At 58.8% G+C, this 57,671-nt stretch carries 41 protein-coding genes and 2 riboswitches; of the genes, 10 read left to right on the top strand and 31 right to left on the bottom strand.

Going from position 1 to position 57,671, the window contains the following annotated elements:
* Positions 1 to 121: 121 nt before the first annotated feature.
* The 7 genes from F591_RS0114335 to F591_RS0114295 form a co-directional block, all read right to left on the bottom strand.
* Positions 122 to 685 (bottom strand): type 2 periplasmic-binding domain-containing protein, encoded by a 564-nt coding sequence (locus F591_RS0114335; RefSeq protein ID WP_019535309.1) that lies wholly within the window; start codon positions 683 to 685, stop codon positions 122 to 124.
* Positions 686 to 1,262: 577 nt separating this feature from the next.
* Positions 1,263 to 1,589: a hypothetical protein gene (locus F591_RS0114325; RefSeq protein WP_019535307.1), complete on the bottom strand. Its 327-nt coding sequence runs from the start codon at positions 1,587 to 1,589 to the stop codon at positions 1,263 to 1,265.
* Between the two features lie 47 nt (positions 1,590 to 1,636).
* Positions 1,637 to 2,242, bottom strand: a complete 606-nt coding sequence (locus F591_RS0114320; RefSeq protein WP_019535306.1) for a DUF3267 domain-containing protein — start codon at positions 2,240 to 2,242, stop codon at positions 1,637 to 1,639.
* 372 nt (positions 2,243 to 2,614) lie between these two features.
* Positions 2,615 to 3,085 (bottom strand): NUDIX domain-containing protein, encoded by a 471-nt coding sequence (locus tag F591_RS0114315; protein WP_342665592.1) that lies wholly within the window; start codon positions 3,083 to 3,085, stop codon positions 2,615 to 2,617.
* Positions 3,086 to 3,258: 173 nt separating this feature from the next.
* The gene (locus F591_RS0114310) at positions 3,259 to 4,200 is read right to left on the bottom strand and encodes a phosphotransferase family protein (protein WP_026326620.1); all 942 of its coding nucleotides are present in this window, start codon (positions 4,198 to 4,200) and stop codon (positions 3,259 to 3,261) included.
* Between the two features lie 1,017 nt (positions 4,201 to 5,217).
* Positions 5,218 to 6,942 (bottom strand): assimilatory sulfite reductase (NADPH) hemoprotein subunit, encoded by a 1,725-nt coding sequence (gene cysI, locus F591_RS0114300; RefSeq protein WP_019535302.1) that lies wholly within the window; start codon positions 6,940 to 6,942, stop codon positions 5,218 to 5,220.
* A gap of 39 nt (positions 6,943 to 6,981) precedes the next feature.
* Positions 6,982 to 8,844 (bottom strand): assimilatory sulfite reductase (NADPH) flavoprotein subunit, encoded by a 1,863-nt coding sequence (locus F591_RS0114295; RefSeq protein WP_019535301.1) that lies wholly within the window; start codon positions 8,842 to 8,844, stop codon positions 6,982 to 6,984.
* Between the two features lie 458 nt (positions 8,845 to 9,302).
* Between F591_RS0114295 and F591_RS0114290 the strand changes: the two genes are divergently transcribed.
* Complete coding sequence (locus F591_RS0114290) at positions 9,303 to 9,923, top strand: TraX family protein (RefSeq protein ID WP_026326619.1); 621 nt, start codon at positions 9,303 to 9,305, stop codon at positions 9,921 to 9,923.
* Positions 9,924 to 10,064: 141 nt separating this feature from the next.
* Here the strand turns inward: F591_RS0114290 and F591_RS32025 are convergent, their stop codons facing one another.
* The 5 genes from F591_RS32025 to F591_RS0114265 all read right to left on the bottom strand — a co-directional run bounded on the left by F591_RS32025 (position 10,065) and on the right by F591_RS0114265 (position 17,434).
* A complete protein-coding gene (locus F591_RS32025) occupies positions 10,065 to 10,202 on the bottom strand; it encodes a hypothetical protein (protein WP_019535299.1) in 138 nt (45 codons plus the stop codon).
* Positions 10,203 to 10,618: 416 nt separating this feature from the next.
* Entirely contained in the window at positions 10,619 to 12,094 is a 1,476-nt protein-coding gene (locus F591_RS0114280) for an AAA family ATPase (protein WP_019535298.1), read from the bottom strand.
* A 46-nt stretch (positions 12,095 to 12,140) separates the two neighbouring features.
* Positions 12,141 to 14,108, bottom strand: coding sequence for a hypothetical protein (locus tag F591_RS0114275; protein WP_019535297.1), 1,968 nt, complete (start codon positions 14,106 to 14,108; stop codon positions 12,141 to 12,143).
* 35 nt (positions 14,109 to 14,143) lie between these two features.
* On the bottom strand, positions 14,144 to 15,358 hold the full coding sequence (locus F591_RS0114270) for a tetratricopeptide repeat protein (protein ID WP_156829576.1): 1,215 nt from the start codon (positions 15,356 to 15,358) through the stop codon (positions 14,144 to 14,146).
* A 399-nt stretch (positions 15,359 to 15,757) separates the two neighbouring features.
* Positions 15,758 to 17,434 carry a M20/M25/M40 family metallo-hydrolase gene (locus F591_RS0114265; RefSeq protein ID WP_026326618.1) on the bottom strand — a complete coding sequence of 559 codons (1,677 nt, stop codon included), beginning with the start codon at positions 17,432 to 17,434 and terminating at the stop codon, positions 15,758 to 15,760.
* Positions 17,435 to 17,757: 323 nt separating this feature from the next.
* On the opposite strand from F591_RS0114265, the gene F591_RS0114260 reads away from it, so the two are divergent.
* Positions 17,758 to 18,294, top strand: a complete 537-nt coding sequence (locus tag F591_RS0114260; protein WP_019535294.1) for a GNAT family N-acetyltransferase — start codon at positions 17,758 to 17,760, stop codon at positions 18,292 to 18,294.
* Positions 18,295 to 18,345: 51 nt separating this feature from the next.
* On the opposite strand, the gene F591_RS0114255 is transcribed toward F591_RS0114260, so the two are convergent.
* Genes F591_RS0114255 through F591_RS0114235 form a run of 5 tightly spaced genes read right to left on the bottom strand, consistent with a single transcriptional unit; the run spans position 18,346 to position 22,852 of the window.
* Positions 18,346 to 18,930 carry a cob(I)yrinic acid a,c-diamide adenosyltransferase gene (locus F591_RS0114255; protein ID WP_019535293.1) on the bottom strand — a complete coding sequence of 195 codons (585 nt, stop codon included), beginning with the start codon at positions 18,928 to 18,930 and terminating at the stop codon, positions 18,346 to 18,348.
* Positions 18,927 to 19,832, bottom strand: coding sequence for a class I SAM-dependent methyltransferase (locus F591_RS0114250; protein WP_019535292.1), 906 nt, complete (start codon positions 19,830 to 19,832; stop codon positions 18,927 to 18,929). The genes F591_RS0114255 and F591_RS0114250 overlap by 4 nt, the downstream gene beginning before the upstream one ends.
* Positions 19,833 to 19,836: 4 nt before the next feature.
* Positions 19,837 to 20,604 (bottom strand): ABC transporter ATP-binding protein, encoded by a 768-nt coding sequence (locus F591_RS0114245; protein WP_019535291.1) that lies wholly within the window; start codon positions 20,602 to 20,604, stop codon positions 19,837 to 19,839.
* A gap of 18 nt (positions 20,605 to 20,622) precedes the next feature.
* Positions 20,623 to 21,708 carry a FecCD family ABC transporter permease gene (locus tag F591_RS0114240; RefSeq protein ID WP_019535290.1) on the bottom strand — a complete coding sequence of 362 codons (1,086 nt, stop codon included), beginning with the start codon at positions 21,706 to 21,708 and terminating at the stop codon, positions 20,623 to 20,625.
* The gene (locus F591_RS0114235) at positions 21,689 to 22,852 is read right to left on the bottom strand and encodes an ABC transporter substrate-binding protein (RefSeq protein ID WP_019535289.1); all 1,164 of its coding nucleotides are present in this window, start codon (positions 22,850 to 22,852) and stop codon (positions 21,689 to 21,691) included. Before F591_RS0114235 ends, F591_RS0114240 begins: the two co-directional genes overlap by 20 nt.
* Positions 22,853 to 23,170: 318 nt before the next feature.
* Here F591_RS0114235 and F591_RS0114230 point away from each other — a divergent pair, with 318 nt between their 5' ends.
* The gene (locus tag F591_RS0114230) at positions 23,171 to 24,418 is read left to right on the top strand and encodes an IS110 family RNA-guided transposase (RefSeq protein ID WP_019535288.1); all 1,248 of its coding nucleotides are present in this window, start codon (positions 23,171 to 23,173) and stop codon (positions 24,416 to 24,418) included.
* Positions 24,419 to 24,516: 98 nt separating this feature from the next.
* Here F591_RS0114230 and F591_RS28155 read toward each other — a convergent pair whose 3' ends face one another.
* The 3 genes from F591_RS28155 to F591_RS0114215 are packed head-to-tail and all read right to left on the bottom strand — an operon-like array spanning position 24,517 to position 27,954.
* Positions 24,517 to 25,899, bottom strand: coding sequence for an ABC transporter ATP-binding protein (locus tag F591_RS28155; RefSeq protein WP_019535287.1), 1,383 nt, complete (start codon positions 25,897 to 25,899; stop codon positions 24,517 to 24,519).
* Entirely contained in the window at positions 25,896 to 26,963 is a 1,068-nt protein-coding gene (locus F591_RS0114220) for a FecCD family ABC transporter permease (protein WP_019535286.1), read from the bottom strand. The genes F591_RS28155 and F591_RS0114220 overlap by 4 nt, the downstream gene beginning before the upstream one ends.
* Complete coding sequence (locus F591_RS0114215; RefSeq protein WP_019535285.1) at positions 26,920 to 27,954, bottom strand: ABC transporter substrate-binding protein; 1,035 nt, start codon at positions 27,952 to 27,954, stop codon at positions 26,920 to 26,922. The genes F591_RS0114220 and F591_RS0114215 overlap by 44 nt, the downstream gene beginning before the upstream one ends.
* Positions 27,955 to 28,142: 188 nt before the next feature.
* A riboswitch (cobalamin riboswitch) is annotated at positions 28,143 to 28,344 on the bottom strand.
* A gap of 129 nt (positions 28,345 to 28,473) precedes the next feature.
* Positions 28,474 to 28,695: riboswitch (cobalamin riboswitch) on the top strand.
* 184 nt (positions 28,696 to 28,879) lie between these two features.
* Between F591_RS0114215 and F591_RS0114205 the strand changes: the two genes are divergently transcribed.
* The 3 genes from F591_RS0114205 to F591_RS28150 are packed head-to-tail and all read left to right on the top strand — an operon-like array spanning position 28,880 to position 35,212.
* Positions 28,880 to 29,221, top strand: a complete 342-nt coding sequence (locus tag F591_RS0114205) for a (2Fe-2S) ferredoxin domain-containing protein (protein WP_019535283.1) — start codon at positions 28,880 to 28,882, stop codon at positions 29,219 to 29,221.
* Positions 29,218 to 33,069 (top strand): cobaltochelatase subunit CobN, encoded by a 3,852-nt coding sequence (gene cobN, locus F591_RS0114200; RefSeq protein ID WP_019535282.1) that lies wholly within the window; start codon positions 29,218 to 29,220, stop codon positions 33,067 to 33,069. Before F591_RS0114205 ends, cobN begins: the two co-directional genes overlap by 4 nt.
* Entirely contained in the window at positions 33,053 to 35,212 is a 2,160-nt protein-coding gene (locus tag F591_RS28150; protein ID WP_019535281.1) for a VWA domain-containing protein, read from the top strand. The genes cobN and F591_RS28150 overlap by 17 nt, the downstream gene beginning before the upstream one ends.
* A gap of 41 nt (positions 35,213 to 35,253) precedes the next feature.
* Here F591_RS28150 and F591_RS0114190 read toward each other — a convergent pair whose 3' ends face one another.
* Positions 35,254 to 37,542 carry an endonuclease MutS2 gene (locus F591_RS0114190; RefSeq protein ID WP_019535280.1) on the bottom strand — a complete coding sequence of 763 codons (2,289 nt, stop codon included), beginning with the start codon at positions 37,540 to 37,542 and terminating at the stop codon, positions 35,254 to 35,256.
* A 639-nt stretch (positions 37,543 to 38,181) separates the two neighbouring features.
* Positions 38,182 to 39,324, bottom strand: a complete 1,143-nt coding sequence (locus tag F591_RS0114185) for an AI-2E family transporter (RefSeq protein ID WP_019535279.1) — start codon at positions 39,322 to 39,324, stop codon at positions 38,182 to 38,184.
* A gap of 190 nt (positions 39,325 to 39,514) precedes the next feature.
* Here F591_RS0114185 and F591_RS0114180 point away from each other — a divergent pair, with 190 nt between their 5' ends.
* Positions 39,515 to 39,778 (top strand): DUF1292 domain-containing protein, encoded by a 264-nt coding sequence (locus F591_RS0114180; RefSeq protein WP_019535278.1) that lies wholly within the window; start codon positions 39,515 to 39,517, stop codon positions 39,776 to 39,778.
* 184 nt (positions 39,779 to 39,962) lie between these two features.
* Here the strand turns inward: F591_RS0114180 and F591_RS28145 are convergent, their stop codons facing one another.
* From F591_RS28145 to F591_RS0114155, 5 genes are all read right to left on the bottom strand, one after another.
* Positions 39,963 to 41,786 carry a right-handed parallel beta-helix repeat-containing protein gene (locus F591_RS28145; RefSeq protein ID WP_019535277.1) on the bottom strand — a complete coding sequence of 608 codons (1,824 nt, stop codon included), beginning with the start codon at positions 41,784 to 41,786 and terminating at the stop codon, positions 39,963 to 39,965.
* A 69-nt stretch (positions 41,787 to 41,855) separates the two neighbouring features.
* Positions 41,856 to 42,872, bottom strand: a complete 1,017-nt coding sequence (locus F591_RS0114170; RefSeq protein ID WP_019535276.1) for a ComEC/Rec2 family competence protein — start codon at positions 42,870 to 42,872, stop codon at positions 41,856 to 41,858.
* A gap of 89 nt (positions 42,873 to 42,961) precedes the next feature.
* Positions 42,962 to 44,593, bottom strand: coding sequence for an extracellular solute-binding protein (locus tag F591_RS0114165; protein WP_019535275.1), 1,632 nt, complete (start codon positions 44,591 to 44,593; stop codon positions 42,962 to 42,964).
* Between the two features lie 111 nt (positions 44,594 to 44,704).
* Positions 44,705 to 45,589: a carbohydrate ABC transporter permease gene (locus F591_RS0114160; protein WP_019535274.1), complete on the bottom strand. Its 885-nt coding sequence runs from the start codon at positions 45,587 to 45,589 to the stop codon at positions 44,705 to 44,707.
* Positions 45,590 to 45,605: 16 nt separating this feature from the next.
* Complete coding sequence (locus F591_RS0114155) at positions 45,606 to 46,514, bottom strand: ABC transporter permease (protein WP_425414359.1); 909 nt, start codon at positions 46,512 to 46,514, stop codon at positions 45,606 to 45,608.
* Positions 46,515 to 46,863: 349 nt separating this feature from the next.
* Here F591_RS0114155 and F591_RS0114150 point away from each other — a divergent pair, with 349 nt between their 5' ends.
* Complete coding sequence (locus F591_RS0114150) at positions 46,864 to 49,137, top strand: helix-turn-helix domain-containing protein (RefSeq protein ID WP_019535272.1); 2,274 nt, start codon at positions 46,864 to 46,866, stop codon at positions 49,135 to 49,137.
* Positions 49,138 to 49,197: 60 nt separating this feature from the next.
* Here F591_RS0114150 and F591_RS32835 read toward each other — a convergent pair whose 3' ends face one another.
* Positions 49,198 to 49,989 (bottom strand): class I SAM-dependent methyltransferase, encoded by a 792-nt coding sequence (locus tag F591_RS32835; protein WP_019535271.1) that lies wholly within the window; start codon positions 49,987 to 49,989, stop codon positions 49,198 to 49,200.
* A 344-nt stretch (positions 49,990 to 50,333) separates the two neighbouring features.
* Between F591_RS32835 and F591_RS0114140 the strand changes: the two genes are divergently transcribed.
* Entirely contained in the window at positions 50,334 to 51,194 is an 861-nt protein-coding gene (locus F591_RS0114140) for a helix-turn-helix transcriptional regulator (protein WP_040741748.1), read from the top strand.
* Positions 51,195 to 52,133: 939 nt separating this feature from the next.
* Positions 52,134 to 52,571, top strand: coding sequence for a spore coat protein (locus F591_RS0114135; RefSeq protein ID WP_051109196.1), 438 nt, complete (start codon positions 52,134 to 52,136; stop codon positions 52,569 to 52,571).
* A 176-nt stretch (positions 52,572 to 52,747) separates the two neighbouring features.
* Here the strand turns inward: F591_RS0114135 and F591_RS0114125 are convergent, their stop codons facing one another.
* The 3 genes from F591_RS0114125 to nagZ form a co-directional block, all read right to left on the bottom strand.
* Positions 52,748 to 53,392, bottom strand: coding sequence for a nucleotidyltransferase family protein (locus tag F591_RS0114125; RefSeq protein WP_019535267.1), 645 nt, complete (start codon positions 53,390 to 53,392; stop codon positions 52,748 to 52,750).
* 15 nt (positions 53,393 to 53,407) lie between these two features.
* Positions 53,408 to 55,252: a hypothetical protein gene (locus F591_RS0114120; RefSeq protein WP_026326614.1), complete on the bottom strand. Its 1,845-nt coding sequence runs from the start codon at positions 55,250 to 55,252 to the stop codon at positions 53,408 to 53,410.
* A 153-nt stretch (positions 55,253 to 55,405) separates the two neighbouring features.
* Positions 55,406 to 56,872 (bottom strand): beta-N-acetylhexosaminidase, encoded by a 1,467-nt coding sequence (nagZ, locus tag F591_RS28140; protein ID WP_245581047.1) that lies wholly within the window; start codon positions 56,870 to 56,872, stop codon positions 55,406 to 55,408.
* Positions 56,873 to 57,671 lie beyond the last annotated feature (799 nt).

Below are 57,671 nucleotides of genomic sequence, written 5' to 3'. Positions count from 1 at the left end.
AATCAGCTGACAAGCGACCAGATGATCTGGACCGTCAACCAGCAGTCAGCCGACCGGACCGATCTGGTGACCGCCAACCAGCAGTCAGCCGGCCAAACGTGCTCCCTGCGGCCCTGCCCATTTATTTCATCGCTTTCGTGTAAATCGCCATCGCCCTGTCGAGACCGACCTTGTTCAAGGTTTGCAAATGATCCTGCCATACTTGATCGCTGTTGATGTCCACCACGCCCATCACCGCCTTCGTGGCGAACTGGTACACCTCGTTCCAGACGCCGGACATGACCGTGTTGACGGTCGCCGTATCCTGTTCATTCAGCGCGGCATGCTCGGCATACAGCGTCGGCATCTCCTGGAAATGCGGCGCCGCCTCCTGCGTAATGAGATACATGGGGTCGCCCTTCTGAGCTTCCTCGCTTTTGGACAAATAACAGTCGAAGCCGTACTGCTCCAGCACCTTATTCCGATCGAGATCGTCCTTGTATACCGGAATACCGTCCTTCACGACATAGGTCAAGTTCTCCACGCCCATCTGATTGAACAATAGCCCCTCCGGCGTCGCCGACCAGTCGACGTACTGCAGCAGCTTCTCCGGCTGGCTCGCCAGCTTGCTGCTGAACAGCGAGCCGTATAGCGCGAAGTCCGGCCCTTTGACTTGCTCACTACCATGAGCTTTCCCCTCTTTCATGGAATGTTGGAGTTCGAATGCCGCCTGCGGCTACCCTTTGAGCGACCCGATCATGATGCCTTTGACGAAATATTTAGTTTGTTCTAGTATAGCGGCGAGCCAAGCGACGGGTACTGGCCGATTGTGCCGATTTCATCGGGCAATCTTGCTTTATTTTCCGGCGTTTGCCCGGATCAGGGCGGGACATGGAGAAAAATTTGGGAAGAATCGCTTTCGGCGGGGTTCGGTATATAACTCGAAGCGCAAGACATCACTTTGGCAGCAAAAACGGGCATTGCGGCACGGAGAAGCTGACCGATAACGAAAAGCGCGCCTTCCGGATCGGCCTATCCTTCTAACGCTAGTGACAAACGCTATTTTGCTGAAATGCAGCCTCTCGGAAATGTAACGCATCCGGGCAGCGCTATTTGGTCAAAAATGCTGAATCGGGTAGCCCAAAATACCTAATAAGGCTGCTCACTTGCGTTACAATTTCAAATTGAGTGTTTCGAGCGAAATAAGCTCTGTGGCTTGCGTTAGCTCAGGGTCTGCGCAAAATTAGCCGGCAAACCGTGAGCCCAAGGCATGCCTAACGAGGCTATCGAAGCGAGCGATCCGCCTTGGCCGCAATCCGGAAGCGAGCCATCCATTCCCGGCAGCGCGGGTTCGCCGATCGCAAGTGCCGGCGACGATCGTTTGCAGAGAACGCAAGCACTCTGCCTTGGCGCCGCTCCAGAATCGAGCCGAAAGCGAGCTGCAGGTCATGCCATGCCCCCTTCCATGACACTTCCGTGGCACCCTTCCACGGCCCCTTGACCGCCCCCTGACGGCCCTCTGTGCAGACCAGCAGCTTGAGTCGATTTTTCCGTTCTTCCATCCCCGACAATGCTGCGCCTTCCTTAATCCCGCTCAGCCTCAGCATCATAAAGAAGCATTCGATCTCCTGCGATCAAATGCTTCTTTGGCGCTTGCTTACATTTTCCAAAAGGTCTTAGTAACCCGATTCGTGACCCGGGCTTTCGAGGGAACCTGGGAAACGATCAACGCCGCGGATAGCAGGTCGACCGAAGAGCCGAGGGCATTGAGCAGCATAAGGAACGAAATCGCTGGCGTCAGCCAGCCGAGCGCTCCGATTACGAGCGGTCCGATCACGGAAATCACAACAAACGGCGCCAACGTAATGACCAAATATCGTCTCCGCGTCATCGTTTCTTCAGTCAGCACAAACCCGCCGAACAAAGTAAGACCGAGCCACGTTTTTTCGGATTGGAACACTTTTGGCACAAGGAGCAGGTGAATCAGTTCATGTACAAGCAATAAGGCCAGCAGCCAAACAAGATGGATCGGGTTGATTTGCAGCGTAATCGACTCGGCTCCGAAACCGTAGTCCGACAAGCGCATCGGTCTAAACAGGCCGATTAGCAACCAGGTCACAACCCCGGCGACCGCCATCATCGGAATCGACAGCAAGATCGTCGCCAACATCGTTTTCGGTTCCTTAACTCTCTTCCATTGCTCTTGAATGAATGCTTCTTCCCGCTCGGGGTCCGGCTTTGGCAAGCCGAATAACAATTTCAATGCTCGATGCCTCCTTCTTAGGTGCGAAACTGGTGTGCACAAGCAGCGAAGGACTGTCTCGACAACATGACAGCCCTATCAATCGGCGTTGTCCGCCCAATGCTTCAATAGAAATCGATCCCGGCCCGATCCGCCCGGCATCCTTGTTCTGATAACGCCGCTTTTTGCTGGCTGGCTCCCCGCCCGCTTTACACCTGTAAGAACAGCCGGCGGAATCGACCGCCCATGGACGATCGGGCATGCGCAGTTCAATCGACGGCGGTTCGCCGGAGACCGCCCTTTCAATCATGGCCCTTGCATGAACAAAAATCAAGACGCTTCCTACATCTTGGCGAAATACGACGGACACTTTGTTTCAAGCCCCGATCCCCGCTATCCGTCCGAATAGCGCTGCAATTCATAGTCGTTAATCATGGGGACAGTCGTTCGCCGGCGGGCAAACTGCTTGATGAAGCGTTGAATTCGCGGAAACATGACGATGCTGTCCAGCTCGTTCAAATGCACCCACCGAACGGTGGATTGCGTTCTGTCCGGTACATCGGGCATGCGCGGCCGCGAGCCTTCCTTCAGCCGGCATTCGAAAATGACGCTCAATGTATGCGTAGGCGAATCGTATTCTCCCGATTGGCGATGAGGGGCGCATTCATACAGCAACGCAACAGGGCCGACTTCGACCTCCGCGCGCGTCTCTTCCCATACTTCTCGCGCTGCGCCTTCCTCCAACGTCTCTCCCGGTTCTGCGCCGCCGCCCGGCAAATTGTAATGAACCCCGTACTCATCCCGGTTTTCAATGAGCAGCACGTGTTCATCCTTAAGAATAAGCGCAGTTGGCCTCACCCGCATATGATACATACAGTACCCCTTTTCCACCATGAGATCCTTCGATTATATCAAAAAAAGAAATCGCTGGTAATCAGCAACGCTGGCGGGCGATTTACAGCAAACGATTGCTGTGCTGCAGGCGAAGGTGTGGCTGTGCAATGCGCAAGCGATTAGCCTGAATTTGCGCAACGGCTTTAGGCCAGCTCTTCCAGTTCTTTCTTCAGCAACGCTAACGTTTTCGCCTTTTCTTCCGGTTCCTGATTGTCGAACAGCCATTGCTCCATGAATTCCCAGATATCCTCCAGCCTCCGCCTGCCTTGATAAAACCGAAGTGCATCATGATGAATCGCATAATCGCTATGGCGCTTGCGGTAAATGCTCATAAATTCGGCAAAATACGGCTGCTCCGCGATAAACATCAAATCCGCCTCAGGCGGCGCCAGCCGCAGCCCTTCCCAGTCGATCAGCATCAACTGGCTGCCCGATTGCATCAAATTCCAATGGTGCAAATCCATGTGGCATAGAACCTTACGCCGTCCGCTCGTTTTCAAAACAGCCGCCAGTCGATCGACCGTCCCGATAAGCTCGCGCAGCGCAGACGCATGAGCGGCGAGCAGCTTGCCCAGATCGCCGGGAAGCCCGCTCTCCCCCTTCTCCAATGTCTGCCTGAGCGGCTGCAGGAACGGAACCGCAAAATCTTCGATGACCGCATCCGTTGCCGCGGGAATGTTATCGCCATAGGCATGAAGCTCGGCGACGATGTCCGCGAACAAGCGCACCTGCTCCCCGTTCAACGGACGAGCGCCGATCGTCTCTCCTTCGATATATTCGTACAGCATATAGATGCCTTCCTCGTCCTCGCACCGGTATCGGCCGTTCTTCGCGACATAAGGTACAGGAAGCTTGCCCTTCAAGCCGCTGTGCTGCGCAAGCCACATCAGAATGGGCGCGTACACATCGATTTGAGCTGTCCATTTGGGGGTGGACGCCCTGCTTTTTTCGTAAAGCTTCAGGAAATAGCTGCGGCTGGCGTCTGACACCCGATAAGCGAGCGCCGCCCAGCCGCCTTGCTGCGGCGAAATATCGGCAGCGTCTATATCGTAGTTAGCTTTCAGGATCGTTGCGATTCGGTCTATTTGCGCCTCCGTTTCTCTCCAATGAATGGATTTTTTGGTTCTGCTACCTAATCCTGATTCTGGAGCTTATGCGAACCCCTTCTTATTCTAGCTGATAAATGATGCCGCCGAAAGAGCAGCGCCGCCGACGACGGCCCCGGACTTCGCATTGCGGTCGACCTGCGCGTTAGCGCTTGAGCTCCGCATTGCTTTCGGCCTTCGCGTTAGCGCTCGCGCTCCGCATTGCGGTCGACCTGCGCGTTGGCGCTTGAGCTCCGCATTGCGGTCGACCTGCGCGTTGGCGCTTGAGCTCCGCATTGCGGTCGACCTGCGCGTTGGCGCTCGAGCTCCGCATTGCTTTCGGCCTTCGCGTTAGCGCTCGCGCTCCCCCTCTTTCCGGGCACACCTGGGCGCATGAGGCGATCCGCTTCCCGATCATCAGGTTGTCCCCCCCTTCCCGGGCATATGAGGCGGCGAATCCTGCAAAAAATGCAACATTTTCCGCACACTGCTTGCCAGAATAAGGGTAATGTTGTATTTTATGCAACAATTTAGGCGAGATTAGCTTCAAATCCGGGAACATCGCCCGAATTGTTGCACAAAGTGCAACATTGAGCCGCAAATAGGGGTTATCCCCCCGTTTTTGTTGTACAAAATACAACATTTGCGGACTCTCCCCGAAAATTCAGTGCTACCCGCATGCTGAATTTTTAGGTACTTCAGGTGACGTCCGATGACAAAAAGGAATCGTTCGTCATAGGCGTCTCTCCCCGCGGCCTCCTTCTCGTGCACGGTAGGATGCTTTTGGCAGATCGAACCGCCGATGAGAATGCCTTCAATTTAAAAAAGCGCCCCCGTCCGCAAAGGGACGAGCGCGCTCGTGGTTCCAGGGGATAAAGACCTTAGATTGCCAAAGAGGATTTCAACCGGCGTTCCCTCTCTGGGCGGCACGGCCTCGAAGGCTTCGCACCATTGATCATCGCTGCTTATAACTCGTTATAGCATGGGCGAGCTTCGCGGTCAAATGCCGTTTTCCACTCAAGAATGAAAATCTTGGCCCGAACGGACTTCCTTGACATAGCCCGCGCGGATGACGAAGTCTCCGAAATGCTCGCCTTCCTTGCGCTCCTTGCCATAGTGGGCGATGATCGGCTTCAGCGATTCGAGAATTTCCGCCTCGCCGATATTTTCCTTGTACAGCTTGTTCAGCCGCTCGCCGGCAAAGCCGCCGCCAAGATACATGTTGTATTTGCCCGGCGCTTTCCCGATGAACGCGATTTCCGCGAGCGCCGGCCGCGCGCAGCCGTTCGGGCAGCCGGTCATGCGAATGACGATATCCTCGTTCTGCAGGCCGGCTTCCGCCAGCATCGGCTCGATCTTCTCAAGCAGCGTCGGGAAATAGCGCTCCGATTCGGCCATCGCCAGACCGCAGGTCGGAAGCGCGACACAGGCCATCGAATTTCTCCGCAGCGCCGTGTAGCGGCTGCCGTCAGTCAGGCCGTACTCTTCGATCAGCGCTTCGATCTGCTTCTTCTTCTTGGCGGTTACGTTGCCGATAATCAGGTTCTGATTCGGCGTCAGGCGGAAGTCGCCGGTATGCACCTTGGCGATCTCGCGCAGGCCCGTCATCAGCAGGTAACCGTCCTCGTCCTTGACCCGGCCGTTCTGGATGAACAAGGTGAAATGCCATTTGCTGTTGCTGCCTTTCACCCAGCCGTAGCGGTCGCCGCTGTGATCGAAGCGGTAAGGGCGCGGCGCTTCCAGCTGCCAGCCAAGGCGGTTGTGCAGCTCGCCGATAAACCAGTCGATGCCGCGGTCGTCGATCGTATACTTGAAGCGCGCGTGCTTGCGCACCGAGCGGTCGCCGTAATCGCGCTGAATCGTGACCGTTTTCTCCGCCACGTCAATGATCTGCTCCGGCTTGCAAAAACCGATGACCTGACCGACCTGCGGATACGTGTTCGGATCGCCGTGCGTCATGCCCATGCCGCCGCCGACGGAGATGTTGAAGCCGATCAACTTCCCTTCCTCGACGATCGCCACAAGTCCGAGATCCTGCGAGAAGACATCGACATCGTTGGACGGCGGCACGGCGATGCCGATTTTGAACTTGCGGGGCAAATAGACAGGCCCGTAGATCGGCTCTTCTTCCGTGTCATTGTCGCGGCTGTCCAGCACCTTCTCCCCGTCCAGCCAAATTTCATGATACGCTCTGGTGCGCGGGTTCAAATGCTCGCTGAGCCGGCTGGCCCATTCGTATACTTCGCCGTGCACTTCCGATTGGTACGGATTCGGATTGCACATCACGTTGCGGTTCACGTCGCCGCAGGCGGCCAACGTCGACAGCAGCGCATCATTGACCTCGCGGATTGTTTTCTTCATGTTCCACTTGAGCACGCCGTGAAGCTGGAACGATTGCCTTGTCGTCAGGCGAATCGTGCCGTTGGCGTACTTTTGCGCGATCCGGTCCATCATCAGCCACTGGTCCGGCGTTACGACGCCGCCGGGCGCCCGGACGCGAAGCATGAATTGGTAAGCCGGCTCCAGCTTCTGCTTCTGGCGCTCGTTGCGCAGATCCCGGTCGTCCTGCATGTAGCTTCCGTGGAATTTCATGAGCCGGTTGTCGTCATCGGGAATGGACCCCGTTATTCTATCCTCGAGCGTCTCCGCCAGTGTGCCGCGCAGATAGTTGCTTTCACGCTTGATACGTTCTACGTCGCTGTGCGGCGCGCTGTTCGGCGACAGCAAATTGTTTTCTGACATGCTGGGCTGTCTCCTTTCACACTTCAAGGGAAATCAGGCTTAATATACATCACGCTGATAACGTTTTTGCTGCTGCATGCGGTTCAAATATTCCGCGGCTGCCTCGGGGCTCAAACCGCCTTCGCGGGCGATGATCGTCGTCAATGCGGCATGGACGTCGTTAGCCATCTTTTTCTTGTCTCCGCACACGTACACGACGGCGCCTTCCTCCAGCCATTGGTATAGCTCGCGGCTCTTCTCGAGCATCCGGTGCTGCACGTACACCTTCTCTTCCGTATCGCGGGAGAAGGCCACATCCAGCCGCGTCAGCACGCCGTCCTTGAGCCAGCGCTGCAATTCCAGCTGATACAGGAAATCGGTGGAAAAATGCTGGTCGCCAAAGAACAGCCATGCTTTCCCTTCGGCGCCGATCTCTTCTCTTTCCGCCAAGAAAGCCCGGAACGGAGCGACGCCTGTACCCGGACCGACCATGATGATCGGCGTATCCGGATTCTCCGGCAGCCTGAAGTTCGGATTACGCTGAATAAAGACCGGCAGCGTATCGCCGGGCTGCACCCGTTCGGCCAGATGAACGGAGCAAACGCCGTAACGGTCGCGACCGTGGGCTTCGTACCGCACCGACCGCACGGTAATGTGCACCTCGTCCGGGGTGGCCTTGGGACTGCTGGAGATCGAATACAGCCGGGCCGGCAGTTTCCGCAGCAGCGGAACGAGCTCGCGCGCAGGTACGCCTTTCAAGGAGTAGTCTTGCACCAGATCGAGCAGGTCGCGGCCTTGCATATAAGCCTTGAGCTCCTGCCTGTCTCCTGCAGCCACCAATTCCTGCAGCTTGCTGCCGCCAGCCAGCTTCGCTATCTGCTCAAGCAGCGGCTTTGTCAGCACGGTAATCTCGTAATGACGAAGCAGCGCCTCGCGCAGCGGAATCTCTTCTCCGCTCTTGGGGACAGCCACCGGCTCGTCGGCGTTCCAGCCCATCGCTGCGATCAACTCGTCGACCAGGCGCGGATCGTTCTCCGGATACACACCCAGGCTGTCTCCCGGCTCGTACTGAAGGTTCGAGCCTTCCAGGGACAGCTCAAGATGGCGGGTTTCCTTATCCGAGCCGCGGCCGTTCAAATTGAGATTTTCCAGCACCTCGGCGTGAAACGGATTCGAGCGCGAATATGCCGACTCGGCGGCGCCGGTTGCAGCCGTCGCGCCCGGAGCGGCTGCCGCAGACGGAGAGGACGCGGTTGCAGAGGCAACGCTTAGGGATTTGACGACCTCGTCGATCCACTTTGCAGCCGGCCCTTCAAAATCGACGTCGCAATCGACGCGCGGAATCAGGCGCTTGCCGCCCAACTCCTCAAGCCGTTTGTCGAAATCTTTGCCCGTCTGGCAAAAAAACTCGTAAGACGTATCCCCGAGCGCCAGCACGGAAAAGCGCAAATCGTCCAGTTTCGGAGCCCTCTTGCTGTGAAGAAATTCGTAGAAGGAAATCGCGTTGTCCGGCGGCTCCCCTTCTCCGTGAGTGCTGACCACCAGCAGAAGGTCCTGCACCTTCTTCAAGGTGTTCGGCTTGAAATCGCTCATCGCCGACAGCGTCGTCTTTAAGCCTTGCTCCTCCAGCTTCTTGACCAGCTTCTTGGCCAGTCCGTGGCTGTTGCCGGACTGCGACCCGAAGAGCACGGTCACTTCCCGCGGGGCTGCCGCAACGGGAGCGCCCGCTCCCTCGATGGCCTGCGCCGCCGGTCCGGGCGCAATCGCTGCCGCCGGTCCAGGCGCGGCCGCTGTCGCACAGGATTGGGCGGCAAGATATCCGCTGAGCCAGTTGCGCTGCGTATCCGTCAGCATGGGCAGAAGCCGGTTAAGCAGCTCGACTTGCTCCTGATTGAAAGGACTGTTCGTTACTTGAAGTACCAACTCGTATCCACCTCGCGGCATGCTGTAGTTAATTCCTAGTATTCAAATGAAGATTGAAAAGTTTCTCTATTGAAGCTACCACATTTACCGCGAAGGGTCAATTAGATTCATCTTATAAAATATATCAGCGAAACTGATAAAAGGGCGGGATAGACGCGCTGCGCCGGCGAACATGCCTTTTTACCTGAAGTGTACTACAGCGGGGAGACGATTCCCGGAAAACTACCAACCCAATTATGGGACATATTACATAAAATGGAAAAACCCGCAACCAAAGAACATGGCGGCGGGCATCAGTCTGACTGTTGTCAAAAGGATTTCGCCGATGCACAGCGGCGCTTCGCTCGGCTTTCGCAAGCGAAGTTGGCTTTAGTCAAGCTGCAGGCCGTGCTATACTGTACGTAGCTTACGTACAGTTACGAACAATACCAACTCATCGAATCCGGGTGATGCGATTGATGCAAGTAGTAGCTATGATCACGATGCTCGTCGACCATATCGGCGCGCTTTTCTTTCCCGAGACGAGCCTGCCGCGCATCGTCGGGCGCATCGCCTTTCCGCTGTACTGCTGGTTTTTGGTGCAGGGCTACCGTCTTACGCGGGATCATAAACGATATATGCGCAGGCTGCTCTGGCTCGCCTGCCTCTCCCAGGTGCCGTATTCGCTGGCTATGCAGACATGGGAGCTGAACGTTATTTTTACGCTCCTGCTCTCGCTCGTCGGCATGTACGTCATGGACCGCGTCCAATCGGAAAACCGCAAGATCGCCCTGATAGCCTGCGTGCTCGCGGCAGCGACGCTGATTCCGATGGATTACGGGCTGTACGGCGTGCTGCTGATCTTCGTGTTCCGTTATTTGGAGCAGTGGAAGATGATCGCCGGACATCTGCTCGTCAACCTGATTTTCACTGTGCTGTACGGCCCCGGTTATCTGATCCAAATGTACAGCCTTATCGGAACGTTCCTGATCGTGTATCCTCCTCCGCTGCGCTTCGAATTTCATTACCGGTGGCTGTACCGGAGCTTTTATCCGGCCCATCTGCTGCTGCTTTTTTTGCTTCATATGTGGATTCGGTAACAGCCGCGGCAGGACGCAGCGCAGCTTACGATAAGCGCCCCCGATTTCTCAAAAAAAGCGCGCCGGTTAGATCTGCCGATGACGGCGATGCCCGCATGGACGGCCATGGAATCGGGTCCGCGATGTAGCGTAAAGCCGCGATCACATCGACCCGCTGCGCTGCTTGCCCGCGGATACGAACAGCTTGCGCACCAGCTCGTTTCTCAGCCACAAGCCTCCCCACATCAGGACGGCAATATAGACGGGAAACAGCGTGTTCGACCACAGCGGCGCATCCACGCGAATATGAGTCGCAATCTCATCTCTAACGCAAGTGACAAACGCTATTTTGCCGGAATGTACTCTTTTTAAAATGTAACGCAGGCTGGTAGCGTTATTTTGCCAAAAACGCTGAATCGGGTAGCCCAAAGCGCGAAATAAGGCCGCTCACTTGCGTTACAATTTCAAATCGATGGTTTTGAGCAAAATAAGCTCTGTGGCTTGCGTTAGCTTAAGGTTCGCCCGACAAAACGCGGGACCACGGCCAGCGGAACGTTAATCGAAGGACTGGCGAAGCGAGCAATCCATTCCCGGCAGCTCGGGTCCGCCGATCGCGAAAGCCGCTGACTCGTTTCACCGAGCCCGGGAATATGCGCAAAAAGCCAGCGACCGCTCGCTGGCTTGCTTGCTCACACCCTATGACGGCCGGCCGCCGGCTAAATTTGCCGGCCGAACCTTCTCAAATAATCCTCCACATCGTTGTATATGCCCGATTGATTGGCATATTTCACGAAATTTTTGGCCTTGCGCAGCCACTCCAGCGTCGACGGCCGCACCTCCTGCAGGAGCGCTTCGAAGTCCTCCATGCGAATCGGGCGCTCCACGCCGGTTTCGAGAATTTCGCCGAGCACGCGCTCGGCCGCCCGCTCGCACAGGTTGTCGATGTCCGCTCCGGAGAAAAATTCCGTACGACGGGCCAGCGAGCGGGTATCGATCGAATCGGCATAGCGTCCCGACAGCTTAAGCCGAAACAAATGCTCCCTTGCGTCCTCGTCCGGAGGAGCGACGAAGACGAGCCGGTCGAACCGTCCCGGACGCTTGAGCGCATCGTCGACATCCCACGGCATATTGGTCGCCCCGATAATCAGCACCTGATCGGTGCTCGTATCGATGCCCTCCATTTCAGTCAGGAACGTATCGATCACCCCCCGCATGCTGGAGGAAGAGTGGGAGCGGTTGAAGCCGATCGTATCGACTTCGTCGAAGAACATGATGCTCGGCTTCTGCCCGCGCGCTTTATCGAACATATCCTTCAAGTTGCGCTCGCTCTCGCCGATGTATTTGTTCAAAATATCCGTAATATGCACGGGAATGAACGAAGCCCGGCATTCCCCGGCCGTCGCCCTGGCGATATACGTCTTGCCGCAGCCCGGCGGGCCGTACATCAGCACGCCGCCGCCCGCTTTCTTGCGGAATTTGGAGAACAGCCCTTGATTTTGGAACGGGCTGATGATGCGCAGCTGGATCGTCTTTTTCAGCTCCTTAAGCCCCGCCACATCGTCGAACGTCACCTTGGCCGGCGCCGAAGCCCGCATTCCCGACGCTTTGCCGCCATCCACGACGTGCAGCCCGATGGTTGACCGGGCAAAGACGATCTCATCGCTCGTGCGGCCAACCTCCGGTCCGCCGCCGGCTTGCTGGACGAGCGCTGCCGCTTGTTCCCTGCGGGCCTCTTCACCGTCATCCGCGGCATCATCGTCATCAGCATCATCGTCGTCGTACTCGACATCATCGTCCGCGACATCGTCGTCATCAGCATCATCGTCGTCCTCAACAGCATCGTCCTCAGCTTCGGCATCGTCGTCCGCGGCAGTATCCTCATCCTGCGCCGCGGCTACGCCGTCTGCTTCCTCCGCCTCGTCCGCTTCCTCGGCCTCCCGTGCGGCAAGTTCTGCCGGCGCATCCGCCGGCTCCGCGGCGCCCTGCTGCAGCTTGGCAGACGCTTCCGTCAGCCCGGCGAGCAGCGCTGCCCGGATCTCCTCGCCCGGGCCGAGGGCCAGCCCGGCGCTGTACTGCCCGATCGCCTCCACCCAGCGGCCGCGGGCCGCCAATTCCTGCGCGAGCCAGTAGACCGCCTCCGGGTCGTCCGGATGCAGCTTCTTCATACGTTGTAAAAAGGCGAGTTTGTCCATCGTGCCTTCTCCTTCCCCATCTTACCGTTTAGATGAATTTGCCGGTCTATAAAGACTCCTGGCCGCCGAAGCCGGCCGTTTCCGCGGATATCCATTCCGCTAATCCGCGGCGCCAGAAACGGGTGCGCTCCGGATCGAGCAGCCCCCTCCCGGCCGCCCACGCCAGCTCCGCCGCAGTATGAATGCCCCGCAGCATACCGCCCTCCGCAACGATCCACCGCGTATCGTCCGTTGGCGGCACCGGCAAATTCCAGGGCTCCGCGTAAGCGGCATCGTACGGGTAGACGACCGGATTGCCTGCGGCCTCAAGCGAAGCGACGTACAGCTTTAGGTCGTTCATCAGGACTAACAGCTCCCTGGCCCCGCCGCCGCGGTAGACCAGCTCGTTGCCGTGGTATAACGACTGGCCCTCGACGAAAAAATCAGCCCCCTCCAGGCCGGACAAGGGCAAGACCGATTCGCGAACGGTCCGCGAGTCCATCGGCAACCGCACGTAGACAGACCGCCCCGTCACCAGCAGCCCGTACTTGCCGTCTTGGCCGGGGCTGTCGTCGCGAAACGCGACGATGCGTTCCGACGGCGCCAGCCTGAAGCTGATGCGGACGGCGGCTTCCTTGTCCCCGACCGCGCTGTAGCTGCTCAATTTATCGAAGAATGAATGCGAGCGGCAGATCGCCTCAATGAACATGTCGTCGAACTCGGGATGGGAATCGTCCAAATGCGGCTCGACAAGCTCCCGTTCCTTCAGGCGGCCGAGCTGCGGCAGCGAGCGAAGCCGCTCAAGCAGCTCAATCCATTGCTCCGGCGGCAACGTGCTTTCCTCCAGCGACAGTTCCTGGCCGGAACCGAGAACCAGCATGTTTTTTGGGGATGCATGCTTTACCGCAATGTCGGCGCGCAGGAATTCATCCCACGGCAGGAAAACGGATGCGCCGGGGCTATTCCAGTGCAAGCCTGCTTGAGTCAGCAAAGCGCCGTATTTTCCCGGATGGTAAGTGATCATATCGATGTATGCCCAGATGGCCAGACCATCAGGGACGCGATAACGGGCCCGCGCCTGTTGTTCCACGTCCTCGGGAAGCGGCGCCCGATAAAATTCGCAGCCATTGTAAGGCAGCAGGAGATACCTCAGCGCCTCATCGACCGCCGCGTTCTCAAGCTCCGCCGCCTTTTGCCGCCTGGCGGCCAGCTGCGGCAGCGCATCCACCTGCGCCAGCAAATCGCGCCATTCGATCCATTTTAACGGACTGAGATGTCTTGTGAATTCTTGATGCAGCAAAGCAAGCAGCGTCTGCGACGCGCCTTCGTCCGCATCCGCCGCAGGACGGACATATTCCCAGGCCAGCAAATAATTCCTCGCATCGTTCCAGCGAACGCCTTTGTTGGTAAAAAGCACCCCTTCCCCGCTCTTGCCGAAGAGCGCGTAATTAAAGAAGCTGAGGACGGTCTCGTCCGGACCCAAGCGGTGTTTTTTGCGCAGCTTGGCCTCGATGTCGCGAGGGATCGGGTGAACATACGTCTTGTTGCGGGCAAAAGACGCGCAAATGCGAACGATCGCCTGCTCCAGGGTCTCATCCCCGCTTCCCCCCCGCTCTGCGGCGGATATGCCGCCTTCGGCAGCGTACGCCCGCGCTGTATCGGCCAGCTCCGTCAGCAGGGCAAGCAGCTTTTCGCCAGGCAGCGGACAGCCGTTTTTGCTGAACTCCGAGTCGCCCAGACGAATGTTATGGTCCACACGTATATTCTCAAGGTCAGCCAAGGTAGACCAGCGAACAAAAGAGACCGAGCCATACTCTCTCCAGTAAATGCCGTTCTCGGCAATGGCCATGCCGTCTTTCGCGTAGCTGAATATCGTAAAATCAATAAAAGCAAGCAGTCCCTGATTCGCCGGCACGTTGAATTTTTCCCGGACTCGGGCTTCGATCTTGTTCGGGATGACTCCAGCGTAGCATTTTTTCGTTTCGTAGCCTTTGCATACATCGACGATCGCTTGCAGAAACGCAGAACTATACAAAGAAGCGATCTCTCCTTTCACTGTCGCGGCTTCTTCTATTTTCGGCTTTTCGAATCATTCATGAATTGATAGATCATGGCGAGCGGAACGATCAGCACCAGATGGAAAGCATGCTTCAGCGGTTCCACCGCGAACTTGCGGACAAGCATGCGGGATGCCGACCAAATATACGCCCCCATGCTGATTTTGGCTAACGTGTCTTGCCATGCCGCGATCGCCGAATTGCCCGGCAGCTCCTTTTCCAGCTGGCGAAAATGGCTGCGGGCCGACCAATACATTTTATCGTCGTACAGCGCTTTTCCGTAAGCAAACTGCTGATCCCAATCTTCCGGCTTCAGCTTCACATATGTCTTCAGCTCCTTGACCGGCGGCTCCTTGCCGAAGCTCTGCTTGGTTTGCGCCAGCCTCAGCCAATTGGCGGCATCGTCCGGGTACATATCGCACAGCGATTGCTGATAATTGACCAGTTTGCGGTAATAAAGCTTCTGATTGCGTTGAAATTTTTTAATCAAATCCATGAAAAAAAGGCTGTTCGCATGATGCGGGTCCAACGCCAAAGCCTGCTCGCAGTGGGACCGGGCAGTAGCCAGATCGCCGTTATAAATGAAATAATCGGCCATTCTCGCATGAACTTCAGCATCGGAAGGATTAAGGACGATGGCCGACCGCAGATGCTCCATGGCTTCGTCGGGCTTGCACAGCCAATCGTAGCATTGGGCCAGCATCCAGTGTCCTTCCGAGTTGCCCGGAAACAACCGGTTCGCCTCCTGCAGCACGTCCAGCCCGCGTTGCAGCCGCGCCATCGCTTCGGGCCGAACCTTACGGGACGGAAACCGCTTGTACATGCGGTTCCGATCGATTCCGCTTAATACGACACGCGCCAAGGCGTAGCGGTAATCGATGTCCTCGGGGTCTTTGGCGATACATTGCTCGTAGTAAACAGCAGCCTCATCCAGCTCATTCCTGCTGCTGTGAATATCGCCCATCAGACACAGCCCGTCCTCGTTATCGGGATCGACGGCCAACATATGCCGGGCGCAAGCTTCGGCTTCCTCGTGCTGTCCGAGACTGAGCAGAGACCTCGAGCGGTACAACAGCGCCAGCAGATCGTTCGCATCCTCCGCAAGAATGTCCTGGACGCTCTCCAGCACGTCTTCGTATCGCTTCGCCCGGTACAGTGCTCTCACTGTATCATACATGCGTTCGAGCCGTTCCTGCTCCGGGTATTGATCGCTTGATGTCATTTCCATTCCAATCTCCTGCCAATTCAAAATATGTAAGCAAGCAAAATAAAACGGCCAACGCCGGTTGACCGCATTGTGCACAAACGTATGGATTCGCCCATTGATCCGGCTTGCGGCTGCCGCATTGATCCTGATGCCCGTCGCCCGCGGCAGCCCGCCCAAGGCAGGCGAACTCCTGGCCGGCGTAGGAGCCGCTACCCTGATGTATATATACGACACCGTCCGACTATACTATGTTAGCATAAACCGGCCCTTGTTCTCTAGTCTTAGCAGGGGGCGTTTTTCGCGTTTGCGCACAACCGCTCGGATGATGGCGGCAAACCGAAGCCAATAGAAGCCGACCGATGCCGCCGCCTGCCGAAGCGCTGCAGCGGCTCCTCGCGGCCCGTTGCGATCAGCGCTGTCCTATCCCTCGCCCGCCTGCTCACCGATAGGTGTCAGCAGTCGCTGAACGACCCGATGCGTGATGTTCGGAACGATGAACATGGAATAGCGAATCTCCGCCCGCTCGTGCTTCTTATGCGCATCCATTCCGTAAGGGCCGATATTGATCACCGGCACGTCGAGCCGGCGAATCGCTTCGTAATCGACAAGCAGCTTGCTGTTCCAGGAAGGATTGTTGGCCGCTTCCGCCGCGATCGATTCGTCGTCGTCGCTGATGCCGACGAAGCTCATGTCCGATATGTAGGGAAAGAACGGCTTGATGCGAATCGGATGCTCATACCGGTCCTGTACCGAGCGCACTGCTTCGTCCAGCGCCTCGATCAGCCGCAGCTCCTTGTCATTGCTGCCGGACAGCTCGACGCGCGGCGAATAAAGCGAGGCGAAGAACAGCACCATCGCCGGGCTCCGGTCCTTCATCCAGCGCCAGGCCTCCTCCACCACTTTGAGCGAATACATGCGCAGATCGAGCGTCCGGTCCAGCAGCAGCTCCCGCTTGAACCGCTCCATATGCTGCCCGTAGCGATCGCCGTGCTCGCTCAGCAGCATCCGGTTCATTTCGTCATACGTCAGTACCCGCGGACGCCACGGAATGTCCCGCTCCGGCTCGCCGCTCATGCGGCAATAAGCCCGGTACCGCTCGGCATACAGCGCCAAAGCTCTGCCGAAGGCAATTTCGGCGTGCCGCTTCAATCTGCTCAGCGCTTCCTTCGGCGTCCAGGTATAGATCAGCATATTGTAATATACGTAAGCGGCAAGGCCGGTCTGCACGTCATACGAGGGTTTGAGATCCGTCTGCTTCAGCGTTACCGGCGGCGCGCCGACTTCCCCGTGCGCCGCGTTGCACAGCTCCGGATTGTAATTCAGCTCCCTCGTCAGCTCCGCGGCGAGCCAGTTCGGGTCCAGCCCTTCGAAGCAGGCTCCTGCATGGGTCTCCGCTCCGGTGATATAGAAAGCGGGCAGCAGCTTGCCGACCGTTCCCTTATATATGTATCGGTTAGGATCTCCGGGATAGCGAGGCGATACGAAGTCCGCATTGATCGCCGCAATGTAATCGAAGCCGTGCTCTTCCTGCCACGCCAGCAGCTGCCGGATCGCCGACAAAATGCCATGCGAGCCGTCCTCCTCGTCGCACTCGGCCACGAACACGATGTTGCCGGCCAGTTCCTCCGGGCGCTCGCTGTAATATTGGAGCAGGTACAGGTGGCTGGCGAGGCCGCTCTTCATATCCAAGGCTCCGCGTCCGAACAGCCAATCGCCCGACTCCAGCTGCCTGCGGAGATCATCGGGCAGCTCCTGCCGCATCAGCTCGCGCCTCAGCCCGTCCGGCTCGCATGCCGAGGACTTTAGCGCGCCGTAATCGTCGGTCCCGACCGTATCGAGGTGGCCCATTAAGATGACGGTTCTCCCGCTGGGCCGTTTCGTTCCTTTGACAAAGGCCATCACATTATAGCGCTCGATCTCGTCGTTCAACGTCGGCGATTTGACGAGATAGGACGGGTTTTGCTGAAAATAGGGCAGTGCGGCGAGCAAGGCATGCAGCGTCTCTGCGATCTCCTTCTCCCCGCTCGTACCTACGATGCTTTCGATGCGAACCAGCAGCTTCGTATACAACAGCACGTCTTCCTGACACGGCAGCATAGCCATAGGCCGCCCCCCTTTTTTGGTTGAAAATAGCTCCTTCTTTCACTGGATGAACATAATTTTACACCAAAACGGAAAAACTTACCTATCCTGAAAATTTGATGATGATCGTCGGCAAATTTTCAGTGGCCTGCGGTGAGGACCAATGACGAAAGGTTCGTTCGTCATAGGCGTCAGATGACAGAAAGAAACCATCGGCACGGCTTGACCAAAGTGTGACATGTTCTGGAGAAGCGAAGATCATGTCACACGGCGGCCCTGGCTGAAAACATTTGTTCAACGTTTATGGACATTCCATTCGGAAGGAGCGGATTACTCGCATGGACTGGTACGAAAAGCTGAACGATTATTTTCCCGAGCACGAAATGAAGGACCCGAACCAGTTGAAAGACCTGATTGAAGAAAAAGACGTCTACCATCTCGTCGAAACCGACGATTATATCGTCTTGTACGCCGAATTTCCGTCGTTTATTTTCATCGACTACCTGCTTGTCACCTCCCGTTCCCGGGGCCAGGGCATCGGAACGAAGGTGCTCGGCCGGCTGAAGAGCAAGGGCAAGATGATTTTGCTGGAAGCGGAGCCGGACTCCCCCGACAATGAAGATGCGCAGCGCCGGCTGTCGTTTTATTTCAAAAACGGCTTTCGGCTGGCGGAGAGCATTCGCTACGTGCGAGAAGACGATGAGGGGCGGCCGTATCCGATGCATATTTTGTACTGGTCGCAGTCCGATCTGCCGGAGAGCGAAATTATGGCACGCATGGAGAAAGCTTGCGAGGAAATTCATAATTTCCGGGCCAAGCGATATTACGGAAGGCTGCTCGCCGACCCGGATAAGGTGTTAAGCTGGAAGCAGTAGCGCTTGCCGGCGCCTATTCGGCCATTTCCCGCCAACGCTCTTCTGCCGCGGTCAATCGCCTTTCCGCTTCATATCCCGGAACACCTTGGCGCTGCGCTCGTACTCGACGTCCTTCACGCCGAGCCGGGCGTTCATGACGCGGGCCAGCGCGAACAAATAGTCGGACAGCCGGTTCAAATAGGTCAGCACGTGCGGGTTGATCTTCTCTTCCTTGGCTAAAGCGACGACTCGCCGCTCCGCCCGGCGCACGACGGTGCGGGCCAAATGCAGGAAGGCCGACGCCTGCGAGCCCCCTGGCAGCACGAAGCGCTCCAGCTCGGGCGCTTCGGCGATATAAGCGTCGATGCGCTCCTCCAGAAGCGGGATCGCCTCATCCGTCACCTTGAACGGCCGGCGCTCCTCCATTCCTTCCTTGCGGGCCAGATCGCTGCCGCAGTCGAACAGCATTTGCTGCACATTCTCCAGCTCGGCGCGCGCCTCGGCCTGCGACTCCGGTATGAACGTCATGGCGATGCCGATGACGCTGTTCGCCTCGTCCACGGTCCCGTACGCCTCCACCTTGGCGCTGGACTTTGGCACCCGGCCGCCGACGATGCTCGTCTCTCCCTGATCTCCGGTTCTCGTATAAATTCTCATGATTGCCCATCCTCCCATATTCGAATGATCCGCTGCTCCGGCACCGGCTCCCAGTACAACAGCGCCGCCGAGAAACGGTGCACGTAGCCGGGCTTGCCGTCGATATCCCGGATATGCCTCGATACGATGCGCGCGACCGCTTCCCGGTCGGCGTTCGGCTCCAGTATTTTTTTCATCTGCGCGTCGATCAACTGCTCCTCCGATTCGAAGGTATATGTCCGCTCCAGCGGAACGATTCGGCAGCTCGCGTCAATGCCGAGCTGATACAGCAGATTCGTCAGGTGAATATAGTCGCGCCGCGCGAACTTCACCGGGTAGCCGAGCTGCTGATGGATTTCCCGCAAATGCGGCGCCTCCGGCCCGCTCGTCATGCCGACGACAGCGAGTCGGCGGGCGATACGGTTCATATTCCATAGGGCGCGGTCGATTTCCTGCATGCGGTAATAACAATTGATGCCGAACACGACGTCGAAGGCGTCTTCCTCCGCTTCATATGCCTCCCACTTGCCGTGCCGGAATTCCATATGGCCGATTCCAAGCCGCGCCGACGCCTCCTCCAAATAAGCGAGGATGCTGGCCGAGCTGTCGAAGCAGGCGTACGCCGCCGCCGTTCTCGCCATCTCCATCGTATAGTTGCCCCAACCCGGCCCGATCTCCAGTATGGAGCTGCCCGGCGGGATGAGCGCTTGCAGCTCCCCAAGCAGCGGAGCGGCGTAAGGATCAGGCTGCGGCAGCAGGCCCTGCTCCCGTTTTCTCGCAATATATTCCCGCCAAAATTGCTCTTCCAGCTCGTCGTCCGTCATCCGTACGGGCAGCCGGCCGTGCCAGTCCTTCATGCCTTCAAGCCATACCCGCTTATAATCCGTTTGCAGTCTCGTTCCGTAATACAGGACGATCCCCACCTTCCTACACCGGTTGAACGGCGGTGATTTTCATTCCGTACGCTCCCGGCTCCAGCAGCGTCTCGACGCCGTATACGTCGCGGATATGCTCAGCGGTCAGCACCCGATCGGGCGCGCCGGCCGCATAAATTTCCCCATTCTTCATCAGTACGATCCGGTCGGAGTAACGCGACGCCAGCTCCAGATCGTGCAAAATCATGACGATCAGCGTGCCGTCCCGGCGGGCCAGCTGCCTTACCTTCTCCAGCACGCCGAGCTGGTGGCGAATGTCGAGCGCCGCGATCGGCTCGTCCAAGAGCAGAATGCCCGGCTGCTGGGCCAGCGCCCGCGCCAGCAGCACCTTTTGCCGCTCGCCGCCGCTGAGCTCGTCGACATACCGGTCGGCCAGTCGGGCGAGATCGAGATCTTCCAGAATGCGTCCGGCGATGCGCAGATCCTCGTCGCTGACGCCCCACCGCACATAAGGCCTGCGGCCGAGCAGCACCGTCTCGGTCACCGTCAGCGGAAACGTCATCGCCGTCTGCTGGGGCACGTATCCGATGCGCTTCGCCCGCTCCTTCGGCGGCAGTGCGAAGAGCGGCTTGCCGCCTGCCAGCACGGTTCCTTTCCGCGGTTTGTGAATCGCCGCCAGGCATTTGATCAGCGTCGATTTGCCGGCGCCGTTCGGACCGACAACGGATACGCATTCGCCCTGCCGAAAGGCGAGCGAAATCCCGCGAATCGCCTCTTTGCTTCCGTAGCCGAACGACAGATCGACGGTTTGCAGGTCCATAAACGCCTCCTCAGCTCCTTAACTCCAATATTCCCTTCGCTTGCGGATCAGCAAATAGACGAAAAACGGAACGCCGACGATCGAGGTGACGATGCCGACGGGAATCTCCACGGGCGAGAGCACCGACCGGGCCAGCGTATCCGAGACGAGCAGCATGATCGCCCCGCACAGGCACGCAGCCGGAATGAGGAAGCGGTGATCGACCCCGATCAGCATTCGCGCGATATGCGGAGCGACGAGGCCGACGAAGCCGATAACGCCTGTGAAGGCGATCGACGCCGAGGCGATCAGCGTCACCGTGGCGAGAGTAACGAGCCTCATTCGCCGCACCCGCACGCCGGCCGTCGCGGCCACCTCCTCGCCCAGACCGAGCGTGTTGAAGTCCCAGGCATATCTCATCAGCACGGCGATCCCGAGCAGCACGAGAGGAGCCAGCAGGCGGATCGTCTCCCAGCCGGCGCCCCAGAAGCCGCCCATCAGCCAGACGACCAGATCCTTGAGCGCCTCGTTGCCGGAAAAATATTTCAGCGCCGACACGCCCGACGAGAACAGATGCCCGATGGCGGTGCCGGCCAGCAGCAGCACGGCGACGGAGCCCCGCTTCAGACTGGCGATGCCGTATACGAACAGCGCGGCGAGGCCGCCGAACAGAAAAGCGTTCAGCGCGATCAGCCAGCGCGCGGAGCGAACCGCCTGCTCGAACCCGAACAGGCTCGTGCCGAGCACGATCGCCAGCGCCGCTCCGAAGGAGGCTCCGCTGGAGACGCCCAGCGTGAACGGGCTGGCCAGCGGATTTCTCAGGATCGCCTGCATGATCACGCCCGCGCCGGCCAGAGAGACGCCGGTCAGCACGGCCATCCATATCCGCGGAAGGCGAACCTCGCGCAGGATGTAAGCGTGGGTCGGGTCGACCTGCTCATGGCCGGCGGCGATCCGCAGCATTTCTTGGAAAGCGATGGGAACCGTTCCCGTCCCGGCCGCGTAGAAGACCGCCAAGAGCAGCGCGGCAGCCAGCAGCGCGAGTATCAGGCATTTCTTGCCCGCAGCGCCGCGATATGCGCCGCGCAGCGCCTCGGGCCCGGGGTTAATCGGCTTTGGCTGCATAGTGCCACACGCCTTGATAAGGGACATGGAGCCAGTTCTCGAAATATTCCCGCAAATACGCATCCGGATCGATGTCCGCGAACCGGTCGGGATACAAATACTTGGCGAGCTGCAGCACGCCGATGTACCGCTTGTCCGAGCCGATCACATTCGTGTGGAAGAAATAAATCTCCTTCTGCTGTCCTGCCTTCAGCTGCTTGATGGTATCCATATCCAGGATGGTATCAAGCACCTTCCGGTGCTCGGTTGCGTCGGCGGCGTCATATCCGCCGAGCCAAGTGCCGTGCAGCGTGATGACTTCGGGATTGCGGGAGAGAACATACTCCTCGTCGACCTGCACCGTCGTCGACGCCTCGGCGGAGTTCCACTGCAGATCGGCCGCGTCCTTGCCGCCGGCCAGCAGGGTGGCGTACCCTTCGCCGACTCCGGGCGCTCCGTCCGAAGAGCGGCTCGGGAAGACGCGGTAGCCGCCGTTCGTATGCAGGAAGCCGGCAGACAGCGCCAGGACGCTTTTTTTCTCCTCGTCGGGGATGCTCTTCACCCGCTCCTCGAGCAGTTTCTCCAGCTCGCCCTTCCACGACAAGTACCGCTCCGCCTGCTCCTCCTTGCCGAACAGCCGTCCCAGCAGGCGAAGCTCGTCCTCCATTTGGCCAGGCAAATAATTGTTGATCCGGACGACCGGAATGCCGGCCGGACCGAGCTTGTCCTCGAGCGTACGGTCGGGCCTGTTCGTATAGGCGAACACGACCTGCGGCTTCAGACTGATCAAGAGCTCCAGATTGATCTCGCCCGTCTTGCCGACGTCGGGCAGCTCTCCGTAGCTCAAATAGGGGTTGTTCGTCAGCGTCGTATCCCCTGTCGCCGCGACCTTGTCCTGAACCCCGAGCAGCTGCAGCGCTTCGGCCGTATTGCGGTTGATGACGACCGCCCGTTCGATCGGGAGCGAGAGCGTATGCTCCGTTCCGGCCGTATCTTTGAAAGTCATCTGCTTCGGCGCATTCGCCTTCTCAGCGCCGCCCGCTCCCCCGGACGCCGGCGCCTCCGGTCCCGGCGTCCCCGCGCCGCTGCCGCCGCAGGCGGCAAACATGAGCAGCATGACGAGCCATAAAGCCGTCATGAGCACATAGGTATGCGTTCGTTTCATGATTATGCCCATTCCTTTCGCTTCGCTCAAGGCACAAAACGGAATGAAATCCGTTTGCCTTGGGTGATTTTTTTTGTATTCTGAAGTTGCAGAGATATCCGGCACACTACAAATCACGTGGAGGGGAGTGGGCCATCGTTTTTAAGTGGGCCATCGTTTTTATAAGATGACCGCATGATTATATGTGTGGATTGCCTTTCCAAGCACAAATAAGTGTCGCCTCGAGCACGCAGACTTATCTTTGATAAACAACTCGTTTATAGCTGGGCAATCAGTCCCTGCTGGCCATCTCTGTACCTCACAGAAAGGAGTCTGGATATGGCCTTAAAAATTGTGTACCCCATCTGTTGTGGTATCGACGTGCACAAAACCTTCGTGGTCGCCTGTATCGCTTCCACCAACAGCAAGGGCATCACCACTTACAAAAGCCATCGCTTTTCAACCTTCACCAAAGGCTTGAATGAGCTGTCACAGTGGCTTTGTGAGCATGGCTGCAAGGATGTCTGCATGGAATCGACCGGGAAATACTGGATTCCCGTGTTCAATATCCTGGAGCCTTCCTGCAACATCACACTCGCTCATCCGAAGTACGTCAAAGCCATTCGCGGCAAGAAGACGGACAAGAAGGATGCGAAGTGGATTGCCGACTTGTTCAAGCACGATCTTGTCGCCGGAAGCTTTATGCCTCCCTTGCCCATTCGGCAACTGCGCGACCTGATGCGCTACCGCTTCAAGCTGACGAACTTTACGTCGAGTGAGAAAAACCGGTTCCAGAACAGTCTGACCGTTTCCAACATCCAACTTGGCAGTGTCGTTTCGGATACATTCGGCAAAAGCGCGATGAATATTATGGACAAGCTGCTGGACGATCCAAGTGATACGTCTTTCGATCTTGAACCGCTGATTCACGGCTCTCTGAAGCGCAAACTGCCTGAACTTACGCTTGCCATTGACGGCGTTCTTGCACCTGAGCAAGCCGGGAAAATCAAGGTCATCAAACAACATTACGAAAACCTTGAATCCTGCAAAGCTGAACTGGAATCGATTGTCCTTTCCCTTGCCGACGCCTACACCGAAGAACTCAACTTGATCTTGACTGTTCCGTCCTTCAAAAACATCTTTTCCGCCATTGCCGTGGTTTCGGAAATCGGTGTACATATGGACGTGTTCCCGACAGCCAAGCATTTGTGTTCCTGGGCAGGACTTACACCTTCTAATGATCAGAGCGCCGGCAAGAGAAAGTCAGTCCGGATTTCGAGAGCTGGCGTCTACATCAAGCCGCTTTTGGTTCAGTGTGCCACTGCTGTCGTCAAAAGCGAAAAGCATCCCGAAATCCGAAACCGCTATTTGCAACTCAAGAGGCGTAGAGGCCACAAACGCGCGATTATTGCCATTGCGCGAATGTTGTTAACAGCCATCTACCACATCTTGAAGAACAAAGAGCCCTATAACCCTGAATTGTACCGAAAAAATGACGTTCGTCCAGTAGAACGTGAAATTACGGTAGAACAGGCCCTTCAATTGGCTCAGGCTCAGGGGTACCGAATTATGGTCGCTCCGACCTGACTTTACTTACTTGAAATACAACATTTTCCATCCGGTCGTTTTATGAGCGGCTTCTTTGGCTTGCCCATTTTCCCTACTGTGTGCTTTGTGCTACGATTTCAGACTTCGTAGGCTCCTCCCTGAATAGCCGCGCTCACGGCTTCGTAAACGGCTTGGCTAACGGACGGCGACAGCTCCCGTTCCCGCTGCGCGTCTCCGCCGGACATCGGCAGGCCGGCAACGGCGATGCTCCGCACGGCGCCGGGCTCGCCCGCAGCCCGGTTGTCGCCGGCGTCCGCAATCGCCCGCGCCGCCGCTTCGCCCGCCGCCAGCAGAGCGCCGGCGAAGCCGCCGTCGCTCATACCGCCGCCGACGATCACGCACAGCCGCAGCGACCCGCGTCCGCCGGCCGCGACAGCCTCGACCGGCGTCGGACCGGACTTCCGAACGATCGTCGGCTCGCCCGCGGAATCGGCGCCTTCGAGCACGACTGCCGTTTCCGGGGGAATGCCGCGCGCCGTCAGCAGCTCGTCCGGCGTCGGCTCCGGCCCGACCGCCTGCTCCCCGGCCAACTTTCCGGCAAAGCAGATATGCCGGGTCCACTGAAAGCCGGCTCCGTGCGCAGCGTTCGAAAGCGTCCTGACAGCCCGGTCGAATGCAATGCGTGTGATGCCGTCCGACGATTCGAGCCGCCAGGCCAGCGCCTGGCCGCCCGACTCCGGCGCCGGTACGGCGTGAAGCTGAGCGGCCGGCACGGCGGGATGGGCGACGGCCGACAGCTCCATCCGGTAGATCGAGCCGATGCGCTCCGTTCGCCGAAGCAGGGACGACGGAGCCCCCGCTTCGGCGACGGCCCCGCCGCCGTCCAGAATTGCCGCGCGGTCGGCGAACATCGCCGCCATATTGAGGTCGTGCAGGATGGCCAGCACCGTGAGGCCCTGCGTCCGCTGCCTCTCCTTCAGGAGGCTCAGCATCCCGTAGGCGTGATGCAGGTCGAGATGGTTCGTCGGTTCGTCCAGCAGCAGCAGCTTCGGCTGCTGCGCCAGCGCTTTGGCCAGCAGCACGCGCTGCTTCTCGCCCCCGCTCAGGCGGCGGAACGCCGTATGCCGGTAAGCCGACACCTGCGTCAGCTCCATCGCTTCCTCGACGGCCGCGCGGTCCTCTCTCGTTAGCGCCGCGAACCATCCGCGCTGGTGCGGGTAACGGCCCAGGGCGACGATCTCCTCCACCGTGAAATCGAAGCTGATCCGCTCCTCCTGCCCCAGTACCGTAACGAGCCGCGCCCGCTCGATGGCGGAGTATTCGCAGGCCGGCCGGCCGTCCAGCAGGACGCTTCCCCGGGCGGGCGGCAGCAGGCCGGTGATCAGCTGCAGCAGCGTCGTCTTGCCGCTGCCGTTCGGACCGAGCAGGGCGAAAAACTCGCCGCGTTCGACGCGCAGGCTGACGCCGCGGACGACCATCCGCTCCCCGTAGCCGCCGTGAACCTCGCTTAGTTCGATCACGCCGGCCACCTCCTCGCCAACCGTTCTCTCATCAGCAGAAGCGCGAAGACAGGGGCCCCGGCCAGCGACGTCACGACGCCGATGGGCAGCTCCTGCGGCGACAGCATCGTCCGCGCGACCAGGTCGGCCAGCACGAGGAAGGCGCCGCCCCACAGCATCGACAGCGGCAGCAAATGCCGGTGGTTCGGGCCGATGATCAGCCGCACGAAATGCGGCACGACGAGCCCGACGAAGCCAATGGTGCCCGACACGGACACCGCGCCGCCCGTCAGCAAGGACGCGCCGACGACAATCAGCGCTCTGCGCCGCCGGACGTCAACGCCCAGATGGTGCGCGGACTGCTCGCCCATCGCCAGGGCGTTCAGCTCGCGCCGGTTCAGCAGCACGATCAGCGAGCCGGCGGCGAAGAACGGCAGCAGCAGCTGCACATAGCTCCAGCCCCGCATCCCGACGCTGCCCATCAGCCAAAACATGATTTGCTTCAGATCGTCGCCGCTCAGCGCCAGGATCAAGGAGATGAACGAACCGAGGAACGAGCTGACGATAATTCCCGCCAATATGACCGTTTCGGTAGTAACCCCCCGCCCCGTAAGCCGCGTCAGGGCAAACACCGCGGCGAGCGCGGTCAAACCGCCGAGCATGCCGAACACCGGCAGCGTGAAGGCGCCGAATACGGCGATGCCAAAGAACATCGCCGCCACGGCGCCGAGCGCCGAGCCCGACGACACGCCGATCGTGTACGGATCGGCCAGCGGATTGTGCAGCAGCCCCTGAAACGCCGCGCCGCTGAGCGCCAGGGCGCTGCCGATCAGGAAAGCGAGCACGACCCGCGGCAGCCGGATATCCCAAATCATCAGATCGACTGATTTGGAGACCGCCTCCCACGGCCCGCGGCCGGCCGCATGCGACCAGACGATCTGCAGAACGTGCTCGGGCGGCACCTTGACGCTGCTCGCCACGAGCGCCAGGAAGCAGATGCCGACGGCCAGCGCGGCGCTTAGCGTATACAGCAGAACGAGCTTATTCCGGCTGCTTGAAGATTTCGGGATATATGGCGGCTGCAAGAATCTCCACTCCATCCATCATATGCGGGCCGGGGCGGTTGACCCGCTCGTTGTCCACATCGAACACCTGCTTGTTGGCGACGGCGGATACGCCGGACCATCCCGGCCGCTTCATGACTTCTTCCTCGGTTTGACCGTTGCGTTTGCCGTAAGTGGTAATGATGACCTCGGGGTCCAGCGCCACGACCTGCTCTTCGGTGAGCTGAATCCAGCCGTTCTGATCTCCTGCGACGTTGACGGCGTTGATCGTCTGCAGCATCTCGTGCATGAACGTATTGGCGCCGGTCGTATGCAGCCCCGAGAATACCTCGATCCAGACACGCTTCGGCTTGTCGATCTTCGCCGCCTTTTCCTGAATCTCTTGCTTCTTCTTCATCATGGACGCGATCAGTTGCTCCGCCTTGTCTCCCGTACCTGTGACCGCGCTCATCAGGCGGATCGAACGGTACACATCCTCGAAGCTGTTCGCACTCGACTGGACGACGACGACCTGAATGCCCGCCTGGCGGATTTTATCCAGCACATCGGGATATTTCTCATGATGGTGATTCGTCACGAACGCGACGTCGGGCGCCAGCTGCAGCAGCTTCTCCACATCGATCTCCCGGCCGCCGAGCCGTTCCTTCTTCAGCGCCTCCTCGGGGAAATTGCAGTAATTGGATACGCCGACAATCTTCTCGCCGAGTCCGAGCTCGAACGCCGTTTCCGTAATGCTCGGAATGAGCGTCACGATCGTCTTCGGCTCCTCGGCGATCGTAACCTGAAGTCCCGCTCCGTCGGTCACGGTGACCGGATAGGCCGCGCTTTTCGGCGCCGCGCCCTCCTGCCCCGCTCCGGCGTTCTGGGCCGGCGGGGCCGTCTGCGCGCCATTGTTCGGCTGAGCTTCCGGCGTCGTGCCGCAGGCGGTCAATGCCAGCAGGACGACCAGCAGCATCAGCGCCGCGGACCGTTTCATCAGCCCGTTAAGTGTTGTTCCGCTGAACTTCTTCATCTCTCTGTCGCTCCTCCTTTTTTTTGCACAAAAAAAACGCCGATCCCGCTAGGAAAAGGCGAAAGGACATGCTTCAAAATAGCGGCTTCGCCTGCCTTCAAGCCCTCGCGGCCGCATCAGGAAGCCTTAAGGGCGGCAAGCTCTCTATCCCCGCTATGATCCGCATCCTTTTCCTCGAAGGATACATGAATGTAAGCACTGCCTAGGCAGGTCTCCTGGCTCGCGCTTCACCGCTCCCCTCTCCCTTCCCATGACCTGAAGGCCACAGTGGTTTATCGAGGCTCGCTCTGCGCTTACAGTGGCGGGACCGCGTCGGAATTTCACCGATCTTCCCTTTTCATCCTTTACGTCTCTACGAATCTCGCAAAGGAACCTAGCAGGCTGCTTATTCGATTTCTGTGCTGTGGTACAGTATAGAGAATCGGCGCAAATTTGTAAATTGTCTGCCGCACAAAGCTCCCGAGCGCTTCTCGATTCGGCGAATAGTTCGATAGACAAGCCTATGGAATGATGATAGTCTATGTTTTATAGGAAATGGGTGTCGGACGGTATGATTTTGCGCGTGCCGTCCGGTGAAAAGGGAAGTTTGGTGCAAAGCCAACGCGGACCCGCCACTGTGAAGGGAGCCGGCATGCTGCCGGCGGCGCTCGGTCGACCAGTCACTGGACCTTGCAAGTCCGGGAAGACATGCCGGCGCCTCATGCCCGAAGCCAGGAGACCTGCCTGTTTCGACCGCACCGCTACGACCTACGGGACTTGGGGAGGTGTCGATACGCTGCCGGCCGACGGTGCTGCGCTTTGCCGCCCGTACATACGCCGGACGATACTGCCGCGTTCGACAAGCATTTCTTCCATCCGGGGAGAAAAGCTTTTTTGACGTGTTCCGCCGGACATAGATTTTGCTGCCAGGGAGGTACACCATTCGATGGATCGGGATTTGACCTTAACCAAGTATCATGTGCTGATCTGCAACGGCGGAAGCTGCATGCAGCAAGGCGGCGAGCAGGTGACGCAGGAGCTGCGCCAGGAGATCGAGGCGCAGGGGCTGCAGTCGCTCGTCCATACGAGCCGCACCCGCTGCAACGGGCGGTGCGGCGACGCCTGCGTCGTGATCGTCTATCCGAAGGGCGTCTGGTACAAGGGAGTGACGCCTAGCGTCGGACGGCAGATTGTCCGCTCGCTGAAGCGGTCGGAAAACTACGCGCCCGCCGTCCTTGCGGAATATAACGGGGAAACGTTCGTTTCCGGAAAAGGAGCACCGCAATGATTCTGTATTTGACTACGACCGATACCGACCTGCTGTCGATTCAGACCAGCCTCGCGTATTTGCCGGACGGCTTCGCCCCGCTGCGCGCCGCCAATCTGACCGACTGGCTGGACAACGAAGCGGCGGCCCAGGCTTTTCTCGACGAGCATCTGGAGCAGGCCTCGCTGGTTATCATGCGCATTCTGGGAGGCAAAAAAGCGCATCCGTACGCCTTCGAGCGCATCGAAGCGCATTGCTACGAGAGCGGCGTGCCGCTGCTCGCCTGGCCGGGCGATCATGAGCATTACGCCGAGCTGGACGAGGCGACCAACGTGCCGCTCGCTTTGTCGAAGCAGGCGATGACGTACGCCGTCTACGGCGGCATCGACAACTTCACGCATATGCTGCGATTCGTCAGCGACACGTGGCTCGGCACGCGCTACAGCTACGAGAAGCCTGCCGCCATGCCCTGGTCGGGCATTTATTCGCCGGAACGGCTGCAGCCGCTGCAGCGGGACGAATGGAGCGCGCGCTATGCGGCACAGCTTGAGGAAGGACGCCCGGTCGTCGGCGTCCTGTTCTACCGCGCTCACTGGATGAGCCGCAATGTGGCGTTTGTCGACGATCTGTGCGCGGAGATCGAGCGGCAGGGCGGCATTCCGCTTCCGATATTCGCGCAAAGCATGAAAGAAGACGCGCGCAGGCCGGAGAGCGAATCGTTCCTCCCCCTGCTGCTCGGTCCGGACCGCAAGCCGCTCGTCGACGCGCTGATCGTCACGATGAGCTTCTCCGTCCACTCGCGGGAAGCGGACGTGTGTCCGCCGAGCCGGGACGCGCGATCGACGCTGGAGAAGCTCGACGTGCCGATCTTCCAGGCGCTCATCTCGTTTAACGGGCAGCGCCAGTGGCTGGACAGCGGCGCCGGCCTGACGCCCCTCGATACGGCGATGAACGTCGCCCTGCCGGAGTTCGACGGCCGCATCGTGACGGTGCCGTTCTGCTTCAAGGAGACCGGTCCGGAGGACCCCGTCCTGCAGACGCCGGTCCGGCGCTATATCGCCCGTCCCGACCGGACGGCTTATTTGACGAGGCTGGTTCTGCGCTGGACCCGGCTGCGGCGGAAGCCGAACCGCGACAAAAACATCGCGTTCGTTTTCAACAACTCCCCGTCCAAAAATTCGCGCATCGGCAACGGCGTCGGCCTGGACACGCTGAACTCCGTCGTCCTCGTGCTGCGGGCGCTGGCGGAGGCCGGATACGATGTCGGCGATCCGGCGAAGCTGCCGGCGAGCGGCGACGAGCTGGCGCAGCGCGTGATCGCCACCTGCAGCAACGACCGCGACTACTTGACGGAGGAGCAGCTGCGCACGGCCGAAGGCTTGCCGCAGCAGCGCTATGCGGAACGCTGGCGCTCGGTCGCGGGCGAAGCGCGGGAGCGCATCGAGCGGACGTGGGGCAAGCCGCCCGGCGACATCTTCGTCTACGAAGGCAGGCTGATCATACCGGGCATCCGCTTCGGCCGCGTGTTCGTCGGCCTGCAGCCGCCGCGCGGCTTCGGGGACGACCCGTCGGCGATCTATCATAGCCCGGACCTGGTGCCGACGCACCATTACGTCGCCTACTACCGCTGGCTGCGCGACGAATTCGAGGCCGACGCGGTCATCCATCTCGGCAAGCACGGCACGCTGGAATGGCTGCCGGGCAAAGGCGTCGGCCTGTCGGAGAACTGCTTTCCGGAGGTCGTGCTCGACGACCTGCCGAATTTCTACGCCTATATTATCAATAATCCGGGCGAAGGCACGCAGGCCAAGCGGCGCAGCCATGCGACCATCGTCGATCATATGGTGCCGGTGCTGACGGCCGCCGGCACGTACGATGAGCTCAGCCGCATCGAGCTGCTGCTCGAGGAATATTATCAGCTGCAATTGCTCGATCCGAAGAAGCTGCCGCATATTCAGCAGGAAATTTGGGACACGGTCCGCAAAGCGCAGCTCGACCGGGATTTGCAGCAGAACGATTATCCGCAGGAATTCGAACTGTTTCTGAAAAAGGTCGACGGCTACATTTGCGAACTGAAGGCGGCGCAGATCCGCGACGGCCTGCATACGATGGGCCAGCTGCCGGACAGCATGCGGGCATGGACGGATATGCTCTACTCGCTCGTGCAGCTGCCGAACGGGGACATTCCTTCCCTGCCGGGCGCGGTAGCCGACAGCTTCGGCCTGGATTGGTCGCAGCTGCTGAAGGAGGAGACGCTAGGCGAGCCGTGGAACGGGTCTGTGCCGGAGGCGTTCCGCTCGCTGCCCGGCTTCCCCGCCGCCTTCGCGCCGCGCTTCCGCGATATGAAGGAAGCGGTCGAGCTCGTCTGCCGCGGCTTGCTGGAGCAGATGATTGAAGCGGAGCGGCTGCCTGCTCCGCAGCCTTCGGAACGGACACTGCCGGCGTCCGCCATCCCTACCGACGCGCCAGACGCTCCGCAGACGCGGAGAACGCTCGATTATGTGCGGGACATTCTGATTCCGCGCCTGCTGATGATGCCGGACGAAATCGGCAATCTGCTGCGCGGCTTGGACGGCGGGTTCGTGCCCCCGGGTCCGAGCGGCGCGCCGACGCGCGGCATGGCCGACATTTTGCCGACCGGGCGCAACTTCTACTCCGTTGATCCGGGAGCGCTGCCTTCGGCTACGGCTTGGCGCGTCGGCCGTCAGCTCGCCGATGAGCTGATCGCCCGGTACGTGCGGGAGGAGAACGAGTATCCGAAGACGGTCGCTATCGTGCTGTGGGGCACGTCGGCGATCCGCACGCGCGGCGACGATGTGGCGCAAATCCTGGCGCTGATGGGCGTCCGTCCGATATGGGCCCCTTCCAGCGGCCGCGTCACCGGGCTGGAGCTGATCACGCTGGAGGAGCTCGGCCGCCCGCGCATCGACGTGACGGTGAGAATCAGCGGCTTTTTCCGCGACGCCTTCCCTCATCTCGTCAAGCTGATGAACGACGCCGTGGAGCTGGTCAGCGGCCTTGACGAGCCGCTGGAGATGAATCCGATTCGCAAGGCCGTGCTGGAGGAAGCGGCGCAGAAGGAGCGGCTCGGCATGACGCCGCAGGAGGCGCTGGAGACGTCGAAATACCGCGTGTTCGGCAGCAAGCCGGGCACGTACGGCGCAGGCATGCTGGCGCTGATCGAAAGCGGCCAATGGCAGACGGATGACGACCTGGCGGAGGTGTTCACGAACTGGTCCAGCTACGCCTACACGGAGAAAGCTTACGGCAGACCGGCCGCCGCGGAGTTCAAGCACCGGCTGAGCCTTGTGCAGATTGCCACCAAAAACCAGGACAACCGCGAGCACGATATCTTCGACAGCGACGACTACTTCCAGGAGCACGGCGGACTCGTGGCGACGATCCGCTCGCTGACAGGGAAAGATCCGAAAAAATATTTCGGCGATTCCTCGAATCCGGCCTACGTCCGCATCCGCGACTTGGCGGAGGAGGCGAGGCGCGTGTTCCGCAGTCGCGTCGTCAATCCGAAATGGCTGGAATCCGCCAAGCGCCACGGCTACAAAGGGGCGCTGGAGATGGCCAACACGACCGATTTTCTGTTCGGCTACGACGCGACGGCGCATGTCGTCGAGGACTGGATGTACGAGAAGGTCAGCGAAGCTTATGTGCTGGACGAGTCGATGCGGCAGTTTTTGCTGGAGTCCAATCCGTGGGCACTGAAAGATATCGCCGAGCGGCTGCTCGAAGCGGCGCAGCGCGAGCTGTGGGAGCAGCCGAACCCGGAGACGATCCAGGCGCTCATGGACGCGCTGCTGCAGACCGAAGCCTATCTGGAGGAAGGAGACGATCCGCGTGACCATAATAGCTAACGCCAAGCGGCCCATTTACCCGTTCGGGGCGATCGTCGGCCAGGAGCAGACGAAATGGGCGCTGCTGCTGAACGCCGTCTCCCCGTCGGTCGGCGGCGTGCTGATCCAGGGCGAGAAGGGCAACGCCAAGTCGACGGCCGTGCGCGCCCTGGCCGAGCTGCTGCCGCCGGTTCCGGTCGTGCCCGGCTGCCCGAGCTTGTGCGACCCGGCGTCGCCCTTCGAGTTTTGCCCGGTGTGCAAGGGCCGGCCGTGGGACGGGGAGCCGGGCTACGCCCCCGCCCCGTTCGTAGAGATGCCGGTCAGCGCCGGCGAGGACCGGCTGGTCGGGCATATGGACGTGGAGGCGGCCATGGCCGAAGGGCGCTTCTCCTTTCATCCCGGCCTGCTGGCAAAGGCGCATCGCGGCATTTTGTATGTCGACGAAATCAATCTGCTGCCAGACCATCTCGTCGATATGCTGCTCGACGCCGCCGCATCCGGGTGGAACCGGGTCGAGCGCGACGGCTTCTCCGTCTCGCACCCGGCCAAATTCATCCTGGTCGGCACGATGAACCCGGAGGAGGGCGAGCTTCGCCCGCAACTGCTCGACCGGTTCGGCTTGTGCGTGGAGGTATCCTCCCCGACCGACATCGCCGAGCGTGCCGAAATCATGAGCCGGCGCATCCGCTTCAACGCCGATCCGCTCGCCTTCGCCGCCGAGTGGGAGGACGAGATGCAGGCGGAGCGGGAGCGGCTGCGCCAGGCGCGGGACGCCTTCGCCAATGTCTCGCTGCCTTACGCGAGACTGGAGCAGGTGGCGCGCATCTGCCTGGAGGCGAAGACGGAAGGCATGCGCGCCGATCTTGTCATCTGCGAGACGGCGAAGGCGATCGCCGCCTACCGGCAGCGCGCGGAGGTGACGGCGGCGGATGTGAACGACGCCGCGCCGCTGGCGCTGCGCCACCGTAGCAGCGAGTCGTGGCAGCCCGATCCCGAACCGGACCCGGGACCGGATAACGGCGGCGGACGGCAGGACGGGGCGGATCCGGGACCGCAAGACGGCGGCGGACGGCAGAACGGGCCGGACCCAGGTCCGGGTGACGGCGATGGCCGGCAGAACGGACCGGAAGCGGGAGCCGGGACACGGAACGCGGACGGCCACGGGAACGGCAATGCCGGCCAATCGCCGCCCGGCAGCGGCGGCTCCGCGCCTTCCCGCCCGCCGTTCTCTTCCCCGCCGCCGACGTCGGAAGTGGAGGATGCGAGCGCGGCTCCGCCGCGTGACGGCTCCGCCCCGCCGCTCGGCCCGCTCTCGGAGCGCCTGCTGCCGATCGACAGCGCCTTCCGGCTCGACGCCTCCCTGCTCCGTTCCGAAGCGGAACGGGCGGCAAGCGGCACGCCGAGGGCGGCCTTCGGCGTGCGCAAAGGCGGCGTCCTCTTGCCGCCGAACGCTCCCGGCCGGCATCTCCGCTCGCGCAAGCTTGCCGAGGGCGGCGGCCTCGCCTGCCAGCGCATCGATTGGCCGCGCACGATTCAAGCGGCGGCTGTACGGCGGGCACGCCGCGACAGCCCTCCTGGGCCTGTCGTCGCCAGGGCTGACCTGCACGAGAAAGTGATCGCGGGGACGCTAAGGCAGGTGCTGCTCATCGCGCTGGACGCCAGCGGCTCGATGGCCAGCTTCCAGCGGATGAAGCAGACGAAAGCGGCGGTGCTGTCGCTGATCGAGCAGGCGTACCGCGACCGGCATCTATTCGCGCTGCTCTGCTTTCGCCACCGCCAGGCCGAGCTGCTCTGCCCTCCCACCCGCAGCGTCGGCCTGGCCCGCCAAGCGCTGGAGCAGCTGACCGTCGGCGGAGGGACGCCGCTGGCAGCCGGACTGAAAGCATGCCGCGAGCTGCTCGAACGGTGGCGCACGGCCCGCCCGGAGCTGCAGCCCCACATCTACCTCGTGACGGACGGGAGAGTGCGCCCTGCTGCCCGCGCCGCGCATCCGGACAGCTCGTTCGAGGCAGCAATCGCCGCGGCCCGCGCGCTGGCCGAGCAGCCGTGCCGGATTACCGTCGTCGATACGGAGATCGGCACGGTCCGGCTCGGTCTCGCCCGCAGGCTGGCCGGCGTGATGCAGGCGAGCCGCTGCGTCGCCCTGCACGATCTGGCGAAGTAGCCGCTTCCCGCAACGCCCGGGGAGCGGCTTGCGCCTCCTGCTCACAGCTCCTCCGGCTTCCTTACGATCGTCAGCCCTTCCACATGCTTGCGGCTCATGAGCTTCTTTTTCTTCCGGTCTTCCTTGGTTTCAAAGATAATGTCGAAGTCGTAGTCGTCCGGATACAGCTCCTCCTTCGGAATATGCAGGGAGAACCGTTTTTGATTGACCGTTACTTTCTGCTTCTGGATCATGACGCCGACAAGCCCTTGGGCGTCCTCCTCCCGGTACACGATCCCGGTCTTGTTCAATGAAGACACGTAGACGCTGTCTCCGATGCGGAATTTTCTCGGCGAAGCCGGCGGCTTCTCCCGCTTCTCCGTCATCGGCCGGGCTGTATCGGCCGCTTCGCCGCGCATGCCGTGGACTGGCAGGCCCTGGTCAGCCCCGGTATGTCCGGCTCCGTCCGAACCGCCCTGCTTGCCGCCAGCCGGATGGAGAAGGGAACCGGCGGGCTCGCTATGGCCTTCTCCCGCATCGGTGGCCGGTTGCCCCGGCTCCGTCCGCTTCGCCTCCGCCATGCACGCCTGTCTCGCTTGCGTCGCCTCCGGCATGCTTTCCTGCTTCGCCCGCGTCGCCTCCGGCACGCTTTCCTGCTCCGTCCGCTTCGCCTCCGGCATGCTTTCCTGCTTCGCTTGCGTCGCCTCCGCCATGCTTTCTTGCTTCGCCTGCGTCGCCTCCGGCATGCTTTCCTGCTCCGCCCGCCTCGCCTCCGGCCCGCGCCCCTGCTCTGTCAGCGTCGGCTCAATCGCCCGCTCGTCCTTGCCCCAGCCTTCCATAATTTCTTGGGAGCGCCGGATGATCTGGGGAGACATCCCCAAATTGCGGGCGATGACGAATGCGTAGCTGGAGCCGGCTTCGCCGATGCGCAGCCGGTACAGCGGCTTCAGCGTATCGGTATCGAACTCCATCCTGGCGTTCTCGAATCCGGCCGTCGTCGCGGCAAAATGCTTGATTTCGTTAAAATGAGTCGTCGCAATGACAGTTGCCTGCCTGCGGTACAGCTCCTCCAAAATCGCGATCGAAAGTCCGACGCCTTCGCCCGGATCGGTGCCTGTCGCCATCTCGTCGACAAGCACGAGCGTCGACCGGTCTGCGTCCTGCAAAATTTCGATCATATTGCGGATATGGGAGGAGAATGTGCTCAGCGACTGCTCGATGCTTTGCCCGTCCCCGATATCGGCGGCGATTTGCGCGAAAACGGCAAAGGTGCTGCCTTCCTGCACCGGAACGAGCAGGCCGGATTGAACCATCAAGGTGAGCAGTCCGACCGTTTTCAGCGCCACCGTCTTGCCGCCCGTGTTCGGGCCCGTAATGATGAGCGACCGGTACTTCCGACCGATGGAGAAGCCGAGCGGCACCATGTTGCTGCCAAGCAGCGGATGAACGGCGCCGCGGAAGTCGATCACCCCTGCATCGTTCACCTCCACATTCCTTCCTCCGATCGACAGCGCGTACTTCGCCTTGGCGAACAGGTAGTCGTATTCGCCGATCGTCTCGACATTCATGCGCAGTTCATGCTCGGCTTCCTCGGCCAGACCTGTCAAATGGCTGAGCACCTTGGCTTCCTCCCGCGCCTCCTCCGCCCTGAGCGCGTGAAGCTCATGCTGCAGGTGGGCGATATCGCCGGGCTCGATGTATACGGTCTGGCCGCTGGACGATTCGCCTAGCACCGTACCGGCGATTCGCTTCCGATGCTCCTTTTTGACCGGCAGCACGTACCGGTCGCCGCGCATCCCGACCAGATTCTCCTGCAAAATGTCGCGATGTCTTGTCAGCAGCGCTTGAATTTTGCTCTTGATGCGCTCCTGGATGACGGCGATTTTTTTGCGCACTTTATTCAGCTCTTTGCTCGCCGTATCGACGATGCTGCCATGACACAGGCACCGTTCGATCTCCGCTTTCAACCTGTCCAGCTCGTGCAGCGAGGCGGCAAATTGGCTGATCCGCGGCGCGACAGCCGCCTTCGAGGCCATATATTTCCTAAGCTGCGTGCAGCTATGCAGAAACGTATAAATATTGGAAAAATCGTCCTCGCTGAAAACATAGCCTGTCCCGAGCAGGTTCAGCACCGCGTCGATGCCCTGCAGCGAAGGAATCGGCACGCTGCCTCCCGCGTTCAGAATCGCCAGCGCTTCATTCGCATCGTCCAGCGCCGTTCGTACGGCCCGGCACTCGAGCAGCGGCCCCATCCGTTCGACGTGTTCCTTGCCCAGATACGATACCGCGTACTCCGCCACCTTCTGTTTGATTTGGTCATACTCCAATTGGCGCATCGTTCTTTCGTTCATCTCGAATCGCTCCTTTGTGCAAATAAAAAAAGGCAAAGAACGGCGCGCGGGTAGCGTCATTCTTTGCCTTCGTCGGTCTATCCTTAAAAACGCCGAAACGAAAAAAACGTGCTGAAGACAGCACGAATTCGGCGCAAGGATAGCATGATCTTGGGCGATGTTCGGTATCCGCTGTTCTTAACTAATCCGAAGCTGCGCATTCGGGCATGAGAAAACACACCCGCATCGGGCGTAAAATTTCACCTGGACGCCTATGACGAATGATTCTCTCGTCATCGGTCGTCGCCTGCGGCATTGAAAATTCAGCTTGTAGATAGAAGCTGATTTTCAAGATAGGCGCCTATGACGAATGATCTCTCGTCATCAGTCGTCGCCTTCGGTGCCTGAAAATTCGCCAGAGGATTCCGGCCAATTTTTCAAGATTGCGCAAGCTTCCTATGGAATTATTAGTTAAGAACGCTCACCGACATCAAAATCTCTCCTTTAAAAGGAATAAGCTTATTGTATATGACATTCGGGCGTAAATCAAGCCGGAGCCTTCTTCAGCGTATCCTTTTCCCGCATCGCATCGCCGCGATGGCCGCGCCGCCTCCCTCCTTAAGGAGATGGCTTCCGCAGATGTGACGGGCGGCCAACGAATTACATCTGAGCAGGATCGTACAAGCCGGAGCGGCTTTTGAACCAGGCGAACAAGTGCGAGCAGATGACCTTCAGCACGGCGTAGCCGGGAACGGCCAGCAAAACGCCCCATACCCCGAACAGGTTGCCTGCCGTCAAAATGATGAAGATGATCGTGATCGGATGAATTTGCATCGTCTTCCCCATAATTTGCGGCGAAATGAACTTCCCCTCGACAAGCTGAACGATCGTCCAAATGACGACCATCTTCAGGAGCATGACCGGCGATGTGACGAGGGCGACGATCAGCGCGGGCGTGATGGCGATCGCGGGTCCCAAATAAGGCACGACGCTCGTCAAAGCGGCGATGGCGGCCAGCACCAGGGAATAGTCCAGCCCGATAATGCGGTATCCGACAAACAGCAAAAATCCGATGCAAAAGCTCACGATGATCTGCCCGCGGATGTAAGAGCTGATCTGGTGATTCATCTCTGCCATCACCCGATGCGTCTGCTCGCGGAAGCGGACCGGCACGAACTGCAAAATGTACGATGGCAGCTTCCTCCCGTCCTTCAACAAATAAAACAAAATAAACGGCAGGGTCACGACAGCGAGAACGATCTCGGTCACCGCCCCCAGGAATCCGCCGATGCTTTGCCCCGCCCGGTTGACAATGCCGGACAGCTTGTCGGTCAGCGTGTTGATCCAATCGTCCGAATTGAGCCCGATCAGCGACTGCAGCTGATGGAACAGCTGGCTGCCGAGCCGCTGCTCGAGCTGAAACTGGATCTCCCGTATGAAATGCGGCGCATTATGGATTAAACCGGTGATCTGCTCGCGCACGATCGGGATGACTTTGGAGACGATCAGCCCGGCCGCGAGAATGATCGTCAAATACAGCAAGGCGATGGACACAATCCGCCTTACCCCGCGTCGCTGCAGCCAATCCACCGCCGGATTGAGCAAATAATAAGCGATGCCTGCCAGCAGGAGCGGGAGCAGCACCGTTTTGACGAGCACCACCAAAGGCCTGAAGACAAACGGGATATGGTTCAATACCCAAATATTGAGCCCGATCAGCAGCAGCACCAGCAGAAAGATGACGAATTTGTTATTGAGAAACAACCACTTGAATCGATCCGCCCGGGAGAGAAAATTCCCCATGAGCCGCCCCCCTTGCAGTATGTATATATTTCATTATAGTCCAATGCGGCCATTCGATACCTTTTTGCCAGGCGCTGTACTCGCGCGATAGCATGGTTTAGCCTGCGGCTTGCATATTTTTCCGTTTTTCATCAAACGCTATGGGCGGCTGCACCTATCCTTGACGATAATAAGCAAAGGAGCATCAACGATGGATTCGAGCCATGAGCACAGGGATAAGATTACGATTGAGAATGAGCGCGGAGAGCAGCTGCAATATACGATCGAGGCTTTGTTCGATATGGAGCAGCAAAGCTACGCTTTGCTTCATTCGGAGGATGATCTTCTGCTGATGCGCATTGAGGAAGAGGACGGAGAGCAGTATCTCGTCGGCATCGACGATCCGGAGGAAGCGCAATCCGTCATGGAGGCCTATCAGATTGCCGTCGAGGCGGCGCCGGCCGACAAGCATTAAGCCGGCGCGCTTCGCTTTACGCACCGCCCGCACCGGAAGCCGCAGAGAAGCCGGAATCGGCCGCGATGATCAGCCGCAGACCTTCAGCGGCTTCCCGGTGCAGGATATCGTCGCGGAAGCCGAGCTTTGCTGCCTCAGCAGCCGCTCGCTCTCCGGGCGGAACTATGCATGCCTGCTCAACCGATCAGCCCGGCGTAAACACAGGGCTGCCGTCATTGCCTACCGTCATGCGGTAACGGGCTCCGCTTGGCGCATGCAGATAGACGCCGTCGAAGTTGCTCGCTCCCTGCACCGATACGGCTGCCGTCTTGCCTTCGCAGCGGTTGTTCGAGACCTGCACGTTGCTGCATGTCCCGGTCACGCTGACGCCGTACTGATTTTGGTTGCCGGACCGCGCTTTAACGACGGTATTGCCGGCGATCGTCCCATTCTTCGCCCCGTTGGCCGCGAGGATGCCGCTTCTCGTATTGTCGGTCTCCGTCGCCGCGGAATCGACGACGTTGCCGCATACCTGGAAGCCGTCCGCATTTTGCACGAAAATGCCCGTTCTGCCGCATCGGCTCACGAGATTGTGGCTGATGTCGAGACCCCGGGTATGTCCCTGATTGCGGTACTCCGCATCCGGCTCCTCCATATAAACCGCTTCCATTTTTATGTCCAGAAAATGATTGCCGCTGATCGTCGCATCGCTGACATAGGCAAGCAGCATGCCCCGGTATTGGCTGCGGAACAAATTGCCGGTGACCGATACATTGTGCGCCCAGCGCATCGTGATGCAGTTGCGGTTCGCAGAACCGGCCTCGAACACATTGTCCGCGATGACAAGCGACTCTACCTTGGCATACGCTTCGTTCGTCTTGGGCCAGCCGGCGCAGTAGATGTTCTCGCCCGTCGTCCCCTGGAAGACGTTGGACGAGATGACGATGCGCTTGCCCGATTGCGGCAGTCCGCTCTGCACCCCGTCCGCATCCTTGGACGATTCGGTCCCGCCCTGCGGGTTCGACAGCATGATGCCGCGGGTGCAGTTTAGAAACAAGTTGCCGGAAACAAGCAGATCATTGAACTTGAAGCTGCGGACGCCGGCGAACGTCATCCCGTCGAACGTGTTATCCGTAATCTTGATGTTGGCATTATACAGATTGTGCACAGCGTAATGGTTGCCGACGCCGGCCGGCCAAGCTTGCGTGCCCGGCGTGCCGCTGGCGCCAAAGTAGCAGCCGCGGATGATCACATTCCGGCAAGGCGTTCCGTCGAAGACGCCCATCTGCGAAAATCCGGCCGCCGTATGGTTGGCCAGCTGAATCGCCTCGGCGTAATCCCGCGATTGATCGGCCGTGCCGTCGCGATAACCGAGAAAACGGCAGTTCTCGATCAGCACGTTCTCGCAAGCGTTCATATCGATGCCGTGCGCGCTCACGATGTCCCGCATCTCGATGCCGCGGATTACAATGCCGCTGCCCCTGGCCAGGCCAAACCCGTTGAACGTATCCGGGTACTGCAGGATGTTGCCCTCCCACACTCCACCCTCGATGACGATATCGCCGTGCCCTTCGTATCCTTCGAACATCGAGCCGTTATCTCCGTTCACAAGAAACGAATGATCGTGGCAGCGCAGGATGGTTGCTCCGGGAGCCAAAGTCAGCCGCGTGCGGCGGTAAATGCGCAGCGTATCGGTCGTTTTGTACGTCCCCTTCGGAATGACGACATGCGAATACTCCCCTTGCGCAGCCTGGCTGAGCGCCTGCTGAATGGCGGCCGTATCGTCGGCCTGGCCGTCGCCGGCGGCGCCGAAATCCCGGACGTTGTATATCGGCATCGACCCGGTCTCGAATCTGGGATGAGACTTGGCGTCATTTCCGTAAACGGTCTCCGTCACCGCAGGTCCGACAGCGGCGGCGGTGGCATTCAGCCAGCTGCTCCCGGCCGCAAGCGCGGCCCCGGTCACCCCGAGCGAGGCGAGCAGTTTTCTTCTGCTGATTTTTTCGGCAGCTTGTTCATTGCCCGGCATAATCAACCATTCCTTTCCCAAACAATTAGCGAGCTCGTTGCAACAATCGCTTTCTTAAATGGAAGGCTCTCACTTGTCCGCAGCGCTTGCTCTTGGCGGCTGCCAATCTTTTTCCGTCAGCACGTCGATCGTCTTGCCGTCGGAGTGCAGCAATATGTTGCCGTGCAGACCGGTGGAGTACACCTTGGTTCCCTTCTTCTCGATGCGCTCTTTCAGGTTCGGGCTCTGGAAAATGTTTTGGCTCATGACGACGATACTCGGCGAGACAGCATCCATGAATGCGGTCGACGAAGACGTCGATTCATTGCCGTGATGAGGCGCATCCATCATGTCGCTCTTCAGCTTCTCCTTCCATTCGGACCCGGTCAGCTCGATCTCCCTGTGCTTGTAAATGTCTGCCGTAAACAGGAATGAACGCTCGCCATAAGTCAGCTTGAGCACCATCGAGTAATCGTTGATTTCCTGCGCGGAGAACGTCTTCACCGCATCCGGCAACGCATCCTTGGGCGGGCTCAGCACCTCGAAGCGGAGCTGGTCTCCCAGGGCGAACGTGTCGCCCTCCTGCAGCGTCCGCTTCGGAACGTTCTTCGCATCGACGGCTGCGATCGCGTTCCGGTAGGCCGAAGACTTCTCGTAGGGCAGATTGACCATGTAGAAGGCCCCGATCTCCTTCTCCTTCGCAACCGTGGCATAGCCGCCGATATGGTCGATATGCGGATGCGTATTCAAGGCGATATCGAGCTTGTCGATGTTCAGCCTGTTCAAATAATCGACCACCTGCGAGCCGGCCTCCGGCAAGCCCGCGTCCACGAGCATCGTTCGCCCTTCCGGCGAGATGATGAGGAAGCTGTCGCCCGCCAAATTTTCCCCGTCCAAACGAAAATAACGGATCGTCAGCTTGCCCTTGTAAGCTTCCTGGTCGAATACTTGCTCTGTCCGGAGGGCAGGCTCCTGCGGCCCCGGCGGTGCAGGTGCGGCGGCCGGCTCTGCAGCCGGTCCCGATTGCAGGCAGGCCGCCACTAGCAGCGCGGCGGAAACTAACGCGGCGCCTGTTTTTATAGCGCGTACCCATCGATAGCGCGGCATTCGCCCACATCCTTTCCTGATTTGAAAAAATGAACGAGGAGGAGCGGACATGCCGCTGCCTCCATGCGGTGATGTTGAACTGGGTGTTCTTACTTGCTGTTTTTGTACCGCTCGTAAGCTTGATTGTACACCTTCATATACTCGTCCAGTCCCATCTTCTGAACGTTGGCGACATATTTATCCCATTCCGACATCGGCTGGGCGCCGGTAATGAACTTCGCTTCCATCTCGCCGATGTAGGTCTCGATGTCGGAGCCGATGGTGGAGCGGAATTCGGACTCTTCCTCCGTGAAGTTGAAGGCGTTCCAAATCTCCGGAATTTTGTGCGGCTGCGCCTTCTCGCCGACGGCCAGCGATTCGGGCAGCGTTTCCGAGCCTTTGAAATATTTCTCCTGGACGTAACCCGGGTAGCTGCCGCCCAGCCACGTAATGTATTTGGCCAGTGCCTGGTCCATCGTCAGCCCGTTCGGATTGTTCGTGATCTCCTCGACGAATTCCAGCTTGCCGTCGGCCGTCTTGGTATAGGTCTGGCCTTCGATGCCCATGAAGTAGAAGGTGGCCCCTTCATCGCCGTAGAAATGGTCGATCCAGCGCACCGTCGCTTCGGGATGCTTGTTCTTGTCGGTGATGACGAACGCTCCCGGCCATACTGCCGGCACTTTAATATGGGAATACAGCTGGTCTCCGTGCGGTCCTTTCAACGCGCCGAGACCGATATATCCGTCCTGGTTCATCTGCGTTTTCGGATTCGGGTTGATCGTAGCGCCCAAAATGCCCTGCTGCCCTTTCGCGTACAGCGCCGCCGTCTTGATCGTGAAAATTTCCTTGTCGATCAAGCCTTCGGTATACAGCTTGCGCACATACTCGATGACTTCTTTATATTTCGGATCGGTGCGGAAGAAGCGCAGTTCGTTCGTATTCGGATCGACGTCGACGAATTTGTGGCCGAGGCCGCGGTTGCCGAAGCCCCACGCTCCGCGGATCTGCTCGATCAGCGGATTGATGCCTGTGCCCGCATAAGGAATTTCGTCCGCCTGCCCGTTGCCGTTCAGGTCGGTCTCCTTGACCTTTTTCAGGAACTGGTAAAATTCCTCGGTCGTCGTCGGCTCCTTCATATTCAACTTATCCAGCCATTCCTGCTTCACCCAAAGCGGCGTTCCGATCAGCATCGACAGAAATTCCGGGCTGTAGAAGGACGGGAACGAATAAATGCCGCCGTCAGGCATCGTCAGCCCTTTTTTCAGATCCGGATACTTCTCCAGCAGGCGCTTGAAATTCGGAGCGTATTGATCGATCAGGTCGTTCAGTCTGACGAACGTCCCCTGAGCCCCGTATTTCATCAGGTCGGATGCCGGTACGCGGGCCGAATAGAAGGCGTCCGGATAATCGCCGCCGGCCAGAGCCAGGTTGCGCTTCTCGGTCAAGTTCTCGAACGGCACGAGCTGGAATTTCACGTTGATGTTCGTCATCTTCGCGTATTCTTTCCAAACGAGCGTCTCCTCGAAGTTGTTGCCGTTCGTCGCCGCTTTCCCCGTGAAAAATGTCAGGTTGATCGGTTCCTTGACGATCGGCATGCCTGTCTTGTTGACGTTCGCCGCGGCTTCGCCACCGCTCGGGGCTGGCTCTCCTTCTCCTCCAGTCTGTCCGCCGCTGCAGCCGGCAAGCAGGCCTCCGGCCATTGCCAGGGACAATGCCGCTGCTGTCCATCTTGTTGTGTGCATGTCTTTGCCTCCCTTTGTTATTGTATCTATCGGCTAACAGGGTGTCACCCCCATTTAACCTTAAAGTTTTGTAAATCGGCTCATAAGCCGATTCCGCAGGGCTTGAACCGCTTAGCCTTTGATCGCCCCAATCATGACGCCTTTTACGAAATATTTTTGAAGGAACGGATACAGCATCAGCACCGGCAGATTGGCCACGATGACGACGGCGTACTTGATCGCCTCGCTCTCCATCACGGCATTCGCGTGCGAATCGTCGCCGATGCCCTGCATCTCCTGCATCTGTCCTTGGATCAGGATTTCCCGCAGGAACAGCGTCAGCGGATATTTGTCGCGATCGGTCAAATACATCAGCGCGCTGAAGTACGCGTTCCAGTGGCCGACGCTGTAAAACAGTATCATGACCGCGATGATCGGCATGGACAAGGGCAGCACGATCCGGATCAGCGTGCTCATATTCGAGCAGCCGTCGATGGCCGCGGCCTCCTGCATCTCGTACGGAATGCCGTTCTGAAAGAACGTCCGCATGATGAGGACGTTGTAAACGGATACCGCTCCGGGGATAATGAGCGCCCACATCGTGTTCAGCATGCCGAGGTTTTTGATCAGCAAATACGTCGGCACCATGCCGCCGCTGAAAAACATCGTAAAAACCATCATCGCGGAGATCACGTTGCGTCCGTACAAATCTTTGCGGGAAAGCGGATAAGCTGCCGCGATGGACATGACCAGATTGATCGATGTGCCGATGACCGTATACAGAATCGTGTTCATGTAGCCCGTCAAGATTTCGTGGTTTTGGAATATTTTCGTATATCCGACCCACGTCAGCCCTTTGGGCCACAGCCATACCTCGCCGCGCATGACGGCGTCGGGACTGCTGAATGAGGCGACGAGCACGAAGATCAGCGGGTACAGCACGATGACGCAGACGAGCGCAAGAAGCGCATGCACGGCCCAGTCGAACAGCTTATCGCCCAAGGTTTCATTATTCATGGCTTGCAAGCGCCTCCTACCATAAGCTTGTGTCGTTCACTTTCCGGGCGATGCGGTTGACCATCACCAGCAGAATGAAGTTGACGACGGAGTTGAACAGGCCGACGGCCGCCGAGTAGCTGTACTGCCCGTCAATGATCCCTTTGTTGTACACGTGCGTCGCAATGACGTCCGAAGCCGCCATATTGAGCGAGTTCTGCATCAGGTATACCTTTTCGAATCCGACGCTCAGCAGCGAGCCCATATTGAGAATGAGCAGGATGGTGATCGTCGGCATGATGCCCGGCAAATTGATGTGCCAGATGCGCTGCCAGCGGCTGGCTCCGTCGACGCGGGCCGCCTCGTGCAGCTGCGGGTCGATGGACGTCAGCGCGGCCAAATAAATGATCGAGCTCCACCCCATCTGCTGCCAGACGCCGGAAAGCACATAGATGCTCTTGAACCAGATCGGATCCGTCAAAAATTCGACCGGCTCGCCGCGGAACCAAGTGATGACCATATTGACCAGGCCGGTCTGCGGCGACAGGAAAATGAAGATCATCCCGACCACCACGACGGTCGATAAAAAGTGCGGAGCGTAAGTGACGGTCTGCACGAACCGGCTGAACTTTTGCGAGCGCACCTCGTTAATCATCAGCGCGAGCAGAATCGGTACCGGAAAACCGACAAATAACTGATATAAGCCGATGCCGAGCGTGTTCTTGATGAGCCGCCAAAAGTAATAGCTGTCAAAAAAACGTTCGAAATGCTGTAGCCCGACCCACGGGCTTCCCCAGATGCCTTTGGTGGCGATGAAGTTTTTGAACGCGATCTGTACGCCATACATCGGAACGTATTCGAAAATGATAAAAAAGGCGATGACCGGCAGCAGCAGCAGGTACAAATCCCAGTTTTTGCGTATCTGTCTTATGATGGGGGAGCGGATCGTCTTGGCGCCCCCTTGCGCCGCCGGAATAGTTGCTTGTTTTTTCAATGTTGCGTTTCACCCCGCTTTCGTCTATCTTGAAAATTTGACGGTAAGCTGCCGACAAATTTTCATCAACCAAAGGCGACGACTGAAGGCGAGCGTTGTTCGCCATAGCGTCTGTCCTGACCGGAGTATAGCAAAGCCCGCTGCAGAGCGGTATTTACACTTCTTTCGTTCCCTTGCGCCAGATTGACCGGTTTAAAGAAATGATAACTTTCTAAAAAAAAGCGAGTATTGCCGAAGCGCAAGGTTCATGTACAATACAAGAAGGGTTTCCATCGAAATACGACCATATAGACAGAGGAGCATGCAGACGTTGAAATGGACCTTGTTTAATCGACGAACGCTCGTATTTAAAATTTTCATCAGCTTTCTCAGCATCATCCTGTTGTTTTCCGTCTTTAATGTACTTAGCATATTTTTGTTTAACAAAGGGGTACAAAACGAGGTCATCCGGTACAACCGGCTGATGCTGCAACATTCGGCGGACCGGTATCGCACGCATTTCGAGCGGGTCAGGACGATGCTGTTCGATATGTATCGGGACGAGCATATCGTTGCTTTCAATCGGCAGCTGGCAAGAGTGGGAGACGGCATCGATTTGTGGCAGGCCAAAGAGGTGCTGAAGACGGTGCGCGCCGAGGCGTTCAATCCGATGTATTATTTGCACAACCTGCTCGTCTATTTCGAGCCCGCCTCCTTGATCGTGGATAAAGAAGGCACGGTCGATGCGGAGATGATGTTTTCACGCTTTTATATTAGCCCGAGCTATCCTGCCGATTACTGGAAGGAGCAGTTTACCCGCAAAAGCAACTACGTGCTGCATCCGGAAGGCACGTTCACGATCAACGGCTTGAATGATTCCGAGACGGCGCAGCTGATTCCGTTCTCGTTCCGCATGCCGTCGTCCCGGTATCAGATTATCGCGCTGATGGACGGGCACCGGCTGCAGGAAGCTTTCTACGGAACGGAGGGAGATAACCGGCTGTTCATGATTATGGACGAGACCGGCGCGATGATCTACCGCTCTTCCGCCGCCTTGTCCGCGGAGGACATTCCCCCGTTCGAGAACGGCCGCGAGTATGTGTTGTCGGGGGATTATTATTATTTTGCCGAGAAAGACGGCTCAGCCGGGCTCACCTACATTACGGCCGTTCCGTCTGCGGATATTACGTCGCGGGTGAGGAGTGCCAGCCTGCTGCTGTTGTTGCTTTTTGCCGTATCAATCGTCATGTGCGTTCTCGCTTCCCTCTATTTCAGCCGCAAAATCAACCGGCCGGTGAAGGAGATGCTGACCTCGCTGCTGCGGCGCGATCCGGTGAAGGTGCAGAGCAAGATTCAGGAATTCGACCTGATCCAGCGCAATATCGGCGAGCTGATGAAGGAGAAGGAGACGATTCACCGCGAATTGCTCGGCAAGCGGTCGCTGCTGACAAGCTTTGGCTACATCAACAAATTGAAGGCGATTACATCCGATATCAACGATTGGAAGGACATCGCCGGCATCGACGAGCCGTTCGTTCTGGTGCTGTACCAGCTGCACTTCAAATCGCAGACGGTCGCCGACAGGCAGCTGAAGACCGACCGGATGGCCTATTATATTCAGGAATACATCAATGTCGTCATGTCGGAACGGATGCCGTCTTCCCACACCTTCCAGATTGAGAACAATCAGATTTTGTCGCTGATTCGCAGCGAGGAAATTCGCGAGGCGCTGGACGACGCGCTGGAGATGCTGAAGGCGATATTGGACCGCGACAAGGAATATTTGCTGGTCACGATCGCCGTCAGCTCCGTTCATGACGGCTCCGCCCAGTTCAACGCCGCTTATCGTGAAGTGCTGGACATGGCGCGGCAGGCCAGGCCGATCGACGGAAGCCAAATCATCCGCGGCCGGCGAACCGTCCCCGACCTGCTGCTGACGGTGCCCCAGGAGCAGGAACTGTACGCCAATTTGCAGGCCGGCAATCACAGCTACTGCATCTCGTTCATGGACCGGACGCTCGATCAGATGGACAAAAAAGGCGCGAGCATTCAGCAGCTTAGGGAGCTTGCCGGGGGCGTCATCTCGCGGGTGGCCAAAATATTGGGGCCTTCCGGGGCGGACGGCGATGCATCGATGCGGCAGCACTATCTCGAGCGCATGGGCGAATGCTTCACGATCGGCGAGTTCAAACGGCTCTTCGCCGAGCTGTTCGATGCCGCGGCGGCGGTCATTCAGTCTAAGAAAGAGAAGCAGGACCCGACGATCTCGCTCGTCATGGACATTATCGAGACGAAATTCGCCGACGATCTCTCGCTCGATCTGCTGGCCGACAAACTCAATCTGTCCGCAGCCTACCTGTCGGTCTACATCAAGGAGAAAACCGGCACCAACTTCAGCGAGCATCTGAACGCCGTGCGCATTCGCAAGGCGAAGGAAATGCTGGCGGATACCGACCTCAGCGTGCAGGAGATCAGCCTGCGCATCGGCTACCGCAACGTGACGTCGTTCATTCGGATGTTCAAAAAAATAACCGGCATCCCGCCGGGGGAATACCGGAAAAACAAGCGGCTTCGCGGCGAGTCGAAAGACGGATGATCGTCTCCCGATTCGGGTCGATGAAGGCCCGTCTCCTGATTCGAGTGATGAATCCGCTCCTCATCTGTTCGCTGCAAGCGGCTTTTTTCGGGCCAGAAACAATACGGCCGCCTGCGGCTTGATCACACTTCCTCCGTGGTCCTCGATCGTCCGGCGAATCTCGCCCAGCAGCGAAGCTTTGGCCGCATCGAGGAGCAGGCGGTGCCGGGAGTTCGTGTTCAGCAGCGCCGCGTATTCGTCTGCGGAATAAGCGTCATTCCAGCGATACTGCCTGACGCTCAGATCTTCAAAGAGGCCGTCCGCCAATGTCAGCCGGGTCCTGTCTTCGATCACCTGCTCTACCGTCGGCTTGCGGGAATCGTCCAATTGCGGCGCATGCCGCTTGTAGCAGTCCCGAATGTGTTGAAACACCGGATCGCCCGACGCCACATGCACCGTCCAGAACAAGGCGATGCTCCCCCCTTCCCGCAGCAGTTCGTGCACTTTGCGATAGCCTGAGCTTTGAGGCTCAATAAAATGAAACGCCGTTCCGGAGACGGCGGCATCGAAGCGTTTGTCGCTCGACCAGGCTTCGAACGAGGAGTGGATGACTTGCACGTTCGGCCTTTCTTTGAATTTTTCCCTGGTCAGTGCAGCGAGCTGTTCTCCGAGCTCGATGCAGGTCAGCCGGTCGAACCCCCGCTGCACAAAGCCTTTCGTCGCCTGCCCTGTTCCGCATCCAATCTCCAGAAGGTCCGAGTCTGGCCGCAACCCCGCGTATTCCGCAATATCGGCGAACAGCTCATCCGGATAATCCGGCCTGTACCGGTCGTATTCTTTGGCCACCTCGTTGAATGTGTTTTTTCTTTCCATCGGGTTTCCTCCCTCTCCCTCGCCTCGCCGCACTAGCACGTCCTTCTCGGGTATTGGAAACGATGCGGCACTTCATTTTTCGGAATATCTTACCATACTTTACGCGAAATGACTCTCTTTTTTTGCTCTAACCGGATTTTCAAGGATGATGGCAATCTCCCCCTTTCGTCTTCAAAGGCTATCGCTTAATATAAAGGAAAAGCCCGGTCAATTACTGTCTGATGACCGGCGATCCCGATCCGATGCCGGTCAAAATACCCTTTGTCCCGCCGCTCCATGCCACGGATATCGCCGACTCGTCCAGGATTCGATCATGACGATCTCACACGAAAGGAGGGTCTTGTATCGTCGGTACCGGTTCCACGCACCTGTCCTTTCTTTCTCCTCCGCTGCCCTATTACGTCGAATGCGGCCAAGCGACTTATATGCCCGGCGAACAGCATCCGGACCGCAAGCAAATCGGCTTTTTCGATCTCATTCTCGTCGATTGCGGCAAGCTGTATATCGGGGAAAACGGGCGGCAATGGGAGGTTTCCCCGGGGCAAGCGCTCATTTTGCGGCCGGATGGTTCTCATTATGCGGTCCAGGCCTGCGAGGCAACGACCCGTTTTTATTGGCTGCATTTTCAGGCCGCCGGCGAATGGGAGGAAGTCGAAGCCCGTCCTGCTTCGCTGCCGGTTCAAGCCAGGGAACGGCGCGCAGCTCCATATCGCATCGTGCTGCCCAAGTATGCGTCTTTGCCCTCGCCGGAGCTGGCTTGCGATCTGATCCGCCGCCTGATGGAGCTGTCGACCGTGCTGCGGAGCGTTGCGTTCTGGGAGGAGCAGCAGTTGTTCGCCGATTTGCTGAAGTGGGTGGAGGATGCGGAGCGGGATTCGCCGGCGCAGCGTCTTGCGGAAAGAACGGAGGCATACATTAAAAGACACTTTCAATCCGATCTGAGCAACCGCAAGCTGGCCGAGGCGCTGCATTTTCATCCGAACTATATTACCCGCTGCATGCAGGAGGTTTACCGCTGCACGCCGATGGAATATCTTCATCAGTACCGCCTGGATCAAGCCAAGCTGCTGCTGATCAAGACGGAATGGCCGATCGCCCGCATTGCGGAGCATGTCGGCTTTCATCATACGCCTTACTTTTCCAGCTGCTTCCGCAAAAAAGAGGGGCTTTCCCCTCTCCAATTCCGCAAGCAGTATGCGAAGTAAGCGGCCATGGCGCGCAGTCCGACGATCGGCGCTGCCGGGGGACATCGGCGCTGCTGGGTGCCGCCTGCTGTTTTTCGAAGGGCCGCTCGGGAGGGGGGGCGATCTGGGCTGTCGCCGAAGTATATCTGGCAGTAGGTGTGCACAGGGTGACGGGGCGACCGCCGTTCCCGCCTTCCATTGCTGAAGTGCGAGCAGGGCGGCGCTACCTGGCATCCATCTCCGAAAAGGCGGCTGGGGCGAGCGAAGCGTTTCCTAGCGCACTCGCCCCCATCCGGTGAAGAGCGACCGGGGCGGACAAGCGTCGGCTGCCCGTGCAGACAGCCGAAGACAAACTGCATCTAGATCGGCCGCTCGCTTCTTTACCTATAGTATGACGACCGCAAATCCGCCACTCGCTTCTTTACCGAAGCATGACGACCGCAAAATGGCGATAGGTGAGCCAAGGAAAATCGAGCGCATGAGAGAATAAAGCCTTCGCACGGCGCTATTTCCCTCCGCGCGTCCATTTCGGCTTCTTAACGCCTTCACGGGGCCTTATTTCGCGAATATTCATATGTCAAGCGCTTACAATCGGGCCGGCTTGCGAAATAACGCCTTCGCACGGCGCTATTTCCCTCCGCGCGCCCATTTTCGGCTTCATAACACCTTCGCAGGGCTTTATTTCGCGAATATTCAATGCGGACGCGATTCGGGCCTGAAGACGCTCCGCATCTTTCAACAGAATGTGTCCTGCACGATGCACGGCCCAGCAGCAGCAGTCTGCTTTCTTCAGACAGCCTCGACTGCAGCGATAGGATCGAATCGGTGCAGGAACCGGGTCAGACAAATTCCCTTCTGGGCGTTTACAGCATATGGTATGGCATCGATAAAAAGGAGGTATCTGCATTGTCTTCCAAGAAAGGGCATCCCGCTCATCTGGCGTGGCACGAAACGCTGGAAATGCATGAATTGACAGCATTTCAAGCTAATCATCTGATGGCTTTCAAAATGCACATCGGCGATGTGAGGGACCCGCAGCTAAAAGCGCTGTACGCCGAAGCGATTCAAAGCCTGGAGCACAACTTAAAGGATTTGCTGCAGTTTTATCCCCAAGCGCCTATGGCAACGAGAAAAGGTGCGGAAGGCGATTTGACCGCCTTTTATGCCGGGCATTTGCTCGGCTTCGCCAAAACGGCGGTTCGCAACTATGCGATTGCGATTACGGAAACCGCGACGCCCCAGCTCAGGGAAACGTTCCAGAGGCATCTGAATGAGGCGATTGCCCTGCACGGCAAAGTATTTTATTTCATGCTTGAACGCGGATTGTACCCTTCTTATCATTTGGAGCAGCTTTTGGCCGGCGATGTGAAAAATGCGAACCAAGCGTTGAGCATGTAGCGAAATGTCCGCTTAAAGCGATCCATCGTCATGCAGCGGAAATGCCGGCATTTTGTGAAACTCAGTCATGCAATGAAGCATCGACGTATAGCGAAACGCCGATCCTGCCAGCAAAGCGCCTGGAAAAATCAAACCATCCCCCGCCTAAGCAGCGACGGCGTTCGGGATGGTTTGTCTTAACCTTCAGATACCATTCGAAGCGCAGAATGGTAATCCTCCATCGTATCGATATCGCAAAACAACGACGGCTCCTCGTATTCCACGATGTCCCCCTCCCCCGCTTTGCCGCTGCGGATGAATCCGCGCGCCCCCTGGTCCCCTTCCAGACGCATCAGCTCGGGAAAAAGCTCGCGCGCCAGCAGCAAAGGCGGCATCGTCACGCCTTGATAGGCTGCCGCCACATAAGCGCAGGGACGCCCCTCTTGCAGGGCAGCGAGAAACCGGCCGACCAGCTCGTCGATCACCCGCTTCGTCACGAACGGCTGATCGGCCAGCAGCACGACGGCTGCACCGGCCTGCCTGGTCTCGCAAGCCTTCAGGCCGCTGATGAGCGACCGGGATTGGCCTTCGAAAGCATTTTCGCAAACAACGCGCGACCACCTGCCGGCCCAAGCCTCGTCATGAAAGGAAGCGTCCAGCCATTCCATGCCGTCCTCCGGCCTTGTGACGATCGCGACATGCTGCAGCCGCGAGCGCAGCGCCTGCCCGAGCGCACTGCTGCCCAGCGTCGAATCGCCGAGCGGCAGCGCCAGCTTGTTCGTCCCCATGCGCCGGCTGAAGCCTGCGGCAAGGTATATGCCGATGAAGGGCGGTTGAACCATTCCGGCAGACCTCCTTTACTTGCGCTGACCGCTGTCGCTCCGCTTCAAATAAAACCGGGCGACATCCTTGTCATACGTCAAGCGCGGATTAGTTACCGTGCCTTTGACTGTCACCTTCGTCAAATAACGCGGATCGTCCAGCGTATCGACGGCAAACGAAAAGCGTCCATCCGCAAAGGGTACCTTGAACTGCTTCAGCGTCTCAAAGCCGCCGCCGTATACCTCGCGTTCCACGACAACCGTCAGTCCTGTGCCAACCTGTTTTTCCACAGTCCCGGCAAAAGCAACCTGCTTCTCATTCGTCGCAATATAGCCTTGAACCGGCTGGTCGAAACGGATGCGGCTGATCTCCCCGAAACTCGTCATATCGGGATAAGCGATGACCGGCTCGGCCGTTTCCGGCGTCAGCCGGATGTCCAGCGTCGAGCTGTACAGCTTGCGCAGTCCGACCTGCAATCCGACGTCGTAGGCATAGGATCCCGTATCAAGCTCGAGATCCGACTCGAACCCGTATTTGGACAATCCGGGCTTGCCGCCGTATTCATAAGTGCCGGGCTCGCCGACAAGCGCCATCGAGCTCACCGCGCCCCCGGGGCCTCCCTTCCAGTCCCTAACGATAAGGGAAGGCAGGACATCGCCGGAGCCGCGCATATAACCGACTGCTTTCACCGCATAAAAATAATTGCGAACATCGGACGGAAGACCGTAATCGTCGACGCGATAGTCCACATACCGGATGTCGAGCCGCCCCGTCTGCGGGTCCCACTGCGATTGATAGCCGAACAGCCACTTCAGGTCGCGTTCGCTGACATACACGTCGGAAGCTCCGCCCCCCGCAGGCACGGCTTTCACGGATGATTTCCCCTTCTCCCCGCCCATCCAATACAATAACACGTCCAACGGATGTTCGGGATAAGCCGCCGCGTTCGACACATACGTGAGCATGCCGTAGGTGCCATTGTCCAAACATAGCGATACCTTGCCGCAGCCAGCGGCCAATCCGTCGCGGCGATAGCCGAGAGCTTCTCCCATAAAAGCGAGCGAGATCATCGGGACGCCGTTCACGACCGTCCCGATCTTCCGGCCCTCGTACTCTACAGACTGGGCTCCGATCGCGATGCCGCTAATCTCCACCGTATTCGTCTCGCGCACTACGAGCGGCGCCTGCTCCATCGGAGGGGATTCGGGCGATTCGTCGGCCGCCGGCGTGAAGGAGATCGTTTTCGCTTCCTCGTTCCATTCGACAAGCCCCATCCGGTCCAGATCGTTCAGCCGGATGGCCGTTCGTCCGTCCAAATTGTACGACGGAATCTCGCGGCCCTCGTAGTACGTCTTGATATCGGTATGGAGCACGTCGCTCAGCTTCGTTCCTACCGGAAGCGATGATGCTTCTTCAACGGCGGGCGCCTGCACCTTTTTAGACGGACGGTTATAGATCGCCACCTTGCGCTCGGCGGGCGTCCAGGCGACGTCAAAGCCGTAATCGCGCAAATCCTCGACGACGATAGCCGTATATCCGTCAATATTCATCGAGCGAATCGGAGTGTTGCGGACATAGGCCCGGATATCCGTTGCCAGCACGTCCCCGACATCGTCGCCGATACGGTGTGCCCCGGACGGGCTTGCCGCTCCCGCCGGCTGTACCGGCAGCGAGCCTGCGGTTCCTGATGGCTGTTCCGGCAGCGAACCTGCCGCTCCCGCAAACTGCATCGCTAGCGAGCCTGCAGCTTTCGCCTGCTGCACCGGCAGCAAACTGGCCGCAAGCGCGGCAGCGAACGCCGCAGTGCACAACCTGCTTAGCCAACCGCGGCGGATGCGGCCGGTCCGGCCTACTCGTTGCGATCGTTTCCTATGATGCATCGTTATTCCTTCTCTCTTCCCAGTATGCAAGCAATATCCATTAGACGCACATTGGGGATAGGAAGTTGCGAGCCCCTCCGCCGGCCGACGCCGATCCGAATTTACACCGCAGAGATGGCGCCGACGCCCGGCGCGCAGGGCAAACAGACCGCCTTATCCGGCGGCCTGCTGCGGCATATAACGCTCCAACACCTCGTTCATCGACCGGTTGAGCCGCTCTACGTCCACTTTCGAAGCTTCTTCATCCGTCAGCTTGTATTTTCGCTTGAGCGCTAAAATTCCGTATACGCGATCGTCGATTTCCTCCTGCGAGAGCTCGCCGCTCGCTGCGGCCGCTTTCAAGGCCTGAAGCACCTTCGTCTGCTTGTCGTATTCGTGTCCGACCAGCACGATGCTGCCGCCCGCCTTGATCGCCTCCACCGACGCTTGGCCGATGTCGTAGTGGTTGACGACCGCTCCCATCGTCATGTCGTCGGTAATGACGACGCCGTCATAACCGAGCTCTCCGCGCAGCAGATCGGTGATTGCCCTTTTGGAGAACGACGCCGGATGGTCGGGATCCAGCTTGGGCAGCAAAATGTGCGCCACCATGACCATATCGGTACCTTCCCGCACCGCATCGGCGAACGGTACGAGCTCTATCTTCCGCAGCCGGTTCAGATCGTGGTTAACGACCGGCAGCCCCAGATGGGAATCGACCGACGTATCCCCATGACCGGGAAAATGCTTGACGACGGAAATGACACCGCCGGTCTGCAGCCCCTTCATCAGCGGCACGCCAAGCCGGCTGACGGCACCCGCATCGCTGCCGAACGATCGGTCCCCGATGACGGGATTGTCCGGGTTGCTGTTCACATCCAGCACCGGCGCAAAATCGACGTTGAGCCCGAACGCCTTCAGTTCCTCTCCGAGCGTCTCGCCGAGCTCCCGCGCAAAATCCGGGTCGTTCGCCTTGCCGATCTCCGCCCCGGCAGGAAGCTTGACAAGCGAGTTCGGCAATCGGCTGACACGGCCGCCCTCCTCATCGACGCTCATAAACAGCGGCACCGAATGATGAGCGGCATTCAACGTCTTCAGGGCGTTAAACAGCTCGACCGCCTGCTGCGCATTTTGAATATTCGGCTTAAAAAAAATAAACCCGCCGACATGGTACGTTTGGATCAGTTCCTTCGTCTGCTCGTTCGGCTCGGTCCCGTCCATCCCGACCAGCACCAGCTGCCCGATCTTCTCGTCGAGCGTCAGCTTCCGCAGCTGCTCCATGACCGGGTCCGGCTTGCTTCCGGGCGCCTCAGGGCCGGTTGCAGCACCTTCGCCGGGCGCCTCCGCGCCTCCTGACGCGCCTTTGCCGGGCGGATCAGCGGCGTCCGTCCCGCCCTCTTCGCCGGGTTGATTGGCGGCGTCTGACCCGCCTTCGCCGGGTTGATTGGCGGCGTCTGACCCGCCCTCTTCGCCGGACGGGCTGCCCGCGCCCGGATTGCTGGCTACTCCTCCGGGATCGGCCTGTCCCGCCGATTCATTCGGCAGCGCAGGCGCTCCACCTCCGGTAGCGCCAAAGCAGCCTGACAGCATAACGGCAATTAGCACCATCGAACATATGACAAAAAGCTTATGTCTCAACACGGCCACACCCTTCTTTCGATCCAAATTTATTGTCGCCGGTTGTCTCTCGTGATAAACGGCCTTGTCATTTATGGACGACGGCAAAGTACAAAAGGTTTCACAGGCGGATAAGAAAAACCTCGCCTAAGTCCTTAATCGTGCAAACCCATACGTTGGATGCAAAGCCTATGGCCCGAATTCATATCCATGCCCCCCTCCGGGTACCTCTCTCCTTCGCAAGCTTCGCAGGAAAATTGCGGCGGCACTTCCGAAACTTCGATATTGCCTGCTTTTAGGAGGGGGTTCAGCAGTTGCTCTCGCGGAGGCTAGCTGTCAAGCGGCCTTCCTATGGAGGAACTGCTTGAATAAGCTCGAAATTCGATCTTATCCCTGAAGAAAATCAGTAAAACGCCAAAATAAGACTGATTTTCGTGCTTATCCAGGGCGAAATCGCCCGTTTCTACCTACAGCAGGTCGAATAAGGTTTTTGTTCGATCTGCTATGAACGTAAATGTCAAGCTCCACATTTTGAGCACATAGGTGAGACCTGGATTTTCATTTTTAAAATTTACGTGCGCTAAAGGAGCTCGGCACGGAGGCAAAATGTGAGCGACGGTCGGCACACTGCTATCCGTGGGTTGAAACCACAAGGTAACCTATTCGTCAAAAGGAACTACCCGTAAACTTATTTCGCACGTAGGGGAAAATTGTTTCCCTGTGCAAGATCGAAAACGCGGATCTTTCCTTCTTATCCCTATCCTTTGCCTCCGGGCCCAACCCTCTAACGTAAGCCTGTCAAGCGGTCTCCTTGACAGGCGTT

The organism is Paenibacillus ginsengihumi DSM 21568 (genome assembly GCF_000380965.1).
In the GTDB taxonomy this organism is placed as follows: domain Bacteria; phylum Bacillota; class Bacilli; order Paenibacillales; family NBRC-103111; genus Paenibacillus_G; species Paenibacillus_G ginsengihumi.
This window is presented reverse-complemented; position numbering and strand designations above follow the sequence as displayed.

Bases quoted from the DNA above. Each gene is read 5' to 3' on its own strand.
- F591_RS0114335 (WP_019535309.1), bottom strand. From the start codon at position 685: ATGAAAGAGGGGAAAGCTCATGGTAGTGAGCAAGTCAAAGGGCCGGAC.
- F591_RS0114325 (WP_019535307.1), bottom strand. From the start codon at position 1,589: ATGATGCTGAGGCTGAGCGGGATTAAGGAAGGCGCAGCATTGTCGGGG.
- F591_RS0114315 (WP_342665592.1), bottom strand. From the start codon at position 3,085: ATGCGGGTGAGGCCAACTGCGCTTATTCTTAAGGATGAACACGTGCTG.
- cysI (WP_019535302.1), bottom strand. From the start codon at position 6,942: ATGTCAGAAAACAATTTGCTGTCGCCGAACAGCGCGCCGCACAGCGAC.
- F591_RS0114290 (WP_026326619.1), top strand. From the start codon at position 9,303: ATGCAAGTAGTAGCTATGATCACGATGCTCGTCGACCATATCGGCGCG.
- F591_RS0114280 (WP_019535298.1), bottom strand. From the start codon at position 12,094: ATGGACAAACTCGCCTTTTTACAACGTATGAAGAAGCTGCATCCGGAC.
- F591_RS0114270 (WP_156829576.1), bottom strand. From the start codon at position 15,358: ATGGAAATGACATCAAGCGATCAATACCCGGAGCAGGAACGGCTCGAA.
- F591_RS0114265 (WP_026326618.1), bottom strand. From the start codon at position 17,434: ATGCTGCCGTGTCAGGAAGACGTGCTGTTGTATACGAAGCTGCTGGTT.
- F591_RS0114260 (WP_019535294.1), top strand. From the start codon at position 17,758: ATGGACTGGTACGAAAAGCTGAACGATTATTTTCCCGAGCACGAAATG.
- F591_RS0114255 (WP_019535293.1), bottom strand. From the start codon at position 18,930: ATGAGAATTTATACGAGAACCGGAGATCAGGGAGAGACGAGCATCGTC.
- F591_RS0114245 (WP_019535291.1), bottom strand. From the start codon at position 20,604: ATGGACCTGCAAACCGTCGATCTGTCGTTCGGCTACGGAAGCAAAGAG.
- F591_RS0114240 (WP_019535290.1), bottom strand. From the start codon at position 21,708: ATGCAGCCAAAGCCGATTAACCCCGGGCCCGAGGCGCTGCGCGGCGCA.
- F591_RS0114235 (WP_019535289.1), bottom strand. From the start codon at position 22,852: ATGAAACGAACGCATACCTATGTGCTCATGACGGCTTTATGGCTCGTC.
- F591_RS0114230 (WP_019535288.1), top strand. From the start codon at position 23,171: ATGGCCTTAAAAATTGTGTACCCCATCTGTTGTGGTATCGACGTGCAC.
- F591_RS0114215 (WP_019535285.1), bottom strand. From the start codon at position 27,954: ATGAAGAAGTTCAGCGGAACAACACTTAACGGGCTGATGAAACGGTCC.
- F591_RS0114205 (WP_019535283.1), top strand. From the start codon at position 28,880: ATGGATCGGGATTTGACCTTAACCAAGTATCATGTGCTGATCTGCAAC.
- cobN (WP_019535282.1), top strand. From the start codon at position 29,218: ATGATTCTGTATTTGACTACGACCGATACCGACCTGCTGTCGATTCAG.
- F591_RS0114190 (WP_019535280.1), bottom strand. From the start codon at position 37,542: ATGAACGAAAGAACGATGCGCCAATTGGAGTATGACCAAATCAAACAG.
- F591_RS0114185 (WP_019535279.1), bottom strand. From the start codon at position 39,324: ATGGGGAATTTTCTCTCCCGGGCGGATCGATTCAAGTGGTTGTTTCTC.
- F591_RS0114180 (WP_019535278.1), top strand. From the start codon at position 39,515: ATGGATTCGAGCCATGAGCACAGGGATAAGATTACGATTGAGAATGAG.
- F591_RS28145 (WP_019535277.1), bottom strand. From the start codon at position 41,786: ATGCCGGGCAATGAACAAGCTGCCGAAAAAATCAGCAGAAGAAAACTG.
- F591_RS0114170 (WP_019535276.1), bottom strand. From the start codon at position 42,872: ATGCCGCGCTATCGATGGGTACGCGCTATAAAAACAGGCGCCGCGTTA.
- F591_RS0114165 (WP_019535275.1), bottom strand. From the start codon at position 44,593: ATGCACACAACAAGATGGACAGCAGCGGCATTGTCCCTGGCAATGGCC.
- F591_RS0114160 (WP_019535274.1), bottom strand. From the start codon at position 45,589: ATGAATAATGAAACCTTGGGCGATAAGCTGTTCGACTGGGCCGTGCAT.
- F591_RS0114150 (WP_019535272.1), top strand. From the start codon at position 46,864: ATGCAGACGTTGAAATGGACCTTGTTTAATCGACGAACGCTCGTATTT.
- F591_RS32835 (WP_019535271.1), bottom strand. From the start codon at position 49,989: ATGGAAAGAAAAAACACATTCAACGAGGTGGCCAAAGAATACGACCGG.
- F591_RS0114135 (WP_051109196.1), top strand. From the start codon at position 52,134: ATGCATGAATTGACAGCATTTCAAGCTAATCATCTGATGGCTTTCAAA.
- F591_RS0114125 (WP_019535267.1), bottom strand. From the start codon at position 53,392: ATGGTTCAACCGCCCTTCATCGGCATATACCTTGCCGCAGGCTTCAGC.
- F591_RS0114120 (WP_026326614.1), bottom strand. From the start codon at position 55,252: ATGCATCATAGGAAACGATCGCAACGAGTAGGCCGGACCGGCCGCATC.